The sequence below is a fragment of the Ensifer sp. CCNWLY38 genome, from assembly GCF_037120565.1.
GTDB classification, from domain to species: Bacteria; Pseudomonadota; Alphaproteobacteria; order Rhizobiales; family Rhizobiaceae; genus Ensifer; species Ensifer adhaerens_H.
This window is the reverse complement of the sequence record NZ_JBBBBO010000007.1, coordinates 55,601-110,491: the sequence shown is the minus strand read 5'-3', so window position 1 is coordinate 110,491 and position 54,891 is coordinate 55,601. Positions and strand designations below refer to the sequence as shown.

The following is a 54,891-nucleotide window of genomic DNA, read 5'->3' as shown; positions in this document are numbered from 1 at the left end:
CGCCGATCGACGCTTTCCTCGACATGTTCGGCGACGACTACGACAAGCGCTTCGCCGACAGCGCCAGCGTCAAAGTATCGTTGCGTTCCTTGCCAAGCAAACCACTGATTTATATTCTCAAGGGCGTCTGAACACTCAGGATCGCCCAATGAAGTTGCTTGTGGTCGGCGTATCGCTTTTCCTGTCCCTATCGACATTAGCCAAGGCGGGCGGCGCGCCGCCGCCACGCATGCCCTCTCCCGAAGGACAACAGCAGCAAAGCCTACCCGAGACGGCAGCACAGCGCGTGGGCGAACAGGAGATGTTCATGATGCCGTCGGGCAATATCGGCTGCGTCTACACGCCGGCCGGCGGCACCGCGGTATACCAGCCTCAGGACGGCGGACCTGAACTTGCCTGCGATATCGTCGCGCCGCGCTATGTGCGCGCCACACTCGGCCGCGCAGGGGCCGCCACACTCAATCACGCCGTTGGCGATCCGAGCTGCTGCTCGGCAGCTCAGGTCCTCGACTATGGGCAAAGCTGGTCGCGCGGGCCATTCTCGTGCGCCTCCGAACGCACCGGCCTTTCCTGTCGCCGCGACGATGGGCACAGCTTCCTCCTCAGCCGTGCGCAGGTCTCTGCCGACTGAAAAGCCGCGCCCCGGCTGGACGGAAAGCGGCAATAAAACTATAAGGCGCCCCATTCCATTCAAATTCATGCATGCAGAGGGTGCCATGGCTGGCCATTCACAGTTCAAGAACATCATGCACCGCAAGGGCCGTCAGGATGCGGTGCGCTCGAAAATGTTTTCCAAGCTCGCGCGCGAAATCACGGTTGCCGCCAAGTCCGGCATGGCCGATCCGGCCATGAACGCGCGTCTGCGTCTGGCGATCCAGAACGCCAAGGCACAGTCGATGCCGAAGGACAACATCGAACGGGCGATCAAGAAGGCCTCCGGCGGCGACGCGGAAAACTACGAAGAAGTCCGCTACGAGGGCTACGGCCCGGGCGGCGTTGCCGTCATCGTCGAGGCGCTGACCGACAACCGCAACCGTACCGCCTCCAACGTGCGCTCGACCTTCACCAAGGCCGGCGGCGCGCTTGGCGAAACCGGTTCGGTTTCGTTCTCCTTCGATCGTGTTGGCGAAATCACCTACAAGCTCTCCGCCGGTGACGCCGACAAGGTGATGGAAGCGGCGATCGAGGCCGGTGCCGACGACGTGACCACCGACGAGGACGGCCACACCATCATCTGCGGTTTCGAAGCGATCGGCGACGTTTCCAAGGCGCTCGAAGACACGCTCGGCGAAGCCGAGACTGTCAATGCGATCTGGAAGGCGCAGAACACCGTGCCGGTCGATGAAGAAAAGGCGCAGTCGCTGATGAAGCTCATCGACACGCTCGAAGACGACGACGACGTCCAGAACGTCTATTCGAACTTCGAAGTGTCGGACGAGATCCTGGCGAAGCTGTCGGCCTGATTGGACGGCCTATCGTTACCGGAATATGCACCCGTGTCCGAAAGGGCACGGGTTTTTCTTTGGATTGCCCGATGACCTATGAATTCGCGATTTTCGATTTCGATGGCACTCTCGCCGACACGGCGGCGAGCTTCATGGCCGCGTGCAACAGTGCTGCACGGCGCTATGGCTTCCGCGAGCTTTCCGTCGAGGAATTCCAGTCACTGAGGACGATGGGCAATCGCGAGATCATCGCGCATCTCGGCGTGCCAATGTGGAAGCTGCCGCAGATTGCCGGCTTCATGCGCCGGGCCATGGCGTCCGAGGCCGCGTCCGTGCGGCTGTTTCCAGGTGCGGCCGATCTGCTTTTGCGATTGAAGGCGGCAGGCATCGGCATTGCGATTGTCAGTTCGAACGCGGAGGAGGGCATTCGCGCCGCGCTCGGCGACGTGGCGGCGACCGTCGATCTCTTCGAGTGTGGCGCGGCGCTTTTCGGCAAGGCGCAGCACTTCAAGCGGGCGATCCGTCACTCCGGTCTTGATCCGGAGCGCGTGCTTGCGATCGGCGACGAGGCGCGCGACATCGAGGCTGCGCGCAAGGTTGGCGTGGCGGCGGGCGCCGTTTCTTGGGGCTATGCCGATCCGAACTTTCTGCAGGGGCTCGGACCGGATCGGTTCTTTTCACGCATGGATGAAATCGCCCCGGCCTTCGGAGCGATCTGATTGCTGCTTCATGCGGCCTTGACGAGTTCCTTCTGCGCGCCGGCGAAGAGGCGAAGCGAATGCAGGCGCGCCTCCATGTCGAAGATCGGCATGGAAATGATCAGTTCGTCAGCCTTCGTCTGATCGAGGAAGGTTCCGATTTTCCGGCGGATCGTCTCGGGCCCGCCGACGACAGCATACATCATCGAATGGTCGACGAAGATCTTTTCATCATAGCTCCAGAGCCCATCCATGGATTGAACCGGCGGCGGGAACTGTCCGCGCGCATTGCGCCGCAGTGCCACGAAGGATTGCTGCATCGAGGTGAAGAGATAGTTGGCCTCTTCGTCCGTATCGGCGGCGACGCCCATGACACCGACCATGACATGCGGCTTGTCGAGCGTCTCGGACGGCGTGAAGCGCTCGCGATAAATCTCCAGCGCCGAGAGCAGCATGTCCGGCGCGAAATGCGAGGCGAAGGCAAAGGGAAGGCCGAGCATGCCGGCGAGGTGAGCGCTGAAATGGCTCGAGCCCAACAGCCAGATCGGCACGTTGGTATCGGCGCCCGGAACGGCGATGATCTTCTGATCCTCGGCGACGGGGCCGAGCAGGGCCTGCAGTTCCACGACGTCGTTCGGGAAATTGTTGCCGCTTGCCTCCATGTTGCGCCGCAGTGCCTGGGCGGTGCGCATGTCGGTTCCGGGCGCGCGGCCGAGGCCGAGGTCGATGCGGCCGGGATAGAGTGCTGCCAGCGTGCCGAACTGTTCTGCGATCACCAGCGGCGAATGGTTCGGCAGCATGATGCCGCCGGAGCCGACGCGGATCGTCTTCGTGGCTGCGGCCACATGCGAGATGACCAGCGAGGTCGCCGCACTGGCAATGCCTTTCATGCCGTGATGCTCGGCGAGCCAGAAGCGCTGGTAGCCGTTTTCCTCGGCAGCCTGGGCCAGACGGCGCGAGTTTTCGAGTGATTGGGCGATGCTGCCTCCTTGCGTGATCGGGGAAAGATCGAGGACGGAGAAAGTCGCCATGGCATGGGCCCTTTATTGAGGGAAATTGATGAAAGGCTATGTAAGCTCAATTTTCCTCAATCCAAGGGCAGTGGCGAAGAAATCCGGAAGCTCTGTCTCACCTGTGCGTATGTTTTTGTTTTGTTCACTTTTTGCTGGCAGCGTCCGGGCGAGCATCATAGGGTGAATTTCATGCAGAACACGATTCGCATCATCGGTATCGATCCGGGTCTTCGCCGTACCGGCTGGGGCATCATCGAGACGCTCGGCAACTCGCTGCGCTTTGTGGCCTCCGGCACGGTGACCTCCGATGGCGAGATGGATCTCGCCTCGCGGCTCTGCCAGCTGCACGACGGACTTGCTGAGGTGGTGCACAGCTACCAGCCGCACGAGGCGGCGGTCGAGCAGACCTTCGTCAACAAGGATGCGACGGCGACGCTGAAACTCGGCCAAGCGCGTGGCATTGCGATGCTGGTGCCGGCACGCGCGGGCTTGCGGGTCGCAGAATATGCGCCGAACGCGGTCAAGAAAGCGGTCATCGGTGTCGGCCACGGCGAGAAGCAGCAGATCCACATGATGCTGAAGGTTCTGATGCCCAAGGCCGAGTTCAAGGGCAACGATGCGGCGGATGCGCTTGCCATTGCCATCTGTCATGCCCACAACCGGCAGTCGGTGACGAGCCGGCTTGCCGCATTGATGGCGTAGTTGCAGCAGATCTAAAGTGTGGCAGCGACCTTAGCGCGTCCTAGAAGACGCGCGGCGTTGCAGACAAGAATTTTTCCGATGGTCTGGGCGACCATCCCCACCGCGAGAGACGCCATATGATCGGCAAATTGAAGGGTACCATCGACGAGATCGGCGAGGATCATGTCGTGCTCGACGTGCATGGCGTCGGCTATGTCGCCTTTTGTTCGGCGCGCACGCTGTCCAAGCTCGGATCGGCCGGCGAGGCGGCGATGCTCTTCATCGAGACCTATGTGCGCGAGGACCAGTTGAAGCTCTTCGGCTTTCTGACGGCGCTGGAGCGGGAATGGTTCCGGCTGTTGCAGAGCGTGCAGGGCGTCGGCTCGAAAGTGGCGCTCGCGGTACTTTCGACCTTGACGCCGGGCGAACTGGCAAATGCCATTGCGTTGCAGGACAAGACCTCGGTCTCGCGCGCGCCGGGCGTCGGGCCTAAGGTTGCGGTGCGTATCGTCACCGAGCTCAAGAACAAGGCACCGTCCTTTGCCGGCGAGATGTCAGGCTCGATCGGCCTCAAGCAGGAGCTCGGCGAAGGGGTCGCGTCCGCGCCGGTATCGGATGCGGTTTCGGCGCTCACCAATCTCGGCTATTCACGCGACCAGGCGGCCAATGCGGTGGCCGCCGCGTTGAAGAATGGCGGTGAGGGGGGCGACAGTGCCAAGCTCATTCGCCTCGGCCTCAAGGAACTGGCGCGATGATCGCTTGCCTTGGCGGGGCGCTCAAGGCAGAACGGAAGAGGGCCGGACGCAGGTGAGTACCTGCGCCATGACGACTGACCAATTGGAACGAATGCATGACTGACGCGGCACGTCTGATAACGCCGGAAAAGCGCGGTGAAGATCTCGATGCGACCATGCGCCCGCAGTCGCTGGACGAATTCACCGGCCAGGCAGAAGCGCGCGCCAACCTGAAGATTTTCATCGAAGCGGCCAAGAACCGTGGCGAGGCGTTGGACCATGTGCTCTTCGTTGGCCCGCCGGGCCTCGGCAAGACGACGCTTGCCCAGATCATGGCCAAGGAGCTCGGCGTCAACTTTCGCTCGACCTCCGGTCCGGTCATCGCCAAGGCTGGCGACCTTGCGGCCTTGCTTACCAATCTCGAAGAGCGCGACGTGCTCTTCATCGACGAGATCCACCGGCTTAATCCGGCGGTCGAGGAAATTCTCTATCCGGCGATGGAAGATTTCCAGCTCGACCTGATCATCGGCGAAGGCCCGGCGGCGCGTTCGGTGAAGATCGACTTGTCGAAGTTCACGCTGGTGGCGGCGACGACCCGTCTCGGCCTCTTGACCACGCCGCTGCGTGACCGTTTCGGCATTCCCGTGCGTCTCAATTTCTACACGGTCGAGGAACTGGAATCGATCGTGCGGCGCGGCGCCCGGCTGATGGGCCTCGGCATGACCGACGATGGCGCGCGCGAGATTGCCCGTCGCGCCCGCGGCACGCCGCGCATTGCCGGCCGGCTGTTGCGCCGGGTGCGCGATTTCGCCGAAGTGGCGCGCGCTGAAGCCGTGACCAAGCAAATCGCCGACGAAGCGTTGACGCGGCTGCTGGTCGACAATATGGGGCTCGACCAGCTCGACCGTCGCTATCTCTTCATGATCGCACAGAATTTCGCCGGCGGGCCTGTCGGCATCGAAACCATCGCCGCCGGTCTCTCGGAACCGCGTGATGCGATCGAAGACATCATAGAGCCCTACCTGATCCAGCAAGGCTTCATACAGCGGACGCCGCGCGGCCGTATCTTGACCGCAAATGCCTGGAAACATATCGGCCTCAATCCGCCGAAAGAGGTCGAGGCGACGCAGTTCCGGCTGACACTCGAGGACGAATAGATGATTACCCGCCGCGGATTATTGAAGGTGATCGGCGGCGGTATCGCCAGCATGGCGGCGCTCGGCGGATACGCATTTGCCGTCGAGCCGCTGGCCCGGCTAAACGTGACCCGCTATGCGCTGACACCGCCCGGCTGGACGCCCGGATTGAAGCTGCGCGTCGTGGCACTTGCCGATATCCATGCCTGCGAGCCCTGGATGCCGGCAAGCCGCATCGGTTCGATCTGCCGCCAGGCCAACGCGCTCGGCGGCGACGTGACGGTGCTGCTCGGCGATTATGCGGCCGGCATGAACTTCGTGACCCGCTACGTGCATTCCAGCGAATGGGCGAAGGCGCTTGCGACCCTTTCGGCGCCGCTCGGCGTCCATGCCGTCATGGGCAATCACGACTGGTGGGAGGACAAGACCGCGCAGATAAATGGCGGCGGTCCGACCTTCGGGCACAAGGCGCTGCAGGATGTCGGCATCAACGTTTACAGCAACCGGGCAATCCGGCTGGAAAAGGACGGGCAGGGCTTCTGGATCGCCGGTCTCGAAGACCAGCTCGCCCTGGTGCCGGGCAAGAAGTGGCAGCGCCAGCGCATGGCGGGTCTCGACGATCTCGACGGCACGCTCGCGCAGGTGGATGACGGTGATCCGGTCATTCTGTTGGCACATGAGCCGGACATCTTCCCGAGCGTTCCCCCACGGGTCGCATTGACACTGTCGGGTCATACCCATGGCGGGCAGGTGCGGCTTCTCGGCTACGCGCCCGTGGTGCCTTCGCGTTTCGGCGATCGCTATGCCTATGGGCACATGGTCGAGGACGACCGCAACCTGATCGTCTCCGGCGGGCTCGGCTGCTCGCTCGCACCGGTCCGTTTCGGCGTCCCGCCGGAGATCGTCGTCATCGACCTCGGTTAGCCCGGTCAGCCGTCGGGGGGTTACGCGGACCTGCCGTCCGTGACCAACTCCCTGATCGTCGTCGCCAACCGCTCGAATCCGCCGGGTTGCCAGCCAAGCCTGCGCAACTTTTCGGTCGACATGACGAGATAGCCATCCGCTGAAGCGGCCTCCGGCAATGGGTGCCGAGATCCCGTTAGCGTCTGCACCAACGACAGGATTTGCCTGACATCGAGCAGCTGGTCCGAAACGTTGAAGACCTCACCGCGCACCGTGTCGCTATCCGCTTCCAGCATGAGCCGCACGGCGGCGCCGACGTCGTCGCCGTGAACCTCGGTGCCGATCCGAGGCTCGATCGGTTTTCCATCAAGGTAGTTCGCAAACAGTTCGGCCCATTTGTGTTGCCTACCAGGACCGGCCGCGCCGTAGACGCCGGTCACGCGCAGGCTTGCCACGCTGAAATCCTGGGTCGCAAGCAGGCGCAGGTGATCTTCCCCGGCGGCTTTCACCACGCCATACAGCGTGTCCGGATCGGGGGGCAACGTCTCGTCGAGATATCCGGCCGAGCGGCTGCCATAGATGGCGCGGCTCGAGAGAAATACGCAGCGTTTGACCCCGGCATTGCGTGCCGTTTCGAACAGGCGAGCGGAGCCTTCGATATTGGCACGCCGAAAACCGTCCGGATCGTCGCCTTCACCGCCGCGATACTTGCCTTCGACATGTTCGAAGGCGGCATGGACAAAGCCCTGTACGCCGGCGAAGACGGCAGACTGGTTCAGGTCTGGATCGAGGAACAGCGGCACGAAATCGACGGGCCTCGAAAAGAAGCCGGCCGGATGCGGGGTGCGGCCACCGACGATCACGTCATATCCGTTCCGCATCAAATGCTCGACGAGGAAGCGGCCGACGAAGCCGGTACCGCCGGAGACCAGCACCCTGCTCATCGGTGCGCCGGATTGGGGAGGGAGGCGATCTCCGGAATGTCGTCCCCGGTCAGGTAGGCGAACCAGAGGTCGATCAGTGGCCGCAAGGCCCCGGCACGCGGATGGTCCTTTTCCCAGGGCTTTTCATACTGGTAGTGCAGCACGCCGATCGAGCGCCAGTCCCAGAGTGCGGGCATGTTGAACCAGACATATTGCAGCATGTTCATCGTCACCGGCAGGCCGTGCCAATCCGGGAAGAAGCTTTGTAGGAAGGTCTGGTCGGTGCGTGGCCAGAAGGCATCGGGTGCGTCGAGCTGGTCGAGCATCCTGTCGAATGTCGCCAGCGACGGCTCGGCGACGAAGACGCCGGAATTCAGCCGGTGGAAGTCAGCGAGGCTTTCGTAGACATTGGGCGCGGCGGAGAACTCCGGATAGGAAAACAGCCGGTCGATGTTGCGGAGCACGATCGCGTCGGCGTCGATGAAGACGCAGCGGCAGTATTCGGTTAATTGCCAGAGCCTGAGCTTGCAGAAGTTGTCGAGCGGCGAGTGGAAGGCCGGTTTGCGGCCCTTGGTGAAGGGTGCCTTCTCATGCACGTTCCGGCGCTGATGACGCTCGTTGAAGGCATCGGAAAGCGGCAAGAGATCGGTCTCGATCAGGCGACAGCCGAACTCGGCCAGCGGCGCCAGTGCTTCGGGCGCTACGCAGCAGGTATGGAGCACGACGATATCCGCCTTGGTGCTCGTGAGTCGGATGGAGCGTGCGAGCGCGCGGGCACCGAGCGCATAGTCGGCATTGGTGACGAGCGTCACGAAGGCATGATCGGCTAAGGGTGGCGAGGAGGGGCGCAGCCCCTCCGAAGGATCGTTCGATGTCATGAAACGGATTTCAGCCGCTTGCCCTCTGGGTCGTGGTTGATGAGCGGCGCGATGTCCTTGGTCCAGGCGGAGACGGCAGGCACGCGCGTTCTATCGACACGATAGGCGAATTTCTTCGCGACATCGACGATTTCCGACAACAGCCCGTCCTGCAGCCGCGTCGGGTTGAGGCCGAGGCCTAAGAACTTCTCATTGTGCACGACGAGTTCGTTCTCGGCCGCTTCCTTGCGCGGGTTCGGCAGCCAGGCGATCTGCGATCCTGAAACCGCGGCGATCATCTCGGCGAGGTCGCGCACCCGGTGAGTCTCGGTCATCTGGTTGAATATCTCGACGCGGCTGCCGCGCGCCGGCGGGTTCTTCAGCGCAAGCTCGATGCAGCGGACCGAATCCTGGATATGGATAAAGGCGCGCGTCTGTCCACCGGTGCCATGTACCGTCAGCGGATATCCGATCGCCGCCTGAATGAGGAAACGGTTCAAGACGGTGCCGTAGTCGCCGTCATAGTCGAAGCGGTTGATGAGCTGGGGGTGGCGGCTCGTCTGCTCGGTATGGGTGCCCCAGACGATGCCCTGGTGCAGGTCGGTAATCCTGAGGCCATCGTTCTTCGCATAGAACTGGAAGAGCAGCTGATCCAGGCACTTGGTCATGTGGTAGATCGAGCCGGGATTGGACGGATAGAGGATCTCCTGGCTGACGGTCTCGCCGCCCATCGTCTCGATGCCGACGGGCAGATAGCCTTCGGGGATCGCAGCACCAATGGTCGAATAGCCATAGACGCCCATGGTGCCGAGATGCACGAGATGGGCGTCGAGCCCGAGTTCGACCAGCGCGTTCAGGAGATTGTGCGTGGCGTTGACGTTGTTGTTGACCGTGTAGTTCTTGTGGCGGTCGCTCTTCATCGAATAGGGCGCGGCACGCTGCTCGGCGAAATGCACGATCGCATCAGGGCGATGCTCGGCGAGCCAGTTCTTGAGGAGCTCGTAGTCGCGGGCAAGATCGATGAGATTGAAATGGATGCGCCGGCCGGTTTCGGCATGCCAGATGCGGGTGCGTTCCTGGATCGAATCCATCGGCGTCAGCGATTGCACGCCGAGTTCCGTATCGATCCAGCGGCGGGAGAGATTGTCGAGGATATGGACGTCGTGGCCCGTATCGGACAGGTGAAGAGCCGTAGGCCAGCCGACGAAACCGTCGCCACCGAGAATCGCAATCTTCATGCACGTTCTCCTGATCGAGAAGGAAGTCCGTCACGTGATAGGATAGGATTGTGACAACGCTGCAATGCTTGCAAATGGCTTTTTGTTCCTGCACAGGAAACGGGATGTACTTGCGGAGAAAAGCATGTCCCTGATTTCGCTCGCAGGCGAACTGACCGAAAACGGCCATCGGCTGATCCAGCGCGTCTATTACGAAGACACCGACTTTTCCGGCGTCGTCTACCACGCCCGCTACCTGCATTTCATGGAGCGCGCCCGCACCGATTTCCTGCGCCTGCTCGGCGTCGAGCAGGCGACGCTCGCGATCGAAGGTGACAGCGAAGGTCTGGTCTTCGTCGTCCACCGCATGGAAATCGACTTCAAGCTGCCTGCGCGCATGGACGATATCCTGACGATCACCACGGTTACGGAGAAGGCCGGCGGCGCCAAGATGGTGCTGCTGCAGGAAATCCGCCGCGGCGAGCAACTGCTGATCGCCGCCAAGGTGATCATCGCCGTCATCAACGGCCAGGGCCGCCCGCGGCGGCTGCCGGAGGCGCTGGCCTACAAGTTCCAGCACGCCAAGGAGAGCGCGGGATAGGCGCTCGCTCTGATCGTCGACCTGTTGCAAACGCCCTTTCGTGGGGCGTTTCTCGTTTGTAGCCGCCGCCCGTCGCCACCTGTGGTTTTGTCGATTGACAATAATACGTACGTACGTATTATTTCTTTATGTCCAGAAAATCGATACGCGAAAATCTTCTGAAGTCGGGCGACCAGCTCGTGTGGAACACAGGCTACGCCGGCACCGGCGTGCGCGACATCGTAGAGGCCGCTGGTGCTCGCCCGGGGTCCTTCACCAATCACTTCGCTTCGAAGGAAGACTTCGTCATCGAGGTGCTCGACCGCTACTTCGCGTACGTCTCGGGCCTCGTCGAAGAAGCGCTCGGTGACAGAAGCGTTCGGCCGGTCGATCGCTTGCGGCGCTATATCGATCTCATCACCGGCAAGCTTGCCGATGCCGACTACAGCCGCGGCTGCATGATCGGCAACTTGAGCCTCGAAGCCTCGTTCGACAACGAAAGGCTGCGTGTGCATTTGTCGAAACTCTTCGAAACCTGGCGCGGTCCATTCGAGGACTGCATCGCCGAGGGGCTGGAAAAGGGCGAGATCGCCGCGATCGGCTCCGCGGCCGAGCTCGCCGACTTCCTGCTCAGCGCCTGGCAGGGGGCGATGCTGCGCATGAAGGTCGACCGCAGCCCGGCGCCGCTCGCGACATTCAGGAAGATCGTTTTTTCAACCGTGTTTGATGGAGGAAGGCATGCGTGAACAGGCATTCGCAGCGGGCAAGTCATTCGTTGACGTTCTCGGATCGTCGATGGCCTATGTCGAGATGGGTTCGGGACCGACGGTCCTGTTCCTGCACGGCAACCCGACCTCGTCCTACATTTGGCGCAACATTATCCCGCATGTAGTGCCGGTCGGGCGTTGCGTCGCGCCGGATCTGATCGGCTATGGCCACTCGGCCAAGCCCGATATCGAGTACTCTTTCCTCGACCAGTTCCGCTATCTCGAAGCCTTCGTCGACAAGGTCGCGCCCGGTCCCCTCTTCCTGGTTGCGCAGGACTGGGGAACAGCACTTGCCTTCCACTTTGCGGCAGTTCACCCGGAGAAGGTGCTGGGGCTCGCCTTCATGGAATATATCCGGCCGGCGGAGACATTCGAGGTCTTTCATCAGAAGCCGCAGGCACGCGAGTTGTTCAGGGCGTTCCGCACACCCGGGGTCGGCGAGCGGCTGATCCTGGAGGAAAACGTCTTCATCGAGCGGGTGGTGCCGAATGCGATCCTGCGCAAGTTGACCGACGACGAGATGGCCGCCTATCGCGCGCCATTTCCGGATGAGACGTCGCGGCGGCCTGTGCTGCGCTTGCCGCGTGAGTTGCCGATCGAGGGTGCGCCCAGCGAATTCTATTCGATCAGCACGGCCGACCATGCCGCCCTTCGCGCCTCGCATTATCCGAAGCTGATGTTCTCGGGCGATCCCGGCGCACTGATTTCGCCAGCGGAGGCAGAGGCCTACGCCGCCGAGCTCATAGACTGCCGTTTGGTAAAGCTCGGAGCGGGCGCGCACTACCTGCAGGATGATCATCCTGACGAAATCGGATCAGCCGTGCGTGCCTGGCTAGAAGACTTGCGCCGAGTGGAGGCAGCCTAGTCCGTTTCCTTCACGCCGAGCTTGTCCAGGATCTTCCTGGTCAGGGACTGGCGGATACCGGCGACGTCACGCCAGGGATCCTTGCCGCTTTCGATGCGTTCGAGAATCTCGGGGATGCGGAAGCTGTTGGCCGCCTCAAGGTCGGCGAGCTCGTCCCAGCCAATCGGAGTGGCGACCGGCCCGCCGGCTCGTGCCCGGGTGGAATAGGGCGCGATCGCGGTCGCGCCGCGCTCGTTCCTCAGCCAGTCGATGAAGATGCGGCCCTTGCGCTTCTCCTTCGACATGGTGGCGACGAAATTGTCCGGTTCGCGCTCGGCAAAACCCTGGGCAAAGGTCTTGGCGAAGGCCTTGGCTTCCGGCCAGGTGGCCCGCGCTACCAATGGCACGATGACATGGACGCCTTTGCCGCCGGTGACCATCGGCAACGACGTCAGCCCGATCTCGTCGAGCGCGTCGCGCAGAGCCATGGCCGCCGCCTTGACGACCGCGAAGTCGAGGCCTTCATCGGGATCGAGGTCGAAAACCAGTCGGTCGGGCGTCTCGAGCTTGTCGAAGCGCGAGCCCCAGATGTGGAACTCCAGCGTGCCCATCTGCACGGCGGCGACCAGTCCTTTGGCGTCGCGCACATACATGTAGTTCTCGGTCTCGCCGGAGCTCTCCGTGACGGGAACTTCCTTGATCTCGTCCGGGAAGCCTTCACTCGCATGCTTCTGGTAAAAGCGCGGTCCCTTGACGCCTTGCGGGGCGCGGACAAGCGACAGCAGATGCTCGGCGGCGTAGGGCAACATCCGATCCGCGACGATGGCATAGTAGCGGGCGAGATCGAGTTTGCTGATGCTCTGACCTTCGAACAGAATCCGCTCCGGATGAGTGATCCGCACGCCGAGGACCGCTTCCTCTGTTGCGCTCGAGTTACCTTTCGTGCTCGACGCCTTCGCGGCTTTCACCTGGGATTTGCCCCCGGACTTCGTTGCCGGTTTCGGCGTTTCGGGTGTCACGGCACTTGCCTCCTTGCGCTTCCGTTGCCCCTCGGAAATCGTCCTGGTCGAGAGTGTGGGCGATTTGCTCTGTTTCGTCGACGGCGGATCGACTGCGCCGGCCCTGAGGTTCTCTGATGTGCTCCTGTTGGAAGCCCGAACATGTTTCCTCCGTTCGCCCTTACCGGCGGCGATCTCGTCCATGGTCCGGCCGGTGGTGACGCTCGTCTGATGATCCTCCAAGAGAATTTCGCCATCTTCGGTGGCGATGTCGTCACCCTCCTTGATGAGCAGCCAGTTTTCGCGCTTCTCGCCTGGGCGTGGCCGCATGCGGACCAGCGCCCAGCCACCTTGCAGGCGCTCACCGTGCAGATGAAACGTCAGCTTGCCTTCGCGCAATCCTTCATCCGGATCGTTTTCCGGCTCCCACCAGCCGGTGTCCCACAACATGACGGTGCCGCCGCCATATTGCTTCTCGGGGATCGTTCCTTCGAAGTCGCCGTAGGCAAGCGGATGGTCTTCGGTGCGAACGGCGAGACGTTTGTCCTGCGGGTTGAGGCTGGGCCCGCGGGTGACGGCCCAGCTTTTCAGCACGCCGTCCCATTCCAGTCGGAAATCGTAATGCAGGCGCGTGGCGTTATGTTTCTGCACCAGGAAGCGCTTGCGGTTCGACCGGCTGCGACTGAGGCCGCCTTTCGGCTCGCGGGTCTCGCTGAAATCGCGGCGCTTGTTGTATTCGGCGAGCGGATCACGGCGTGCAGCCATTACCCGCCTCCACTCAATCGTCGGAGGGTTGGCGTCCCATCGGGGGATTCAGCCGGTCGGGTCTCGTGGGCGAGGGCCCGTTCGATGTGGGCGATCTCCTCGCTTGTGACGACTGGAACTGGATCGGAGATGATTGCTTGAAGGACATCGGACGACAGGACGCCGTGGGCAAGCGCGTCCTCCAACGCCGCGCGGGTTTCGCGCTCGGCTTTGAGTTGGGCGTAAAGCGCCAGGATCAGCCGGTCCCGTGGATCAAAATGCGGTGAGGAGGGCCGTTTGTCGCGCTGTCGTGTCGTCTGCTGAGCCATGGCGAAGAAACGTGCCCGGCGAACGTAAGTTCCTGCGGCCAGGTGATACTGCAAAGACACAGTTCGGTAACGGTTGCTTAACCATAATGGTGTCTTAATCACTGCATCAGGATTTGTGCAGTGCACGTCATCCTTTGACCAAAATTGACGGCAAGAAGGCAACCTAAAGCTAATAAAGGTCGCGATGGTGCGATCTGCGGCAGTGCCGGGCATTCTTGCAAACAGGACGTTTGGGCTACCCGGTCACGAGCATGAACCGCTCTTGCCGGGTGTTTGGATTCGGGGACTGAAGACGATGGAACAGGTTGGATTGGCCGCTGCGACGCACGATGTGACCCTCTGGTCGCTGTTCATGCAGGCGGGCTTTGTCGTGAAGCTGGTCATGCTGGGGCTGATTGCCGCCTCGGTCTGGACCTGGGCGATCGTCGTCGACAAGACGCTGAACTACGGCCGTGTGCGCCGTCAGCTCGACAGTTTCGAGCAGGTGTTCTGGTCCGGACAGTCGCTGGAAGAGCTTTACCGGACGCTCGCCGACCGGCAGACCGCCGGCATGGGGGCGATCTTCGTTTCCGCCATGCGCGAATGGAAGAAGAGCTTCGAGCGCGGCGCCCGCTCGCCGATCGGTCTGCAGATGCGGATCGACCGCGCCATGGACGTGACGCTTTCACGGGAATCGGAATCGCTTGAAGCCCGCCTCGGTTCGCTCGCGACCATCGGTTCGGCCGCGCCCTTTATCGGCCTCTTCGGTACGGTCGTCGGTATCATGACCTCGTTCCAGGCGATCGCCGGTTCGAAGTCGACCAACCTTGCGGTCGTAGCGCCCGGTATTGCAGAAGCGCTGCTCGCCACGGCGATTGGCCTTCTCGCGGCTATCCCGGCAGTTATCGCCTACAACAAGTTTTCGGCCGACGCCGGCAAGCTGTCGGCCCGCATGGAAGCCTTCGCCGACGAGTTCTCGGCCATCCTGTCGCGGCAGATCGACGAGAAGCTGCAGAGCCCGCGTCAGGCCGCGCAATAATCGCCAGAGAATACGGAGACCACGCTGATGGGTATGTCGGTTGGCGGAGCCAAGGGTTCGGGCGGCGGTCGTCGTCGTCGCGGCGGCAAGAAAGCGATCATGAGCGAAATCAACGTCACGCCCTTCGTGGACGTGATGCTGGTGCTGCTCATCATCTTCATGGTGGCAGCACCGATGATGACGGTCGGCGTGCCGATCGACCTGCCGGAAACGCAGGCCAAGGCGCTCAATTCCGATACGCAGCCGATCACCGTTTCGGTCAATCCGGCCGGCGAGATCTTCCTGCAGGAAACGCCGATCGCGATCGAAGAGGTCGTGCCGAAGCTCGAGGCGATTGCCACCACCGGTTATAACGAGCGCATCTATGTTCGTGGCGACACCAATGCCGACTACGGCACGGTCATGAAGGTCATGGCGCGCATCTCGGCCGCCGGTTTCAAGAACCTCGGCCTCGTCACGCTGCAAGAACAGGAAAAGTGATCGTCCACGATGAAGGGCAGTCTCGCTACATCTGCTGTCCTCCACGCCCTGGTTCTGACCTGGGCGCTGGTGTCGCTCGGCAGCCCGGCTGACTTTCAGGTCGCCGACGTCGAGGCTCTGCCTGTCGACATCGTTCCCTACTCGGAAATGACGCAGGTTCAGCAGGGCGACAAGAAGGCGCCGAAAAAGGAGACCTCGTCTCCGGTTCCGACCAAGCGTCCGGAGACGAACCAGCCGGCCGAAAACGTCGGCGATAACGATACCGACCTGAAGACGCCGCCGACCCCGAACGCCAAGCCGTCGAAGAGCGAAGCCACGGCGTCGCCTGAAAAGAACGAAAAGCCCGAGCCGACGCCCGATCCGGTCGAACAGGAAATCAAGAAGGTCGAGGAGACGAAGCCCGCCTCTGAGCCTGCGACCGAAGTTGCGGCATTGCCGGAACCGAAGCAGGAAGTGAAACCGGAAACCAAGCCGGAACCGGCGCCAGCCGAAGAAAAGCCGGCGGAGAACCCGGAAGCCGAAGCGTTGCCCGAAAAGGTGCCGACGCCGGCCGCAAAGCCCAAGGTCGAAAAGCCGGCCCAGAGCGCCAAGACGCCTGAGCGCAAGAACGAGGCAACGCCGAAGGAACAGAAGAAGGCAGCCTCCACCGAGGAAAGTAAGTTCAACGCCGACGAGATTGCGGCCCTTCTCAACCGGCAGGATCCGTCCCCCGGTGGCGCCAAGCGTTCGACGCAAGAGGCGGCTCTCGGTGGCAAGAAGACCGTCGGCGTCGGCTTGAGCGCCAACGAGATCGACGGCGTCAAGGGCCAGATCCAGAGCAAATGGGCGCTGACCGCCGGTTTGACTGGCGTCGCGGAGGTTCGCGTCACGATCCGCGTGCAGCTCGATCCGGCCGGCAACATCGTCGGCGAGCCTGAGGTCACCGCAACCGGCGGTCCCGAAGGTACGCGCCGCGCTGTTGAAAACAGCACGTTGCGCGCGCTCCGTCGCTCAGCTCCGCTACAGAACCTGCCGCCTGAAAAATATGATGGCGAAAAAGGATGGAATACCCTCGTGCTGAACTTCGATCCCTCGGAATTCGCACTCTAGAGCTGCCGGGATTGGAACCCATGCCGGATAGCAAACCAACCCTGCAAACCCTTCGTACTAAGCTGAAAGGCTTGTCTCTATGATCAAGGTCTCTCTTTTCCGTGCCCTGATGGTGGCCGCGGGCATGTTGGTCGCCGTCGTGGCGGCAGCGCCCGCAAACGCGGAAGTCGTCATCGACATCAACAAGGGCAAGGTCGAGCCATTGCCGATCGCTGTCACTGACTTCCTTCAGGGCGAGCTCGGTCAGAAGATCTCGGACGTGGTCGCAGCAGACCTCAAGCGGTCCGGCCTGTTCGCACCGATCAACAAGGGCGCCTTCATCGAGAAGATCAACAATCCGGATGCGACGCCGCGCTTCGAGGACTGGAAGGTCATCAACGCCCAGGCGATTGTCACCGGCCGCGTGACGCAGGAAGGCGACGGCAGGCTGAAGGCCGAGTTCCGCCTGTGGGATACGTTCGGTAGCAAGCAGATGACCGGCCAGCAGTTCTTCACCCAGCCGGAAAACTGGCGCCGCGTCGCCCACATCATCGCCGACGCCATCTATGAGAGCGTCACCGGTGAAAAGGGCTATTTCGACACGCGCATCGTCTATGTCGCCGAAAGCGGCCCGAAGACGGCGCGCAAGCGTCAGCTGGCGATCATGGACCAGGACGGCTTCAACGCCCGTGCGCTCACCAATTCCAACGACATCGTGCTCACGCCGCGCTTCTCGCCGAACCGCCAGGAAGTCACCTACATGTCGTTCGAAAACCAGCAGCCGCGCGTCTACCTGCTGCAACTCGAAACCGGACAGCGCGAAGTCGTCGGCAACTTCCCCGGCATGACGTTTTCGCCGCGCTTCTCGCCTGATGGCCAGCGCGTGATCATGAGCCTGCAGCAGGACGGTAACGCCAACATCTATACGATGGACCTGCGCTCGCGCACGACGACACGCCTCACCAACACGGCCGCGATCGACACGGCACCGTCCTATTCGCCTGACGGCAGCCAGATCGCCTTTGAAAGCGACCGTGGCGGCGGCCAGCAGATTTACGTCATGGGTGCCGACGGCTCCGGCCAGCGTCGCATCTCCTTCGGAGACGGTCGCTATTCGACGCCCGTCTGGTCTCCGCGCGGCGACCTCATCGCCTTCACCAAGCAATCGGGCGGTAAGTTCTCGATCGGCGTAATGAAGACCGACGGTTCGGGCGAACGCATCCTGACCACAGGCTTCCACAACGAGGGCCCGACCTGGGCGCCGAACGGCCGCGTGCTGATGTTCTTCCGCCAGAACGCCGGTGCCGGCGGACCGCAGCTCTATTCGATCGATATCTCCGGTTACAACGAGCAGGCCATCCCGACGAAGAGCTTCGCATCCGACCCGGCCTGGTCGCCGCTGCTCGAGTAGATCACGATGAGGAGCGGGATGCGGGCGGAAAACCGCACACAGTTTTCCTCATCCCGCTCTCGCCTGACCCGATTTGCGGCGGGAAAATGTGGCAGCGATGCCGCTTTCTCGCCGCAAAGTGCTGGTCTAGCAGGCTCCGAGCTAAAATTATCGATTTGTTAACCATAACTGTTGAAAAGCGATTAACCGCTTCCGGTTACAGTCTGGCAACCGTGAATTCAGACACTTCCCAAGGAGACCGGCGCATGAGCCGAATTGACACCCCGGCCGTAGGCCGCATGCAGACCATCGCTCGCAACCCGCTCATGATCGCCCTGGTCATGACGCTTGCCATCGCTGGCTGTGCATCGAAGAAGAACATGCCGAACAATGCCAACGAGCTCGGCCTCGGCGGCGCGGGCGCCGCAACGCCGGGTTCGCAGCAGGACTTCACCGTCAACGTCGGCGACCGCATCTTCTTCGACACCGACTCCACCTCGATCCGTGCCGACGCGCAGCAGACGCTCGCCCGCCAGGCTCAGTGGCTCGCCAAGTACCCGAACTACGCAATCACGATCGAAGGCCATGCCGACGAACGCGGCACGCGCGAATACAACCTTGCGCTCGGCGCCCGCCGTGCGGCCTCCACCCGCGACTACCTCGTCAGCCAGGGCGTTCCGGCAAACCGCATGAAGACGATCTCCTACGGCAAGGAAAAGCCGGTTGCCGTCTGCGACGACATCTCGTGCTGGTCGCAGAACCGCCGCGCGGTTACCGTCCTCGGTGGCGCTGGCATGTAATCTCTCGGCCGAGCCTGGCTCGATCGGGTAGCATGACGTGTTCGGGGGAACGCACCGTGTTCCTAAGATCACAGACTTCTAAATTAAAAGGGCGGCTCTCAGCCGCCCTTTGCTTTTTTACCACACTTTGGCCGAACTCCGTTGCTTTTTCAGGGCAATTGGAAAACTGTGCGGCAATCACCCAGTTGACTCGGCGAGATGTATTGCGGGCCCCTGGTCAAGGGTGTGACAACCGGTATTCGAACAGGACAAATGAAATGAAGAAATTTGTCGTGGCGGGGCTGATCGGTCTTGCGGCCCTTGCGGGCCTGGGCCAGACGGCGAACGCCATGCCGCTTTCAGGGCTGCTGGCCCGAACGACTGAAACTCAAGCCGGCGCGCATAACCTGCCCGTGGTGAAGGTGCAGTCAGCCGAGACCGCACGGATTGGCCAGCTTGAGGAACAGATCCGCTCGCTCAACGGGCGTATCGAGGAAATGAGCTTCCAGTTGCTGCAGATGCAGGAGCAGATCCGGAAGTTCCAGGAGGACAACGAGTTCCGCTTCCAGGACCTGGAAAGCGGCAAGGCCTCCCCGAAGAAGAGCGGCGCGTTGCAGACGCCGAAGACCAGCGATCAGGCGTCCGTCACCCCCGGGGTGACGGATAGCCAGACGATGGCACCGGCAGGCGACGGCAGCGACATGGCTGCCTCCGGTCTTCCTTCGGCCGGTAGCCAGGGCTCCAATGGCGCGGCTGCACCGACCACGCTTGGCCAGATCGTCTTCGACCAGAGCGGCAATCCGGTCTCTGCGACGACCGATGCTCAACCTGGCGCGAACGCGACGCCTCCGGGTGTCGAAGCCGGTGCGGGTCTGCCCGCCGATGATGGTGGCCTGAACGCTAATCCGGGCAATCAGCAGACCGCCTCGCTCGACAACCCCGGCGATCTATACCAGTCGGCCTATGGCCACGTTCTCTCCGGCGACTACAGCACGGCGGAACAGGAATTCGGCGACTATCTGGCCGCGTTCCCGCAGGGCGACAAGGCGGCAGATGCCAGCTTCTGGCTGGGCGAGGCGCAATACTCGCAGGGCAAGTACAGCGACGCGGCCAAGACCTTCCTGAACGCGCACCAGGCCCACGGAAAGTCGCCGAAGGCGCCGGAGATGCTGCTGAAGCTCGGCATGTCGCTCGGTGCGCTCGACAACAAGGAAACTGCCTGCGCGACGCTGCGCGAGGTCAACAAGCGTTACCCGAAGGCTTCGCCGGCGGTAAAGGCAAAGGTGACGAGCGAGCAGAGCCGTTTTGGCTGCTGAGGCCCACCCGCCAATGGCCGTTGTCGAAACGGCAAAACGATTTCTTGCCTCCTTCGATAGACCAGCACGTATCCTCGTGGCCGTCTCCGGCGGGAGCGACTCGAAAGGACTGCTTCTCGCCCTCAACGAGGCGATCGAGGCAACCAAGCCCACACAGTTTTCCCTGGTCGCCTGCACGGTCGATCATGCGCTGAGGCCGGAATCGGCCGAAGAGGCGCGCGGTGTTGCAGCGTTCTGCGAGAGCCTGGGCGTACCGCATATCATTACCCGATGGGACGGGCCGAAGCCCAAGACCGGCATTCAGGCAGCGGCGCGCGAGTCGCGCTACGCTTTGCTGGCCGATGCTGCGCAACGTTGCGAAGCGTCCTCAATCGTCACCGGTCACACGCTCGACGACCAGCGAGAGACGATCCTGATGCGCGCGCAGCGCGGGGCGGGACCCGGTGCCGCGGGCATGGCGGAGGCCACGCTCTATGACCGGCGCATCTGGGTGTTGCGACCGTTCCTCACGGTCGACCGCGCAGCCGTTCGCGCCTTTCTCACCGACCGCAAAATCGGCTGGTTCGATGATCCGAGCAACGCGAACACTCGCTTCGAGCGGGTTCGCGCGCGAGCCTCGTTGGCATCTTTGCCGGAGACCGGTGCCGGTGCCTGGGATGCCCGGTCTCGGGCCCGATCGTCGGCAGCGGCCGCCGCCCTGCTCGAACGGCACGTGCGGGTGCATGCGGGGTTGGTTGCGGAAATCCCTTCGTCGATGGCCGGCCAATGCCGCGATATCGATTGGCAACGGGCGCTGCTTGCGCTGGCGACCGTCCTCGGCGGCCGTGCACATCTGCCTGCGGCCGAGACGGTGGAACGGCTGGTAACTTTCCTGGAGCAGGGGACACCGGGGCGACTGACCGCGGGACGCGTCGTCTTCGACCGGCGCTCGACCGGGCTCTATCTCTATCGGGAGGCGCGCGGTATCGAGGATCTGACGTTGCAGGCTGGGCAAGCCGGCGTCTGGGATGACCGCTTTCTGATCCGCAATGGTGGCGACGGTCCTCTTGCGCTGATGGTGGAAGGCGGTCTCGGACCACAACAGCAGAGACTTATTGCCGCAGGCCTGCCACCGGGCGTTGCCGGTCGTGTGTCGTTGTCGGCGCCCCGCATCGTGTCCGACGACGTCAAAAATGTCGCATCTGCCACGATCGAACCGAGGATCGGCCTCTACGACACCTTTTTGCCGGGTTTCGACAGGATCATGGCGGATAGGATCGCCGGATTGTTCGGACGAGAGCGTTATCTTCCGCCACCGGTTCACGATCTATTGACAGAAATGGAACGGTAGAAGCCGGTTTGCCTTGGCAATGCGTCGCCAGAACCCTATGTTAGGGAGCAAGACAGCGGCCCGGCGAAATGCGCGGGCCGTGACAGGTTCCGGGGAGTTCGATGAACCCTAATTTTCGTAATCTTGCCCTTTGGGCAATCATAGCGCTTCTGCTGATCGCGTTGTTCAGCATGTTCCAGCAGCCGACGGAGCGCACCGGCTCGCGCGAGATTCCGTTCTCGCAATTCCTCAAGGACGTGGATGCGAGCCGCGTCAAGGAAGTCGTGATCACCGGCTCGAAAGTGATCGGCAGCTATTCCGAAAGCGGCGCAACGTTCCAGACCTATGCGCCTTCAGTCGATACGGCGCTGACCGAGCGCCTCGAAGCCAAGGACGTGACGGTCACGGTTCGCCCGGAAACCGACGGCTCGTCCGGCTTCCTGAGCTACATCGGCACGCTTCTTCCGATGCTTCTGATCCTCGGCGTCTGGCTGTTCTTCATGCGCCAGATGCAGGGTGGCTCGCGCGGAGCCATGGGCTTTGGCAAGTCCAAGGCCAAGCTTCTGACCGAAGCGCATGGCCGCGTCACCTTTGACGACGTCGCCGGCGTCGACGAAGCCAAGCAGGACCTCGAAGAAATCGTCGAATTCCTGCGTGACCCGCAGAAGTTCCAGCGCCTTGGCGGACGCATTCCGCGCGGCGTGCTGCTCGTCGGCCCTCCCGGTACCGGTAAGACGCTGCTTGCACGCTCCGTTGCAGGCGAAGCCAACGTGCCGTTCTTCACGATCTCCGGTTCCGACTTCGTCGAAATGTTCGTCGGCGTTGGCGCCAGCCGTGTGCGTGACATGTTCGAACAGGCAAAGAAGAATGCGCCCTGCATCATCTTCATCGACGAAATCGACGCTGTCGGTCGCCATCGTGGCGCAGGTCTCGGCGGCGGCAATGACGAGCGCGAACAGACGCTCAACCAGTTGCTGGTCGAGATGGACGGCTTCGAGGCCAATGAAGGCATCATCCTGATCGCGGCGACCAACCGTCCTGATGTTCTCGATCCGGCATTGCTGCGTCCGGGCCGCTTCGACCGCCAGGTCGTCGTGCCGAACCCGGATATCAACGGCCGCGAGCGCATCCTCAAGGTGCATGTGCGCAACGTGCCGCTGGCGCCGAACGTCGACCTCAAGGTGCTCGCACGTGGTACGCCCGGTTTCTCCGGTGCTGACCTTATGAACCTCGTCAACGAGTCAGCGCTGATGGCCGCCCGCCGCAACAAGCGTCTTGTCACCATGCAAGAATTCGAGGATGCCAAGGACAAGATCATGATGGGCGCCGAACGTCGCTCGTCGGCGATGACCGAGGCCGAAAAGAAGCTGACCGCCTATCACGAGGCCGGTCACGCGATCCTGGCGCTCAACGTTCCCTCGGCCGATCCGCTGCACAAGGCGACGATCATTCCGCGTGGACGGGCGCTTGGCATGGTCATGCAGCTGCCGGAAGGCGACCGCTATTCGATGAGCTACAAGTGGATGGTCTCGCGCCTTGCCATCATGATGGGCGGACGCGTCGCTGAGGAAATCACCTTCGGCAAGGAGAACATCACGTCCGGCGCATCGTCCGACATCGAGCAGGCAACGAAGCTTGCCCGTGCGATGGTGACGCAGTGGGGCTTCTCCGACCAGCTCGGCCAGGTTTCCTATGGTGAGAACCAGCAGGAAGTCTTCCTTGGCCACTCCGTTGCGCAGCAGAAGAACGTTTCTGAAGCGACGGCTCAGAAGATTGACAACGAAATCCGTCGTCTGATCGATGAGGCCTACGAGACCGCCCGCAAGATCCTCACCGAGAAGAACCACGAATTCGTGGCGCTGGCGGAAGGGCTGCTGGAATACGAAACCTTGACGGGCGAAGAGATCAAGGCGCTGATCCGCGGCGAAAAGCCGGCGCGCGACCTTGGCGACGACACGCCGCCGCATCGCGGCTCGGCCGTTCCTTCGGCCGGTTCCAAGAAGGAAGGTCCGGCGGGCAAGGGCGAAGAATCCGAAGGTGGGTTCGAGCCGCAGCCGCAATAATTGCCACGGTTGGCAGTATATCCGAGCCGCCGCTCCTCAAGTGGAGCGGCGGCTTTTCGTTGCCATGCGGCCTCTGGCATTTGGTAACGGGATGTAACGATTTCTGATGTTAGGCTCGCTGCCGTTTGCTTCGCTTTTGTGTCAAAGAAGACATGACGTGTTTGCGATGGCTGTCCTTGAACGGAATGCTGATCGCCAAGCAGACGGCATCCAAGAAGTATGAATGAGGTCCGGTCAATGAAACCCAGTCGCGGAAAACGCAGACAGGCGGAGGTGGCCAAGCCAGCCCTGACCCGGCAGAACGATGGAGTTCTTATGAAGCGAAAGTATTTCGGCACCGACGGTATCCGCGGCCAGTCCAACTTGTTTCCGATGACACCGGATCTGGCGATGCGGGTCGGCATTGCAGTTGGTACGATCTTTCGCAACGGCGCTCACCGCCACCGCGTGGTGATCGGCAAGGATACGCGGCTTTCGGGCTATATGCTCGAGAACGCCATGGTGGCGGGCTTTACGGCCGCCGGTCTTGACGTCTTCCTGCTCGGGCCGATCCCGACCCCCGGCGTCGCCATGCTTACCCGCTCGCTTCGCGCTGATATCGGCGTGATGATCTCCGCCTCGCACAATCCCTTCCAGGACAACGGCATCAAGCTTTTCGGCCCAGACGGCTACAAGCTTTCCGACGATATCGAAGCGAAGATCGAAGCGCTGCTCGACCAGGACCTCTCGGGGCAGCTGGCGAAGTCGGAAGACATCGGTCGCGCGAAGCGCGTCGATGGTGACATCTATCGCTATCTGGAACACGCCAAGCGCACGCTGCCACGCGACGTCACGCTGCAGGGCCTGAGGATCGCCGTCGACTGCGCCAATGGTGCGGCCTACAAGGTGGCGCCGACGGCGCTTTGGGAGCTCGGCGCGGAAGTCGTCACCATCGGCACCGAACCGAACGGTCTCAACATTAATCTCGATTGCGGCTCCACCCATCCCGCCACGCTGTCGAAAAAGGTCCACGAAGTGCGGGCCGACATCGGCATCGCGCTTGATGGCGATGCCGACCGTGTGCTGATCGTCGACGAGAACGGCACGGTAATTGACGGCGACCAGCTGATGGCGGTGATTGCCGACAGCTGGGCGGAAGACGGCATGCTGCGCGGCGGCGCGATCGCGGCAACCGTCATGTCCAATCTCGGTCTCGAGCGTTATCTCAAGGGACGCGGTATCGATCTGCGGCGCACGAAGGTCGGCGACCGTTATGTCGTCGAGCAGATGCGCCAGGACGGACTGAACGTTGGCGGCGAACAGTCCGGCCACATTGTGCTCTCCGATTTCGGCACGACGGGTGATGGCCTTGTCGCTGCTCTGCAGATCCTCGCGGTGATCAAGCGTCAGGGCAAGGCGGTGAGCGAGGTGTGCCACCGCTTCGAGCCGGTGCCGCAGGTGCTGAAGAACGTTCGTGTTTCCGCCGGCAAGCCGCTCGAAGATGCCGCTGTGCGCCAGGCGATCGCTGATGCCGAAGCAGAGCTCGCCAAGTCCGGCCGCCTGCTGATCCGGCCCTCCGGCACCGAGCCGCTCATTCGCGTGATGGCGGAAGGCGACGATCGCGGCCAGGTCGAGCGCATCGTCGATGAACTGGTCAACGTCATCGGCAGCGTTCGCAACGCCGCCTGAGACATTCAGCGACTGATTTCCCTCCAGGGCCGGTGCGACGCATCGGCCTCTTTTTTTGTCCTGCCGTGGCTTGAAAGCGGTGCCCGGGGCGAGATCGTTCCATCATTGGAATTCCGATCTGAAAGCGTTGCTGGCTTTGAGAGCGCGTTGTCCTGACGATTATTTAGCTGCACCTTATGGGAACAGTAGGCTGACAGTAAAGCGGCACAGCAACCGCAAGAATAGGCTGCTTTCTTAACAATCGCGGTAAACGTTTGTAGTTAATCGGAACTTAACCTTTCCTCCTCATTATCCATAACCAACATCGGGATTTGGGCACCGGTTTCATGGTGAACCAAGCAACGGAATGTATTGGAGTGGGCCATGAAGAGAATTTTGAGTGGCGTTGTTGCTGTGTTGCTCAGCGGCACGGCAGCTTTTGCTGCGGATGTCTACCAACCGCCTATGGAGCCGGTGCCGGAGCAGCCCGTCGAGGTCATCCAGACCAGCGGCTGGTACCTGCGCGGCGACGTCGGTTACGCCTGGAACCATCTGCGCGGCGCAAATTTCTACCAGGGGGGGCCAAGCGGCTCGATCGCGGACTTCGATTCGGCCGATATCGATGATTCCTGGGTCATCGGCGGCGGTGTCGGTTACCAGTTCAACAACTACCTGCGTGCCGACATCACGGCCGACTACTGGGGCAACGGCGACTTTGCCGGCTCGACCAGCGGCGGTTGCGGGCTCTTCCCGGGCGAGCCTTGCGTTTCGCGAGACATAAGCTCGGTTTCCGCCTGGAGCCTCATGGCCAACGCCTATGTGGACATCGGCACGTACGGCGCGTTCACCCCTTACGTCGGCGCCGGTGTCGGTGCGACGCGTGTGAGCTGGGACGGACTGCGCAATACGAGCTGCGTAGATGGCGACCCCACCAGATGCGACCCGACGACCAATCATGGCGGCGAAGACAGCTGGCGCTTCACCTACGCCCTGATGGCCGGCACGGCGATCGACCTGACCTGCAACCTGAAGGCCGACATCGGCTATCGCTTCCGCCAGGTCGATGATGGCGACATGTTCGGCTACGCCAACGGTGGCGGTCCGGGCTTCGATGATGGCTTCTACATCCACGAGGCGCGCGCCGGTCTGCGCTACTCCTTCGGCAATACCTGCGAAGTGCCTTACGAGCCGCCGCCGATCGTCTACAAGTAATCGAAAAGTATCCGCGACGTACCAAGGCCACCTTCGGGTGGCCTTTTTCGTTGCCACCAATCTTTGCCCGTTTCCTAACAGGCATGGTTAACCGCGGGTTAACCGGTCGCTGCAATAGTTAACGCTGAACGAAGCGGTGACGGCATGGCTCCATCCCGCACGGATAGCAGCGGTGAAAGGGCATGGCATGGATTGGCGAAACGGGTTCTGCGGAGCCGCTTTTGGTGCCGGCCTGCTCCTCTCCGGCGCCGCGCTGGCGGCTGACGAGGATCTCCTGAATGCCCCGGAGATCACCATCGAGAAAGAAACTGTCGGCACAAGCGCGATCTACCTGCGTGGCGATATCGGCTATGCGCCCTGGCGCGGCGAAGGCGATCCCTACTACCGGACCTTTGATGCGGGAACGCTGACCTATGACAGCGTCCCCTTCGACAATGCCCGCTTTGACAAGCCATTCTCCGGTTCGCTCGGCGTCGGTTACCAGTTTACCGATACATTCCGCGCCGATCTGACGGCCGACTATTTCGAGGGTCGGTTCAGCGGTTCGTCTTCGTCTGCCGGTCCTTGCGCCGGGCAGGGAGCGGGCACGTCCTGCGCTTTCTCGACCGGGGCCGACTATTCCGCCCTTGGATTGATGGCGAACGCCTATGTGGATTTCGGCACACTCGCCGGTTTCACGCCCTATGTCGGCGGCGGCATCGGCGCGACGCGTCTCAACTGGGACACGGCAATCGAACGCGCCACTTGTGTGGCCGGCGGCGGTGCATGTGGCGGTTCGCCCACCTCGAGTTCCTATGAGGGGCGCGACAGCTGGCGTTTCACGTATGCGCTGATGGCGGGCGTTTCCTATGATCTTAGCGAGCAGCTGAAGCTCGATGTCGGCTATCGTTATTCCCATATCGCCGATGGCGAGATGTTCGGCTTCGGCGCCGAGGCGCTGGTGGGGGCTGCCGGCGACAAGGGGTTCGACGACGGGCTTTCCCGTCACGAGATCCGCGCAGGCCTGCGCTTCTCCTTCTAACGCCTGAAGCGCCACAGTTTCGGCGACAGCCGGGTCATACCTTTCCGCCGATTGCCTCAGCCCATTGCCCGGACGAAAGTGCCGGCCGGCAACAATCGGTCGGCGCACATCGTTCTGCTTTTGCAGATCTTGCCCGTGGCGCCATAAATTTTCTCGATTGCGACAAAGCGCTTGACTTCCGGTCCCGTCCACAATATCGACGACGGCGGGACACCCTTCCCCAACGAAGGGCTATCTATCTGGAAGGATAGCACATGGCAAAGCCTGCACAGCCGGACCTCCGTCCGAAGAATACCCATTTCTCTTCTGGCCCTTGCTCGAAGCGCCCCGGTTGGTCGCTCGACGCTCTCTCCGATGCTCCGCTCGGTCGTTCGCACCGCGCCAAGATCGGCAAGACGAAGCTGAAGCAGGCCATCGATCTTACCCGTGACATTCTTGAAGTGCCGGCCGATTACCGCATCGGCATCGTGCCCGCTTCCGATACCGGCGCCGTCGAAATGGCGCTCTGGTCGCTGCTCGGTCAGCGCGGCGTCGACATGGTCGCCTGGGAAAGCTTTGGCGCCGGCTGGGTGACCGACGTGGTCAAGCAGCTGAAGCTCGCCGACGTTCGCAAACTCGAAGCCGGCTACGGCGAGCTGCCTGATCTCTCGAAGATCGATTTCGATCGCGACGTCGTCTTCACCTGGAACGGCACGACCTCGGGCGTGCGCGTCGAAAACGCCGACTTCATCCCGGCCGACCGCAAGGGCCTGACGATCTGCGACGCGACGTCTGCCGCTTTTGCGCAGAACCTCGATTTCGCCAAGCTCGATGTCGTCACCTTCTCCTGGCAGAAGGTTCTGGGCGGTGAGGGCGCCCATGGCGTCATCATCCTGTCGCCGCGTGCGGTCGAACGCCTCTTGACCTACGTTCCGGCCTGGCCGCTGCCGAAGATCTTCCGCATGACCTCGGGCGGCAAGCTGATCGAAGGCATCTTCACCGGCGAGACGATCAACACACCCTCGATGCTCTGCGTCGAGGACTATATCGATGCGCTCCTCTGGGCTGAGCAGGTCGGTGGGCTCAAGGGCCTGATGGCTCGCGCCGATGCCAACACGCAAGCGATCTTCGACTTCGTCGCCGCCAATGACTGGATCGCCAACCTGGCGGTCAAGGACGAGACCCGCTCCAACACCTCGGTCTGCCTGAAGATCGTCGACAGGGACGTCCTGGCGCTCGACGCCGACGGACAGGCCGCCTTCGCCAAGGGCGTGGTTGCGCTTCTCGAAAAGGAAGGCGTCGCCTTCGACATCGGCCACTATCGCGATGCGCCGTCGGGCCTTCGTATCTGGGCCGGTGCCACCATCGAGACCGCCGACATGAAAGCGTTGATGCCGTGGCTGACCTGGGCCTTCGAGACCCAGAAGGCAACGCTGGCGCAGGCCGCGGCCTGATCAGACAAGGGGTGAGGAACAATGGACTTCGCCCGCATCTCACACTGATTTGAGTGATCCGCTTCGCTCCCCATGGGAGCGAGGCTTGGCTAACCGCATTCCCATTCAGACCTGATCTTTAAGGAGGCCTCTCATGGCACCTCGCGTTCTCGTATCCGACGAACTGTCGGAAACCGCCGTCCAGATCTTCCGCGATCGCGGCGTCGAAGTCGATTTCCAGCCGAAGCTCGGCAAGGACAAGGACAAGCTCGCCGAAATCATCGGCAACTATGACGGCCTTGCCATCCGCTCGGCCACCAAGGCGACGGAAAAGCTGATCGCGGCTGCGACCAATCTCAAGGTCATCGGCCGCGCCGGCATCGGCGTCGACAATGTCGATATCCCGGCCGCCTCGCGCCGTGGTATCATCGTGATGAACACGCCCTTCGGCAACTCGATCACGACCGCCGAACACGCGATCGCGCTGCTCTTTGCCGTTGCCCGCCAGCTTCCGGCCGCCGATAACTCGACGCAGGCCGGCAAGTGGGAAAAGTCCCGCTTCATGGGCGTCGAAATCACCGGCAAGATGCTCGGCGTCATCGGTGCCGGCAATATCGGTTCGATCGTCTGCTCGCGCGCCATCGGCCTGAAGATGCACGTGCTTGCCTATGACCCGTTCCTCTCGAAGGAGCGCGCCGAGGAGATGGGCGTGACCAAGGTCGAGCTCGACGAGCTGCTCGCCCACGCCGACTTCATCACCCTGCACGTGCCGCTGACCGACAAGACCCGCAACATCCTCAGCGCCGAAGCGCTTGCCAAGACCAAGCCGGGCGTGCGCATCGTCAACTGCGCCCGCGGTGGTCTGGTCGACGAGAAGGCGCTTGCCGAAGCGATCAAGTCTGGCCATGTCGCCGGCGCCGGCTTCGACGTCTTCGAAGTCGAACCCGCAACGGAAAGCCCGCTCTTCGGGCTGCCGAATGTCGTCTGCACGCCGCATCTCGGCGCTTCGACCACCGAAGCCCAGGAAAACGTCGCTCTGCAGGTGGCCGAGCAGATGTCGGACTATCTCGTCAAGGGTGCCGTCTCCAACGCCATCAACATGCCGTCGATCACTGCTGAGGAAGCGCCGATCCTGAAGCCGTTCATCCGGCTTGCCGACGTTCTCGGTGCCTTCGTCGGCCAGGTGACCGAAAGCGCGATCAAGGAAATCGAGATCCTCTATGACGGCTCGACTGCCGGCATGAACACCAAGGCGCTGACAAGCGCCGTGCTTGCCGGCCTGATCCGGCCGCAGGTCGCCGACGTCAACATGGTTTCGGCGCCGGTCATGATCAAGGAAAAGGGCATCATCCTGTCCGAGGTCAAGCGCGACAAGACCGGTGTCTTCGACGGCTACATCAAGCTGACGGTAAAGACGGCCAACCAGACGCGCTCGGTCGCCGGCACGGTCTTCTCCGATGGCAAGCCGCGCTTCATCCAGATCAAGGGCATCAACCTCGATGCGGATGTCGGCAGCCACATGGTCTACATCACCAACACCGACGTTCCCGGCATGATCGGCTTCATCGGCATGACGCTCGGCGACGCCGGCGTCAACATCGCCAACTTCCAGCTCGGCCGCGAGAAGGAAGGCGGCGACGCGATTGCGCTGCTTTATGTCGACGGTGCCGTTTCGGAGGTCGTGCTTGACAAGCTGCGTGCCAACAAGGCAATCCGCCAGGCAAAGCCGCTGGTCTTCAACATCGATTGACGCCGGCACTGCAAGCGGCGGTGTGATCTGCCGCTTTGCCGACCCAATCACGGGACATATCGAAGACGCATCGGCCGACCGCCGGTGCGTTTTCCTGTTTCGAACGCATGTGACGAGAAATGACCGAAATGACATTCCGCTGGCGCGAGGCAAGCCTGCCCGATCTTGCCTCCGTATCGGAGATCCAGCTTGTGGTTCACCAGGCCTTTCCCGAGGACGATGCGGTACTTGCTGACCGCATCGCCTTGAGTCCTGCCGGTTGCTTCATGCTGGAAGTAGGCGATGCCGCACAGGGCTATGTGCTGAGCCACCCCTGGCTCGAAGGTTTACCGCCGGCCCTGAACACCAAACTTGGCGCGCTGCCGGCTGCCGCTGATACCTGGTACATCCACGACCTTGCACTCATGCCGGAAACGCGCGGATCGGGTGCGGGCGGCAACATCGTGCCGAAGCTTGCAGAGATTGCGCGGCGCGAAGGCTTTCGTTCCATGTCGCTGGTGTCGGTCAACGGCTCGCAAGGCTTCTGGGCCCGGCAAGGCTTTAGCGTTCACATGGACGCTTGGCTGACGCAAAAGCTCTCAAGCTATGGCGAGGACGCCGTCTACATGCGGCAGGCGCTGTCCTAAGCCGCGGCGTCTGGCCCTCACTTCAGTTCTTCGGTCGCCCCTTTTCGGCAATCGCAATGCCGCCCAGCACCAGGAGCAGCGCGACCAGATGGAAAAGATGGAACGTCTCGCCGATCAGGAGCACCGAAAGCAGGGTGCCGAAGACGGGGATGGCGTTGATAAACAGGCCGGCGCGGTTGGCACCGATCATCTCGACGCCGCGGACATAGAGCACCTGCGACATCAGCGAGGGGAAGATCGCCGCATAGAGAACGATGATCCAGCCGGTGGCATCCGGCGCGATCGCCGTGCCCGTGCCGATTTCCCAGAAGAGCAGCGGCAGGGCGCTTAGAAGCGCGCCGAAGGCAGGCGCCGCGATGAAGCTTTGCCAGTGCATCGTCGGCTTGTAGCGCAGTGCGACGGTATAGCCGGCATAGACGACGCAGGCGATGATCATCAACGCGTCGCCGAAATTGAACTCGAGCGTCAACAGGCTTGAAATGTCGCCATGGGCTGCAGTCACCAACACGCCGATCAGGGTGACGGTAAAGCCGATCACCTGGGCGATCGACGCCCGCGTGCGAAACAGCACGAAGTTGAACAGGAAGATCAACATCGGAATGCCGGCCTGGAGAATGACGGCGTTGATGGCGCTCGTATATTTCAGCGCCGAATAGAGCAGAGCGTTGAAGGTGGTGAAACCGATCGCGCCATAGGCGAGAAGCTGCAGCCAGTGCTTGCGAATCTTGTCCCAGTCGCGTCGGATCTGCGGCGTCATCAGCACCAGGATGACGACCAGCGCAAAGACCCAGCGCAGGGTCGTCAGCATCATCGGGCTCACGTGGCCGACCGCCATCTTGCCGGCGACGGAATTGCCGCCCCAAAAGAGTGCGGTGACGCAGAGATAGAAGTAGGCCCTGGAATTCACGATGCTCAGACCTGTGCGGGGATGGGCGACCTGTTGTCGCGATGGCGGGAGAGACGAAGATATAGGCGCTAAATCCCGGCCTTGTCATGCAAAAAGGGCGGAACGCTTGATATAACGGGGTCGCTTTCCAGATGACAACACAGTATAGATGCGCGGGTTTGAGAACAGCGCAGCTTCGTTTGCGCGCCTGCACAGGAAGAGAATTATGACGAATGTCGTAGTGGTCGGCTCCCAATGGGGTGACGAAGGCAAAGGCAAGATTGTGGATTGGCTCTCCGAGCGCGCGGATATCGTCGTGCGCTTTCAGGGCGGTCACAATGCCGGCCATACGCTGGTAATCGACGGCGTCAGCTACAAGCTGTCGCTCCTGCCTTCCGGCGTCGTGCGTCCCGGCAAGCTTGCCGTCATCGGCAATGGCGTCGTCATCGACCCGCACGCGCTGATCGCCGAAATCGACAAGCTCGGCAAGCAGGGCATTGCGATCACGCCGGACAATCTGCGCATCGCCGACAATGCCACGCTGATCCTGTCGCTGCACCGCGAGCTCGATGGCATCCGCGAAGATGCGGCCTCCAACAGCGGCACGAAGATCGGCACCACGCGCCGCGGCATCGGCCCGGCCTACGAAGACAAGGTCGGCCGTCGCGCCATCCGTGTCATGGACCTCGCCGACCTCGATACGTTGCCGGCCAAGGTCGACCGCCTGCTGACCCACCACAACGCGCTGCGCCGTGGTCTCGGTGAAGCGGAGATCAGCCACGAGGCGATCATGCAGGAGCTTTCTTCTGTCGCCGCCAAGGTGCTGCCGTTCATGGACACCGTCTGGGTGCTGCTCGACAAGGCACGTCGCAAGGGTGCCCGCATCCTGTTCGAAGGCGCGCAGGGCACGCTGCTCGACATCGACCACGGCACCTATCCGTTCGTCACCTCGTCGAACACGGTTGCCGGCCAGGCTGCTGCCGGCTCGGGCATGGGCCCGGGCTCTCTCGGCTATATCCTCGGCATCACCAAGGCCTACACGACGCGCGTCGGTGAGGGCCCGTTCCCGACCGAACTCACCGATGAAATCGGCCAGTTCCTCGGCGAAAAGGGTCATGAGTTCGGCACGGTCACGGGCCGCAAGCGCCGCTGCGGCTGGTTCGACGCGGCGCTGGTGCGCCAGTCGGTCGCCGCCAATGGCATCACCGGCATCGCGCTCACCAAGCTCGACGTGCTCGATGGTCTCGACGAACTGAAGATCTGCGTCGGTTATACTCTGGACGGACAGCAGATCGACCATCTGCCGGCAAGCCAGGCGCAGCAAGCTTCGGCAAAGCCAGTCTATATTACACTCGAAGGCTGGAAGGAATCGACGGTCGGCGCACGCAGCTGGGCGGAGCTTCCGGCGCAAGCGATCAAATACGTTCGCCAGGTCGAAGAGTTGATCGGTGCGCCGGTTGCTCTTCTTTCGACCAGCCCCGAGCGGGACGACACAATACTTGTGACGGACCCCTTTGAGGACTAGTGTCGGCGAAATGACATTGCGTCGTGATCGCAACGACATACCTGGGCGTATGAGAAAGTACTAATGGCGGATTTTGTTGCAGTTATTCGCAGGACCGTTGACGGCCTGTCGGAAAACACACCTGAAATGCGGGACAGGGTATACGAGAAGGCGCGCGCAGCCGTGCGCCGCCAACTCGAAAACATGAACCCGCGTCCGTCGGACGACATGATCAATCGCCAGTTGGCGAAACTCGAAAACGCCATCGTCGAGGTCGACAGCGAATATGCCGAAGCCTTGCCCGCGCTCGAAGAGACGGAGGTGGTGGAGGAGGCGACCGAAGCCGTAGCCGCCGAGCCGCCAGCCGACGACGTCGTTTCGGAGCCCGAAGCGCAGCCCGAGCCGGTTGATGAAAGCCAGCCGGTTGCGGTTGCCGAGGAAGCGGCTCCGGAAGCGGAAAGCACTGCGGCACGTGACCACGACACCGTGGTTTACGAGGAGCCGACGCAGCCCGCCGAACACTACGTCGAAGCCGCGGAGGTAGCGCCGGCAGAGCCGGTTGCGGAAGAGCCGGTTGCGGAACATGTCGAAGCGACCGAGGCTCCGGTAGAGGAGCCTGGCGTCCCCGACGTTGCAGAGCCGCAGCCAGATGCCCCGGTTTACGAGGCTGCGGAATATTCGGAGCCCGCTCCGGTCGAGACCTATGAAGAGACGGTTGTTCCTCCGTCGATCGACGAGGAACCCCGGTCTGTTGAAGAGCCGACGTGGGATGAGGCTCCGGCGGTGCCCGCCGAAGAAAAGTCGGCCGTCCCGGAGTGGGATCTGCCGGAATGGGAAACCGCCTCTCCAGTAGCAACGCACGCCGCTCCTACGGACCAGCAGGTGGGCGAAGAAGAGCCGGCCCATACGCCCGAGCTTCTTGGCATGCATCCGGTGGAAGAGTTGCAACAGGATGTGCCGGCGGAGACCCCGAGGGCCGAAGCAGAACTCCCCAAGGCTGACGCCGCGCGCAACTGGTCGTTCGACGACAACGACCCCTTTGCGCCTTTGGAGGAACGGCGAACCGAAAAGAGCGCTGAGCCGGAGATTGCCGATTGGTCCTGGCCGGTCGAGAAGACCGGACAGGCCGCCTCGACCGAGACAGCTCAGAGCCAGCAAGATCGTGCGGGCACGGCTTGGGACCACATCGACGACCTGCTCGGTTTCGAAGGTGCCACTGCTGCGGCGACGGCGGGTGCAGCAGCATCGACGGCTGCGCGTGAGCCCGAACGTGGCGCCGAGGCACCGGCGCCCGCGGCATCGCGGCCGGCATCTTACCGGGCCACCCCGAAGCCATCGCGCTTCAGCATCAAGCGCCTCGCCATCGCTGCAGTCACTTTGCTGGCGCTTGGCGGTGGCGGCTTCGCCTACTGGCAGAACCGGGAAGCCGGCAATGCCTGGCTTTCAGGCATCGTGGCATCGGTCACCTCGGCCGTTTCAAACATCGGTGGATCGCCGGCACAAGAGGGCGCTCCACCGGCGGAAACCCAGGGAGAATCGACGCAGCAGGAACCGGCGCAGCACGACGACACGGCGGTCCCGGACAACAGCTCGACCAAGTTCACCCAACGCCTTCTTGGTGACGGCTCCGAAGTCGACAATGGACCTGCCACCGCAAGCGGCGAGAGCGCTGCGCAGGAAGGCAAGTCCGTGGCACAGCAGACAGAGGCGAGCAAGCCCGTCGAAACGGCCACTGTCCAGGGTGGATCGGCCGGACAGGCAGCAGGCACGCCGCCTGCTGGCCAGCAGACCGGTGGTCAGCCGACGACGCCGGAGATTGCGATCGCCAATGGCGAGAAGATGTTCCTCTACGAAGAGCGTCTCGGCCAGTCTTCGCCGACGGCCATTCCGGGTACCGTTGCGTGGTCGGTAAAGGAAGAATCGCCTGGTGGCGACGCCAAGCCTGAACCGGCCATCCAGGCGCAGATCACCATTCCGGACCGGGGTCTGACCGCGTTGATGACGATCAAGCGCAACGCCGACGAGTCGTTGCCGGCCAGCCATGTCATCGAATTCGTCTTCTCGCTCCCGCCGAATTTCGAAGGCGGCGCGATCGACAGCGTTCAGCGCGTTTCGATGAAGCGTACGGAGCAGGACCGCGGCGATGCGCTGATTGCGGTTCCGGCCAAGATCACCGACGATTTCCATATGATCGCGCTCAACGATTCGAAGGACGCGATCGGCAACAACATCGAATTGCTGCGCAGCCGGAGCTGGATCGACATTCCGCTGACCTACAGGAACGGGCGCCGGGCACTGCTGACGCTGGAGAAGGGGCCGAGCGGAACCGACGCCTTCAACCAGGCGATGCGCGCTTGGACGGCCGCGCCGGCAACGGACGCGGCGACCAACAGCCAGTAAGCAAGCGCGGTCGGACAGGACAAAGAAAAACCCGGCAGGAGCGATCCGCCGGGTTTTTCATTTGGCTTTTATCGATGACGGGCAGCGGTTGGCGCCCAAAAACCGTGAAGGGCGTTATGCGCCCTCGACGACCCGCAATGCATTGGCGCGCTCGAGAGCGGCCTTGCGCACGGCGTCCTGGACCTTCTCGAAGGCACGAACCTCGATCTGCCGCACGCGCTCGCGGCTGATGTCGAACTCGGCCGAAAGATCCTCGAGCGTCAGCGGCTCTTCGGTCAGGCGACGCGCCTCGAAGATGCGGCGCTCGCGGTCGTTCAGCACCTTCATCGCATTGGCGAGCAGCGCCCTGCGGTTTTCAAGCTCGTCCTGTTCGATCAGGATTTCTTCCTGGTTGTCGTGATCGTCGACAAGCCAATCCTGCCATTGGCCGGAGTCGCCTTCGCTCGCCTTGATGGGCGCGTTGAGCGAAGCGTCACCGGAGAGGCGGCGGTTCATCGAAACCACTTCGTCCTCGCTCACCTTGAGCGTGGTGGCGATTTCCTTGACCTGTTCGGGCTTCAGATCGCCCTCGTCGAGCGCCTGAATCTTGCCCTTGAGGCGACGCAGGTTGAAGAACAGCCGCTTCTGGTTGGCGGTCGTGCCCATTTTCACCAGCGACCACGAGCGCAGGATATATTCCTGGATCGCCGCCTTGATCCACCACATCGCGTAGGTGGCAAGGCGGAAGCCGCGATCGGGCTCGAATTTCTTGACGGCCTGCATCAAGCCGACATTGCCTTCGGATACGACTTCGCCGATCGGCAGGCCGTAGCCGCGATAGCCCATCGCGATCTTGGCGACGAGACGAAGGTGGCTGGTGACCAGCTTGTGCGCTGCTTTGCGGTCGTCATGCTCCTGGTACCGCTTGGCGAGCATGTACTCTTCCTGCGGTTCCAGCATCGGAAACTTGCGGATTTCGTCGAGATAACGATTGAGACCGCCTTCTCCAGCGGCAATGGTCGGCAAATTGTTTCGGGCCATATGAAGCACCCCCCTTTGTCGTCTCCGGCCTCCGGTCGGCAAGCCGGGCATGTGGGTCTTCGTCAAGACCCCACGAGCCTAGAAAATAAGTGCGGCGAAAGCATGATTCAAGGAGTCCGGTTTCACCAATCTGTGACGCCGGGCGACAGAAATGTCACGAACAGAGACTGAGCCTTAGATTGGAATCCGGACACCGGAATTCAAGGGCACGATCATACTTCGCTGCGCAGGGCCTCGATCAGTTGCTCCATGTCAACGGGCATCGGTGCTTCGAAATGCATGGTCTCGCCGGTCGCCGGATGTTCGAACTGCAGCATGAAGGCGTGCAGGGCCTGGCGGTGAAACTGATTGACGACGGCCTTGGCCGCATCCGGCAACAAATTCGCCTTGGTGCGGAAGGCGGCGCCGTATTCCGGATCGCCGATCAGCGGATGGCCGATATGGGCCATGTGCACGCGGATCTGGTGCGTGCGCCCGGTTTCGAGGTGGCATTCCAACGTCGACGCCAGGGAGGTGCCATCGGGCTTTTCGAGATAGCGCTCGACGACCTCGTAGTGGGTGATGGCTTCGCGGGCATCGTCGCTGTCTTCGCGCTTCACCGCGCGTTTCGTCCGCTCGGCGGCACGCCCGAGTGGGGCGTCGATCGTACCCTTCAGCTGCCGCGGGCGGCCCCAGACGACGGCCCGATAGGCGCGTTCGAGCGGGCCGGTGCGGCCGTGGTCGGCAAACTGCTCCGAGAGATGGCGGTGCGCGGCGTCGTTCTTGGCGACGACCATGACGCCGCTCGTCTCCTTGTCGAGGCGATGGACGATGCCCGGGCGCTTGACGCCGCCGATGCCCGACAGGCTGCTGCCGCAATGATGGATGAGCGCATTGACCAACGTGCCGGTCCAGTTGCCGGCGCCGGGATGCACGACGAGGCCGGCGGGCTTGCAAAGCACGATCAGGTCGTCGTCTTCATAGAGCACGTCGAGCGGGATATCCTCGCCCTTCGGCTCCGGATCTTCCGGTTCGGGCAGATCGATCTCGAAGACATCGCCGGGATGGACCTTCTTCTTCGCTTCGGTCACGGGCTTGCCGTTGATCGACACCGCTCCCTGTGCGATCAGGCCCTTGATCCGGTTGCGGGAGAATTCACCCGAAAGTGCGTCCGTCAGGAAGGAATCCAGGCGTCCCGCGGCATCCTCGCCCGCCGTCAGGACTTTCCTATTGGCCGTCGCTTGTTTAAAGGGGTCGTTCATTCCGTTCAAATCCGAAAAAAGGCCAACCATGACCGCAATCGAGCCCGATGACCAGGAAGACAAGCCGCTAGATCCGGCCATGGAAAATGTCCGCCGCAAGATGGTGAAGCTTCAGCTCGTCTCGGCCGGCGTCATGTTGGTCATGCTTATGGCCGTCCTTGGGACGATTGTCTACAAGCTGACGCGCACGGACGCGAAGGCGCCTGTTCAGGCCGCCACGGCCGTCGTTCCGAGCGAGGCGCCCGTCAATGCGGTCGCAGCACTGCCCGCCGGCTTCACCGTCACGAACGTGGCGCTCTCCGGCTCCCAGGTGCTCTTCTACGGCAACCTGCCGGGATCGGAGCCGCGCGCCATCGTGTTCGATATCGGCGCCGGCCGCATCGTCGCCGACATCACCGTCAGGACCAACTGACGGCATGGCGAGCGCCCTCCCGCCCGTCCAGCGCATCGACGACGCCGCCGATCCCAGGATTGCCGGCTTCGTTTCGATCAAGGAGCGCGACCTGACCGGACGGCAGGGCCGCTTCATCGCCGAAGGAACCGTGGTGCTGCGCATGCTGGCGGCGGCACACGAAGTCGGGCGCGGCTTTGCTGCCGAGGCGATCCTGCTGCTCGAAAACCGTCTTGCCGGCGTTCAGGATATCCTCGAACGATTTCCGTCGACGGTGCCCGTCTATGTGGCGAACGCGCAGGTGTTCGATGCGATCGCCGGCTTCAACATGCACCGGGGCGTGCTCGCGCTCGGTCGCCGCGAAGGCGCGCCCGGTCGCGATGCCCTAATCGCTTCGCTGCCGGCGTCGAGCCTCGTGCTGGCGGCCTGCGGCATCTCCAATCACGACAACATGGGAGCGCTTTTCCGCAACGCGGCGGCCTTCGGGGTCGATGCCGTGGTGATGGATGAGACGAGCTGCGACCCGATGTATCGCAAGGCGATCCGCGTCTCCGTCGGCTCGGTGCTGACGGTGCCCTTTGCGCGCGAAGGTTCCGTGGCCGCCATGCTGGAGCGGCTGCAGCAGGCGGGCTTTGCGATCTGGGGGCTCTCTCCCGCCGGAGAAACCGATCTTGGCGCGATCCCCCCGGCGGCGCGCACGGTGCTTCTCATGGGGACCGAAGGGGAGGGGTTGCCGCAATCGGTGCTGACCTCGATCCGCACGGCGCGCATCCGCCAGCGCCCGGGCCTCGATAGCCTCAATGTTTCCACGGCTGCCGGCATTGCCCTGCACCAGGTGGCGCTGATCAACGGCCGCATCTGACACTCAAGGTTCCCAGGCTTTCCGGTGACAGCAGGAGATGGCTCGATCCCGTGACCTGGCGACCAGTACTGGGCCAAAGGCGTCAACCTTCTGCACGCCCAACGGGCTCTATTCGCGCGGCAGAATGTCCTTCGCCCGCTTCGCCAAACTCTCTCGCTTGGCCGTGCCTTGTTCTTGCTCTTCACCCGCCAACAGATTGGGGATGGGGGAAGAGGGGCCTTCGTTCGTCGCCGTCAAGGCGACCATGCCGGCGGCGATTGCCGCAACCTCGTCACGCAGGGCATCGTCATGATTGGCGGACTTCGAATTGGTCAGACGTTCGGAAAGCGCGGTGGCGCGGTTGCGCAGATCATCGGCGGCTGCAGAGCCAGCAATTTCGCTGGCCGGCTGATCGGGCGGGGATACGGAACCGTTGGCAGCCTGTTCGGTGGCCGGCCGGCGTTCCTTCCTCAGCGGGAAGGCGATGCCCGCGGCGCGCAGAGCCTTGGCTGCATCGCGCATTTCCTGATTGGTATCCTTCACCTTGGTCTTCAACCGTTCGATTTCTCCCGCGCGCCGCTCGAGTGCGCTTTCGCGGTCGGCGCTGGTTGCCATCTCGCGCGCCAGCTTGTCTTCCAGCCGGTGTAGCCGCGTTTCGTCGCGAGAAAGGCGAAGCTCCATTTCCTTGGCATGGGTCGTCTCGGCCTTGAGATCGCCACGCAGGGCTTCGCGCTCGTCGCGCAGCGTGGCGATCCGGCTCTTCAGATGCTCGACCTCGGTCTCGCGCGCCACCAGGGTGATCTTGAGATTGTCGATTTCGGCGGCATGCTGGGCGAGGTGGACGCCGAGCTTCTGTATCTCGTCGGATTTTCCGGCATTGTCGCGCTCGACGCTGTCGAGCGTTGCCTTCATCCGTTCCAGGCGCTGCTCGAATTGCCGGATGGCAGAGCGCATGTCCGCCGCTTCGACGTTCATGTCGGCAAGCTGCGCATGCAGGTCGGCATTCTCGCCGCCAAGGCGCCGTGCCTCGTGCAAACTCTTCTCGTTGGCAAGCATCAGCGACACGCCCTTGTCGCGCTCGCGCTTCAGGGCCTGCTGCGTCCGCGCGTTTTCAGCGGCGTAGGCCGCCCGGGCAGCGTCCTTCTGCGCGCGCACCTCCTGCGGGCTGAGCGGCATGGTGGCCTTCAGTCGATCTTCGGCAAAGCGCACGATGCGGCGGTGGATCGCCGGTGCGACCAGCAGACCGATGATGATCGCCGTCAGAAAGCCCAGGGCAAAGAGAAGCGCGAATTGGATCACGAGCTGGCCGTTTCAAAACTGTATCGGAACCGGAGCGCTTGCCGGACCTCGCGGTCCGGCAGGCGCTTCTTGATTCCGCATTCTTGCACTAAACATGACGTTTCGTGCGCTGCAAGTCTCCGGCGCCGGATTTTGCCTGCGCCGACCCGACTACAGCGCCGCGCGTCTCTTTAGACGCGCGAAGGTCGCTGTAGCATTTTAGATCTGCTGCATAATTTTGCCCTTATATCGATGCCGATTTAAGGAATTATGCAGCTGACCTCAGAAGGGGTTCCAGGTGGGGGTTTGGGTCATCTTGAGGTAGCCGACATTGACGCCGAGCCGCGCACCGATGCCGGTGCGGATCGGAACGACGACGATCTGTTCGTCGGTCAGCACCGTCATGCCGACGCCGGCAACGACATAGGCAGACCCCGAGACACCGCCGAAGCGCTTGTAGAGTGCCGGGACGCTTGGCAGATTGTAGACGAGCATCATGGCACGGCTGCCCTGGCCGCCCCAGTCGATGCCGAGTGACGGACCCTGCCAGAAGACGCTGTGCTGGCCGGCGTTCTTGGTGTTGAGTTCGCCTTCGCCGTAGGTGAGACCGGCGATGAATGCGCCGGAGCCTTCCTGGCCGAGAATGTAGCCGTTCGGCAGGCCATAGCGCTCGAAGGCGCGTTCGACGACTTTGGCCAAGCCGCCGGAGGTTTCACCGAAGAAACCGTGACCGGCATCGACGATTTCCTGCATCGTATATTGGCTGTTGTTCGCGGACTGGGCATGCGCCGTCGTTTGGGCAGCAGCGACCAGGAACAGCGTGGCCAGGACAACACGGCAGGCCTGTGTGGCTGCCTTCATGATCTGATGCATCGTTTCCTCCGTCAGGCGCGAAAATTGCTCGCTTGCGGGTTTGCAGTGGCCGCCAGTCAGATCACCGTACGGCCAGTGAGGGGTCTGGACCATTTCCATGCAATTTGAACCGATGGTCTTAACAATCGGTTTACCAAATGTGGTGTCATTATGATCCACTGATGAACGGCTGCGCCGGGCAGCCCATGACTTGCGTCTTTTCGCGTGAGGCTTTACCGGCGTCACGATGGCGCGTGCCCCCCAAGCGGTGGGCCGGCGGAACCAACAAGGATACACGATGGCAACGAATCCGAACCTGACACTGACGGGACCCGATCTGGCCGCGCTTCTGTGCAGCCGGGTTTGCCACGACATCATCTCGCCGGTCGGTGCCATCAACAACGGCCTGGAACTGCTGGATGAGGGCGGCGCCGACGCCGACGCGATGGACCTGATCCGGACGAGCGCGCTCAACGCCTCGGTCCGCCTGAAATTCGCCCGCCTCGCATTCGGAGCATCCGGCTCGGTCGGTGCCTCGATCGACACCGGCGAAGCGGAGAAGGCGGCCAAGGATTTCGCCGCTGCCGAAAAGAAGACCGAGGTCAACTGGCACGGCCCGCGCGCGATCATCGCCAAGAACCGGGTCAAGCTGCTCCTGAACCTCTTCCTCATTGCCTATGGGGCGATCCCGCGCGGCGGTTCGATCGACGTAACGCTGGAGAACCCGGAATTCGACGCCGTCTTCACCCTGGTCGCGAAGGGCCGCATGATGCGCGTACCGCCGCGGTTGACGGAATTGCTGTCCGGTACGCCGGAGGAAGCGGTCGACGCGCATTCGATCCAGCCGTACTATACGGTGCTGCTCGGCGAGGAAGCCGGCATGACGATCGAGGTTGCATCGACCGGTGAAGAGATCATCTTCACCACCCGCGTTGCAGCCTGAGGTTTCATTTCCGACTGAAACCATTCTGTTCAAAGTTCTGAAAACGTGCGGTTCCGCGCCCTGGCGTGGGGCCGCACGTGTGCGTCCTGTTTCTTACTGCTTGCGTCCATTTCTGGAAAACTTAATGTTTTCAGATGGTTGATGCGGCGAAGAAAGGCGCCGTTAAGCAAACTCCGTAACGAATTCTTTCCCAAATTTGTATAGAGTTGTTTCAAGCCTGCGAGTACGCGTATAGGTAAGTTGCGAAGGGAGTTGGACATGCGGCGCTTGATGATTGCCGACGGCTCGGATGTCGTCCGGAAAGTTGGGAAACGTATCCTGTCCGGCATGGGCTTCATGGTTTACGAGGCATCGAACAGCCTCGAGGCGCTTGTCCGCTGCGAAGCTGAACTCCCGAACATCCTGGTCATCGACGCCGGGCTGGAAGGCGCGCTCGAACTCATCGGCAACATCCGACGGCTCCCGAACGGCCCTTCGGTGCGGATCTATTATTGCGTCGTCGAGGCGGATCTGAAGAAGATGATGGCCGGCAAACGGGCCGGTGCCGACGACTTCCTGTTGAAGCCTTTCGACCGCAAGATCCTGACCAGCGTTTTCGCCAGCCAGTCGATGGCGGCCTGAGCCGTCACGCTCCATATTCCGGATGAGATGAAAGCCGTGGCCACTGCCGCGGCTCTTGCGTGTTTGCCGCCGGCCGGGATGGTTCTGGTGCGCGCGAAGAGGGCCGGCGCGTTTTTGAGGGGAGCGGCGTCAGGCATGCAGAAAGTTAAAGTGCTGCAGCGACCTTTGGGCGTCTGATAAGACGCGCTGCGCTGTAGAAACGACAAAACCCGCTCGTGGCGGGTTTTGTGAACATTCTGGGCCCGCATCATGCGGGGGTCATGCAGGCCCTTGCGGGTATCAGGCGGTTTCGGCGTACTCGGCGCCATCCGGCTCGCGCAGCACGTAGCCGCGGCCCCAGACGGTCTCGATGTAGTTGGCGCCGCCGGCAGCGTTTGCGAGCTTCTTGCGCAGCTTGCAGATGAAGACGTCGATGATCTTCAGTTCCGGCTCGTCCATGCCGCCATAAAGGTGGTTCAGGAACATTTCCTTGGTCAGTGTCGTGCCCTTGCGCAGCGAAAGCAGCTCGAGCATCTGGTATTCCTTGCCGGTCAGGTGGACGCGCTGTCCGCCGACTTCGACCGTCTTGGCATCCAGGTTGACGATCAGCTCGCCGGTGGAGATGACCGACTGGGCATGCCCCTTGGAACGACGGACGATGGCGTGAATACGGGCGACCAGCTCATCCTTGTGGAAGGGCTTGGTCATGTAGTCGTCGGCGCCGAAGCCCAGGCCGCGGACCTTGTCTTCGATGCCGGCCATGCCTGAGAGAATCAGGATCGGGGTCTTCACCTTGGAAAGACGCAGCGTTCTCAAGACTTCATAGCCGGACATATCCGGCAGGTTGAGGTCGAGAAGGATGATGTCATAGTCATAAAGTTTCCCGAGATCGACGCCTTCTTCACCGAGGTCGGTGGTGTAGACATTGAAACTCTCGGACTTGAGCATCAGCTCAATGCTCTGAGCCGTTGCACTATCGTCTTCGATTAATAGAACCCGCATATTCTTCCCCTTTTCCGCCGCCCAAGGTCGTCGTGGCACCCTTACGCGATACGGATCCAGTCGTTGCCTGATTTGGAGGCTGCCACCAAATGGTTAACAAATTCTGATTCCCTCTGGCAAGGTGTATCGAGTTTGTTAAATATTTTTAGCAGTCTCCTGATTTCAAACGTGAATCCAGAACGGCTAATCTCATGTGAAACATGAGGAAATGCCATTATCTGACTCTTCCGACTCGTTAATGCCAGGGCGGTCACATTTCGTGCCTCAGCATTTACGGAGCCTTAAATCATCACGCCTATGATTAACGATGCCCGTAAACGAAAGGTTACCAGCGGTAGGCTTTTGTTAATATCGCTGAAGATTTTTCGTTTCCGGCCCCGTTCGGGCCGGCTCGCGGGCAAATCAGTAACCGGGGTCTCGTTATCCACGGGAGTATTGCGTATGAAAGCACGTGAGAGCCTTGTCCGCCTGAAGGAGTTTCAGGTCCGCGAGAAGCAGCGTCAACTGAACCAGCTTCAGATGATGATGGCTGAGTTCGAACGGATGACCAAGGATCTGGAAAATCAGATTATTTTCGAGGAAAAGAAGTCGGGCATCTCCGATCCCCAGCACTTCGCCTATCCCACCTTCGCCAAGGCTGCACGTCAGAGAGCCGACAATCTTCAGGTTTCCATTCGCGAACTGAAGGCGCAGCAGGATGCTGCCGAGCTCGCGCTCGAAGAAGTGCAGGCTGAATACGCGAAGGCGGCGGCCCTCGAAGAGCGGGACACATCGACCCGCCTGCGGGCATAAGTTGCGGCTCTTGCGCCCCGATCGGGCGCAGCCGAGCCGCAAGCCTTTGATCTAACGGACGATTTGATCTCCAGGTCGGTTCCGGTTTGGGGAATTTGTGCGCTGGTCAGGCAGGTAGCCCGTTTCGGGGCAGATATTTCCAGCCTTGTCGGGGCATGCGTCTGGCATGACCCGATCCGGCACGATCGTGACAAGACGAAGAGACCCGCCCGATGCCTTGGCGTTCGGGCGGGTCTTCTTATTTTGAGATCAGCGCGAGTTTGTTGAGATCAGGAGAGGCTTGCCGCCCCGCAGCCGTGTCTCATGCCTGAATGACATCCTGCCATTCGGGGTGCCGCAACGTCTGCGCCTTCATGAAAGGGCAGAGCGGAATGATCTTCCAGCCGCCTTTGCGGGCTTCCTCGATTGCGTGTTTGGCGAGCGCCTGGCCGACGCCCTTGCCGCGCAGCGCGTCCGGAACAAGGGTGTGATCGACGATGATCAATTGCGGCGACGTGCGCGAATAGGTCATTTCCCCGGTATGCCCCTCGACAACGGTCGAGTAGCGGCCGTGCGATCCAGTTTCCTCGTGTACGATTTCCATGACAGCCTTCCTTGGCGAACCGGTTTTCCTTGTCCGAAAGCTAGCGCAGAAATCCGGATATCGAAATCCATCAAACCGCTATCGCCGGTACACAGACTGTTCCCGAAACAACACCAATCCGTCTTTCGCCGCGGGCCGAAACGACGGCGGCGGCTCCGGGGAACCCGAAGCCGCCGCTCGACCTATGGCCCTGTAATGGGCGAACTAGTGGCGATACTGCTGGATGCGAGTGGTGCGCAGGCCGGCAAGACCGTGATCGTTGATCGAGGACTGCCAGGACAGGAATTCTTCGACCGTGAGGGTATAGCGTTCGCACGCCTCCTCAAGGCTCAAAAGGCCACCGCGCACGGCGGCAACAACCTCTGCCTTGCGGCGTATCACCCAGCGCCGGGTATTCGCCGGCGGCAGATCCGCAATCGTCAGAGGGCTGCCATCGGGGCCGATGACATATTTTACACGTGGTCGCATCATTTCGGTCATGGGACTCTCTACACAAACTCAAGACCATATGACCGTGACCTTAGCCTGCCACATTTAACATTTGCCTAAGCAGGAAGTAACAATTTACTCATAATTTGAGACACTTCGGCGGGGCGCCATTTCGACCGCCCGCCCCACTCAATTCATGGGGCTGCGCGCCCTATGCTTGTGAATTGCTTTGAGAAGAGCCTGGATTATCCCGGAATTGTCATGGGAGCCATGCAATTACCACATTTCACTTTAACTAAAATTCTTGGTAACGAGGCGCCGAAGTAAGGATGAGCGTCGTATGCGCGCTCCCGCAATCATTCTTGGTGCATCGTCATAGTTTTCACAACCGGACGCGTTTCTTGCGCGGACAGGCCGGTAGCGGCGGCTGTATTTTGTTTGCCGGGGTGAAGTTCATGCCTCAGGTGATCTGAGGCGTTTTTTGTATTCTCTCGACCGGGCGCGGTGGCGCCTGGGGATGTGGTGATCGCAGATGAAGGAATCGAATGAACCGGCCTTGCTGCGCGAGGCTGAAGCGGCGGATATTTTTTCGGACGTCGATACGGCTGCCGTCCGCACCGAATACGAACTTCTGCATCTCATGCGGCGGCTGATCGCCCGCTATGGTTTTGGCCATTTCATGATCGCGCGCATGCCGCTCGCCGAACAGCAGCGCTTCTCCGAGCGGCTGGTGCTCAGCAACTGGCCGTCTGAGCTCGTCCGCCAATACGACGCCTGCGAATCCTTCCAGTCGAGCACGTTGGTCGAGCGGCTGCGGTTTACGAAGCTGCCGGTAACCGGCGGACCCGAGCTCCTCGATATCGCCGCAAAGCCGGTGGACGAGGCCATGGTGCACCGGCTGCTCGCTCACCCCGAGATGGCGCGCCATTTCGCCGTGCTCCTTCACACGAGCAATGGTGATCCCTTCATCGCCATGCTGTCCGGCCGCCGCGAGGCGCCGGTCGGCGTCGAATGCGCGACACTCTATCTGACGCTGGTCCAGCTTTTCGAATGCCTCGAGCGTACCTTCGACACTGGCAATTCAGCACGCGAGAAGCTGTCGAGCCGCGAGGTGGAATGCCTGCGCTGGGCGGCTGCGGGCAAAAGTAGCGACGAGATCGCCATCATCTTGGGCATCTCGACCTACACCGTCAGCAGCTACTTCAAGAGCGCGACCCGCAAGCTCGACGCCGTCAACCGCATGCAGGCGATCGCCCGCGCCATGCGGCTGAAGCTGATCTGACGCTGGCAAGACGCGTCCCAACGGACGCGCGGCGCTGTCGGGTATGGCGGCTGGCCTTGCCGCCGGACGGACAAGTTTCTATATGTCGCGGAAATGAAGTGCTGCGGCGACCTTTTGCGCGTCTCATTGGACGCGCGGCGCCTACCGCATGTTTCCTTTAATCGTAGCCGAATAAAGGAAACATGCAGCACCTCAAAGTGCTACAGCGACCTTTGCGCGTCTGATAAGACGCGCGGCGCTGTAGAAGCCGAGCATGCCGTGAGCCGAGAGTTCCTCGGCCAAGCATCGCATGAAGCGTGAAACAGGGCTGGCATATGGATTGCCGCCCGAAGGCCGGATTGGATCCCGTGAACAGTCTCGATTTTGACCGCAAGCCCGAAGATACGCGTGTCGTCGTCGCCATGTCCGGCGGCGTCGATAGTTCCGTCGTCGCAGGCCTGCTCAAACGCGAGGGCTACGACGTTCTCGGTATCACCTTGCAGCTTTACGATCACGGCGCTGCCGTGCACCGCGCCGGCTCCTGCTGCGCCGGTCAGGACATCGACGATGCGCGCCGCGTCTGCGAAACGCTCGGCGTTCCCCATTATGTGCTCGATTACGAAGCGCGCTTCCGCGAAACGGTGATCAACCCCTTCGCCGAAAGCTATATCGCCGGCGAGACGCCGATCCCCTGCGTCGCCTGCAACCAGACGGTCAAGTTCGCCGATCTGCTTGCGACCGCCAAGGAGCTCGGTGCCGATGCGCTGGCGACCGGCCACTACATCCGCTCGCGGCCTAGCCCGAACCCGCGCTATTCCGGCCAGCGGGCGCTCTACCGGCCGACGGATGCCGATCGCGACCAGAGCTATTTCCTCTTTGCGACGACGCAGGAACAGATCGACTACCTGCGTTTCCCGCTCGGACATCTTTCGAAGGCCGAAACGCGCAAGCTCGCCGAAGAGATGGGTTTGGTCGTCGCCCAGAAGGCCGACAGTCAGGACATCTGTTTCGTGCCGCAGGGCAAGTACAGCGACATCGTCTCCAAGCTGAAGCCGAATGCAGCGCTTTCCGGCGAGATCGTCCATCTCGACGGCCGCGTGCTCGGCACGCATGAAGGCATCCTGCACTACACGATCGGCCAGCGCCGCGGCATCGGCATTGCGACCGGCGAGCCGCTCTATGTCGTTTATCTCGACGCCCGCTCGCGCCGCGTCATCGTCGGCCCCAAGGAAGCACTGGAGACGCGCCGCGTCTATCTGCGCGACGTCAACTGGCTGGGCGACGAGGAGCTCGAAGCGGCAGCTTCCCGCGGCTTCGACTGTTTCGCCAAGGTGCGCTCCACCCGCCAGCCGGCGCCTGCCGTGCTCGCGATGGACGAGGAGGGCATCTATGTGGAGCTTGCCGAGGGCGAAGCCGGCATCGCGCCCGGCCAGGCCTGCGCGCTCTATTCCGGCGTCGGCGAGGATGCGCGCGTCTATGGCGGCGGATTCATTCGCAAATCGGAACGCGAAGCGAGCGCGGAAGCGGCCCTGAAGGCGCTACTTTCGGCGCCGGCGGCCGCCTGAAGCCCTTGATTTCCGGGCTGTTGTGAAAACTTCACATTTTCCCGGAGACTTGGCTTGACACTGGCCGGAAGCGGGCCGTATAAGCCGCCCGTCCAGTCAAGACGGCTTCCCCTTCGAAGCCCTGACGCGGTACCCGGCGGAGTAGCTCAGTAGGTTAGAGCAGAGGAATCATAATCCTTGTGTCGGGGGTTCGAATCCCTCCTCCGCTACCATTTCTCCAATGTTTGATCCGTATACCTGGACAGCCTTTGGCCTGGGAATCGCGCCGGCTGTAGGACCTTTCCGGCTAGATTGGCGCGGCCGCGGTGTAGCGCGCCGCGCGTTTCTGATTTTTTGACACCGGCTTTTAGAATTTTCCGTACTAGGATCGGCTCTGTGAGCACCTACATTGCGTTGTTGAAGGTGCCTAGAACCCGCTCTTCTCCCGAGCCCAATGACTTGGCTTTCATACAAAACGAGTGTCACCATTGAGTGCTAACTGAGTCGGAGCACAAATGTGGCTAGCGGTCGCGAGAAGAAGAAACAGCACTTTGTCCCGAATGTTTATTTGAGCGCATGGCTGGATACCGACGCGCCCCCCGAACAAACTTACATCTGGCTTTTTGACAAAGGCGGCGGGGCGGGCAGGCGAAAAGGTCCTGAGAAAACATTTAGAGAAACGGATATGTACACGATCCCTATGCCAGACGGGGGTCGTGATCTGACCATTGAAAACGGCCTTCAACAACTTGAGCAGGGTGTTGGAGTGTTGCGCAGGGAGTTCCTTGAAGTCGGTAGACCACTTCCTCCCCCGCGACACGTGAAGCTCATGGCTTTTCTCGCGGCCATGGAGGCCCGTACCCCAGCCTTTAGGGAACATCACCGGCAGCACTACAATGAGCTTATCCATATCGGGGAGCAAATGATGGCGCAGGTCGCCGACAAAACGGTGGAGGAACGTAAGCGCCTCGCCGCGATGTCGATACCTGGGGACGGACCAACCATGACGATGGATCAGGTTCGAGAGTTAGCTGAGCGCCCCATCCAACACCTCATGCCGCGCTTCCTCAGAATTCAGGTCCCCGTTCTAGCCCAAATGCAAACTACCGTGCTTCGGTCGCGCGGAAGACATTTTATTACGTCCGACGCGCCGGTGTCCCGCTTCGACCCTGAAGCACACCTACGACCCTTTATGTACCAGTCTCCCGGATTGGCGTGGCCTACGGTTGAAATCGTTCTTCCAATGAGCCCGCGGGTGGCACTCTTAGTGCATCATACGAAGCCAATTACCAAGGGTATCAAACCCGTGCGCTATGTTGACGTCGACGATGCAGTGGTCGACGAATTGAATCGCCGGACGCACGCTTTTGCCAACGAGAAGATCGTAAACTGCAAGGATGAGTTCTTGGGTGTCTGGGCAGCTGAACAGCCGGCCATCTAACTACCCACGCCTCCTTGCTCCGGGGGCAACGCGAAAAACGAGCGGTTTCCGCATGGGGCAGAGATATCGCAAAATATGCAAGCGACCGCCCCCTAGCAGGGGCCTCCACCCTCAATGAAGTGTCGCCTTCAGCGGCAATGTCAGCGCCGGCCCGCTTCTGACCCCGAACTGCCTTCTGAATTGCCTCGACGCGCTGCCGTCAAAGAGCGACTGCGGCAGCGGTGCACCGATAGCCCATTTGTACTTCGCGTCCGAATCGTTGCTCAGCTTCTGGTGCATGATCGCGCTCAAGGGCAGGACATATTCCGGCTTGCGCAGGCCCTTCTCGGAGTTGCCCAGCCATGTCAGGACGACGAGGATTTCGCCGCCGAGCTCGAGTGCGTCCAATGCCAGCTGCTTCCCGCCGACGGATGCGCGGACCGCCTGTTCGTGCAGCTTGAACGCACTGAGTTTCAGTTCGCTTTGCGGATCTGCCATATTTGCCTCGGCCCCTTTGGGAACATTGATAGACGTCTGTTTCGAGCGTTCGATTCGCTCGATCGGCGTTGCCTATCATAATCTCTCCGGCCGTTCATGGGGCGGCTGATCGATGCAAAAAGGCGCCGCCATCATCGATGGTAGCGCCTACAGATCGTTTCGCTCGAAGGAGGTGCCGACGGAGGAAAGCCAGTTCGACACGCTGCCTGACTTTCGCGGCCGGAACGAGGGCCTTAGTAGTGGATCGACGAAGTGATCGTCGAGTAGTCAGGCAGGTTGATATCGGCGATTTCAGCCGCCCGATATTGAGACAGGGCGAAGTGCATGATGGCGATCACGGTGATCGAGAAGACCAGTACGGTGACGTTGACGCCGAAAGCGGTTTTGATCATGTCCCCTGTCCTCCAAGCCTGCGTTTGTTGACGTGTGTCGGTAGAAACCGTGACATAGAGACTATCGTGTGGCGTCAGCTGCGCTGTTCCCCGGGGAACATGAGATATGGTTACTGGAAACTTAATCGTCGTTGCCTGAAAAGCGCACCTGGCCGAACGGCTTGCGATCGGGGCGCCCTCAACTAAAGAGCCGAATCGGATTCGTAACCGGACATCTTCACCATCTGGCGTCCTGTGCGCTGCTTTGGCGCGAGCCTGAGCGCTGCAATCCCATTGGCGCCTCGTATTTCAAAGTGATCGTGGCATGACCATTTCCATTCGCCCCTCCCGTCCTGACGATTTTCCGCGCACCTTCGCGATCTGGCGTACCGCCGTGGTCGCCACGCACGACTTCCTGACGCCGGAAGACTTCGCTGCCATTGAGGCTCTGGTGCGCGACCAGTAGCTGCCCGCCGCCGAGTTCTGGACTGCCGCTGATGAAAACGATCAGGCGCTCGCCTTCATGGGCATGAATGGGGCGCAGATCGACTCGCTGTTCGTCCACGCCGATGCGCGCGGCAGTGGCGTCGGCCGGATGCTCGTCGAGCATGCGATGACGCTGCATCCGGTGTTGACGGTCGACGTCAACGAGCAGAACGCATCCGGGGCAGGCTTCTATCAGCGCCTGGGTTTCGAGACGGTCGGTCGTTCGCCGGTCGATGACGCCGGGCGTCCATATCCGTTGCTGCATCTACGTCGGGGTTGAGCGGCGCGAGCGGGCGCCGATCAGGTGGCCGGCTTGTCGATGGTGATCACGAACACAACGGCAAAGGTCGTCGGCTCGATCGTGAGGGCGGCCGAGCCTTTGAGGATCGCCGTGTCGCCTGCTGCGAGGTCGGCTTGTCCCTCTGCCGCTGCCAAGCGCACGGAACCGCCATGGCAAAGGACGATGGTCGTGTCGGCTGTGCCGTCCACTGTCTGCGGATGGCCGATCGCCAGGCGCTGGACCGAATGCGTAAGCTTGCCGCGCCGGGTCATGACGTTGAGGTCGACGATCGGACCGTCCACGAGCGTTGCCGATGTTGCGACATCGGCCGGGAAAGGCAGTGGTGCCGTCTCGCCGGTCATCAAAGCGGGTTCGCGCCTCTCGATCATGAGCCGCATGCCTTTGCCCTGAAGGATCGAAAGCGTGCGGTCGATACCGGGGAAGCTGGAGAAGGGGCCGTCGCTGGCCACGGTCGCCATGCTCACGCGCCAGTCGAAATCGGCGAGCGAGGCGTTGTCCGGGAAGACGGCGATCTCCACCGTCTCGCCGCCGCCGTTCTTCCACTGCATGCGCTTGTAGTTCTCCGCGCGCAGGATCTTCATGGCGTGCTCTCTTCCATGAGTGTGCGCATGCGCGCGAAATCGCCATTCAGTGGCCGGTCGTCGGCATAGGTCGGGATTATCGACCGGATGCGCCGGTAGAGCCCGTCGGTGCGGGCGGCGCGGCCGCGCGGCTGCAGGTCATAGGCCTGGGATGCGGCCAGCAGTTCGATCGCGAGGATCGTCTCGAGGTTGTCGGCAATCGACAGCGCCTTCCAGGCGGCCGGTGTCGCATGGGTGAGGATGTCTTCCTGGAGAGCCGAGGTGATGCCGCCATCGAGGCTGGCGGGGGCGGCGAGGCGTCGGTTTTCCGCGGCAAGAGCGGCAGCCGTATACTGCGCGATCATGAAGCCGGAGGAGACGCCGCTGTCGCCGGCGAGGAACGCCGGCAGACGGCTCACGAGCGGATTGACGAGCCGGTCGATGCGGCGCTCGGAAATGGCGGCGACTTCGGCGACCGCGACCGCCAGGCTGTCCATGGCAAGGCCAAGGGCGGCGCCGACCGCATGGGCCTGCGAATGCACTTCCGGCGCCTCAGGGGTACCGGAAACGGCCGGGTTGTCAGTGAGACTTGCAAGCTCCCGGTCGACGACTTCGGCGACCTGGGCCAGCGCGTCGCGGGCAGCGCCATGCACATGCGGCACGGCGCGAAGGCTCAAGGGGTCCTGCGTGCGGGTGCCTGCGGTTTCCGCAAGCATCGGGCTATCGGCAAGATAGGCGCGCAGCGACGCACCAACCTCTTCGAGACCCTTGGAGCGGCGAAGCGCTAGGGGGACGGCGGCAAAGGCGTTGGCCTGGCTGCCGAGGTTTTCGTAGGTCATGGCGGCGGCCGCATCCGCCCAGTCGAACAGGCGGGCGGCACGGGAAAGAGCGAGCGCCGCTAGGCCGGTGGCGCAGGGCGTGCCGTTGACGAGGCTAAGGCCCTCCTTGGCTTCCAATCGCAATGGTTTGAGGCCGATGCGGGCGAGGGCTTCCGCGCCGCCGATCTTGCCCTTGCCGTCGTCGACGGTTCCGTGGCCAATCAGCACGAGGCCGATTGCGGCTGCATGGGTCAGGTAGCCGACCGATCCGCGCGACGGGATGTCGGGGATGAGATTGGCGTTGAGCAGACCGAGCAATGCCTCGACCGTTTCGATACGCACGCCGGAATAGCCATGGGCGAAATTGGCGATCTGGGCGGCCATCACGGCGCGAGCCTCAGGCCGTGCGAGCGGCTCGCCAACGCCGCAAGCATGACTGAGGATGATGTTGCGCGACAGCGCCTGCTGGTTCTCTCGGTCGATGATGACATCGCAGAGCGCGCCGACGCCGGTGTTGATGCCGTAGCCGCGGATACCGCGCTCGACCAGCGCATCGACAATGCGGCGCGCATTGACGATGCGTCGCCGCGTGGCATCGGAAAGTGCGAGCGGTGCGCCATTGGCGACCGCCGCGATTTCCTGCCAGGTCAAAGGCCCGTCGAGGATTATGCTCTCAGTCATGGGCTTCCGGTCGTCCCTGTCGGCGTTGCACGAACCGGGCAACGTAGTCGTTGGCCGGCCGCTCGAGAATATCGTCCGGCGTGCCGACCTGCACCACCTGTCCGTCCTTGAGGATGGCGATTTCCGAACCGATGCGCAGCGCTTCGTCGAGATCGTGGGTGATGAAGACGATTGTCTTCGACAGGTTCTGCTGCAGTTGCAGTAGCTGGTCCTGCATGTCGGCGCGGATCAGCGGGTCGAGGGCCGAGAAGGCCTCGTCCATCAGGATCACGTCGGTATCGGCCGCAAGCGCCCTAGCCAAGCCGACGCGCTGCTTCATGCCGCCAGAGAGCTGGTGCGGGAACTTGGCATCGTAGCCGGCAAGACCGACCGTCTCGATCCATTTCATACCGATATCGCGGGCCTCGGCCTTGGGCAGGCCGCGCACGCGCTGACCGTAGACGACGTTCTGCAACACCGTGCGGTGCGGCATCAGGGCAAAGCTCTGGAACACCATGCTGACGCGGTGCATGCGGAAGGTGCGCAGCGCCTTGGCATCCAGCGTCAGGATATTGCTGCCGTCGAACATCACCTCGCCGCTGGTCGGTTCGATCAGCCGGTTGATGTGGCGCACCAGCGTCGACTTGCCGGAGCCCGAGAGCCCCATGATCACGAAGATCTTGCCGGCGCCGATCGTCAGGCTGACATTGTTGAGGCCGACGCTGCAGCCGGAGCGGGCGAGGATTTCGGACTTGTTGAGCCCTTCCTTGGCCATGGCGAGCGCGGCCTTGGAGTCCTGTCCGAAGATCTTGTAGACGTTGCGGATCTCGATATCAGCCATTGCGGGGATCCTCCGTCTGGCTCTTGCCGAAGCCTTGTGTGATGCGGTCGAGTACGATCGCGAGAATGACGATGCCGATGCCGGCCTCCAGGCCCTTGCCGACGTCGAGCGTCTGGATGCCGTTCAGCACCTGCTCGCCGAGGCCGCGGGCGCCGATCATCGAGGCGACGACCACCATCGACAGCGCCATCATGATCGTCTGGTTGAGGCCGGCCATGATCGTCGGCGTGGCGAGCGGCAGCTCGACGCCGAAGAGGATCTGGTTGGGGCTGCCGCCAAACGCGGTTGCCGCTTCCACCACCTCATGGTCGACCTGGCGGATGCCGAGATCGGTAAGGCGAATGAGTGGCGGCACGGCGTAGATGATGGTGGCGAGGATCGCCGGAACTTTGCCGAGGCCGAAGAGCAT

At 62.0% G+C, this 54,891-nt stretch carries 57 protein-coding genes and 1 tRNA gene (2 of these 58 only partly in view); 38 read left to right on the top strand and 20 right to left on the bottom strand.

From position 1 onward, the window contains the following. The 4 genes from V7S54_RS16575 to V7S54_RS16560 all read left to right on the top strand — a co-directional run. On the top strand, positions 1-131 hold the end of the coding sequence (locus tag V7S54_RS16575) for an MBL fold metallo-hydrolase (protein ID WP_083203714.1). 703 nt of this gene lie to the left of the window's left edge; 131 of the gene's 834 nt are visible here — the last part of the coding sequence; the start codon falls outside the window, past its left edge; its stop codon occupies positions 129-131. A 17-nt stretch (positions 132-148) separates the two neighbouring features. Next, complete coding sequence (locus V7S54_RS16570; RefSeq protein WP_141679458.1) at positions 149-631, top strand: hypothetical protein; 483 nt, start codon at positions 149-151, stop codon at positions 629-631. Between the two features lie 85 nt (positions 632-716). Next, positions 717-1,463 carry a YebC/PmpR family DNA-binding transcriptional regulator gene (locus tag V7S54_RS16565; RefSeq protein ID WP_057254682.1) on the top strand — a complete coding sequence of 249 codons (747 nt, stop codon included), beginning with the start codon at positions 717-719 and terminating at the stop codon, positions 1,461-1,463. 71 nt (positions 1,464-1,534) lie between these two features. Next, complete coding sequence (locus V7S54_RS16560) at positions 1,535-2,164, top strand: HAD hydrolase-like protein (protein ID WP_065375270.1); 630 nt, start codon at positions 1,535-1,537, stop codon at positions 2,162-2,164. A gap of 8 nt (positions 2,165-2,172) precedes the next feature. Here V7S54_RS16560 and V7S54_RS16555 read toward each other — a convergent pair whose 3' ends face one another. Continuing rightward, entirely contained in the window at positions 2,173-3,174 is a 1,002-nt protein-coding gene (locus V7S54_RS16555) for an LLM class flavin-dependent oxidoreductase (RefSeq protein WP_065375271.1), read from the bottom strand. A 171-nt stretch (positions 3,175-3,345) separates the two neighbouring features. Here V7S54_RS16555 and ruvC point away from each other — a divergent pair, with 171 nt between their 5' ends. The 4 genes from ruvC (at position 3,346) to V7S54_RS16535 (ending at position 6,631) form a co-directional block, all read left to right on the top strand. After that, positions 3,346-3,858 (top strand): crossover junction endodeoxyribonuclease RuvC, encoded by a 513-nt coding sequence (ruvC, locus tag V7S54_RS16550; protein ID WP_065375348.1) that lies wholly within the window; start codon positions 3,346-3,348, stop codon positions 3,856-3,858. Between the two features lie 116 nt (positions 3,859-3,974). Next, positions 3,975-4,592 (top strand): Holliday junction branch migration protein RuvA, encoded by a 618-nt coding sequence (ruvA, locus tag V7S54_RS16545; protein ID WP_057254685.1) that lies wholly within the window; start codon positions 3,975-3,977, stop codon positions 4,590-4,592. 95 nt (positions 4,593-4,687) lie between these two features. Continuing rightward, entirely contained in the window at positions 4,688-5,728 is a 1,041-nt protein-coding gene (gene ruvB / locus V7S54_RS16540) for a Holliday junction branch migration DNA helicase RuvB (protein ID WP_065375272.1), read from the top strand. Beyond that, positions 5,729-6,631 carry a metallophosphoesterase gene (locus tag V7S54_RS16535; RefSeq protein ID WP_336408643.1) on the top strand — a complete coding sequence of 301 codons (903 nt, stop codon included), beginning with the start codon at positions 5,729-5,731 and terminating at the stop codon, positions 6,629-6,631. Positions 6,632-6,651: 20 nt separating this feature from the next. Here the strand turns inward: V7S54_RS16535 and V7S54_RS16530 are convergent, their stop codons facing one another. From V7S54_RS16530 to V7S54_RS16520, 3 genes are read right to left on the bottom strand one after another with little or no spacing between them, the layout of a single operon-like run. Further along, on the bottom strand, positions 6,652-7,554 hold the full coding sequence (locus V7S54_RS16530; protein WP_336408644.1) for an NAD-dependent epimerase/dehydratase family protein: 903 nt from the start codon (positions 7,552-7,554) through the stop codon (positions 6,652-6,654). Next, positions 7,551-8,411 carry a glycosyltransferase gene (locus V7S54_RS16525; RefSeq protein WP_065375275.1) on the bottom strand — a complete coding sequence of 287 codons (861 nt, stop codon included), beginning with the start codon at positions 8,409-8,411 and terminating at the stop codon, positions 7,551-7,553. The genes V7S54_RS16530 and V7S54_RS16525 overlap by 4 nt, the downstream gene beginning before the upstream one ends. Next, a complete protein-coding gene (locus V7S54_RS16520; RefSeq protein WP_065375276.1) occupies positions 8,408-9,628 on the bottom strand; it encodes an NAD-dependent epimerase/dehydratase family protein in 1,221 nt (406 codons plus the stop codon). The genes V7S54_RS16525 and V7S54_RS16520 overlap by 4 nt, the downstream gene beginning before the upstream one ends. Before the next feature lie 124 nt (positions 9,629-9,752). Here V7S54_RS16520 and ybgC point away from each other — a divergent pair, with 124 nt between their 5' ends. The 3 genes from ybgC (at position 9,753) to V7S54_RS16505 (ending at position 11,819) form a co-directional block, all read left to right on the top strand. Beyond that, the gene (gene ybgC, locus V7S54_RS16515) at positions 9,753-10,208 is read left to right on the top strand and encodes a tol-pal system-associated acyl-CoA thioesterase (protein ID WP_065375277.1); all 456 of its coding nucleotides are present in this window, start codon (positions 9,753-9,755) and stop codon (positions 10,206-10,208) included. A gap of 128 nt (positions 10,209-10,336) precedes the next feature. Then, positions 10,337-10,933 (top strand): TetR/AcrR family transcriptional regulator, encoded by a 597-nt coding sequence (locus V7S54_RS16510; protein WP_065375278.1) that lies wholly within the window; start codon positions 10,337-10,339, stop codon positions 10,931-10,933. Continuing rightward, positions 10,926-11,819: a haloalkane dehalogenase gene (locus V7S54_RS16505; RefSeq protein ID WP_336408645.1), complete on the top strand. Its 894-nt coding sequence runs from the start codon at positions 10,926-10,928 to the stop codon at positions 11,817-11,819. Before V7S54_RS16510 ends, V7S54_RS16505 begins: the two co-directional genes overlap by 8 nt. Here the strand turns inward: V7S54_RS16505 and ligD are convergent. Together ligD and V7S54_RS16495 are read right to left on the bottom strand one after the other, a co-directional pair. After that, positions 11,816-13,561 (bottom strand): non-homologous end-joining DNA ligase, encoded by a 1,746-nt coding sequence (gene ligD, locus V7S54_RS16500; RefSeq protein ID WP_065375279.1) that lies wholly within the window; start codon positions 13,559-13,561, stop codon positions 11,816-11,818. The genes V7S54_RS16505 and ligD overlap by 4 nt on opposite strands. Then, entirely contained in the window at positions 13,561-13,869 is a 309-nt protein-coding gene (locus V7S54_RS16495; protein WP_057254693.1) for a hypothetical protein, read from the bottom strand. The genes ligD and V7S54_RS16495 overlap by 1 nt, the downstream gene beginning before the upstream one ends. 295 nt (positions 13,870-14,164) lie before the next feature. On the opposite strand from V7S54_RS16495, the gene tolQ reads away from it, so the two are divergent. From tolQ to V7S54_RS16425, 14 genes are all read left to right on the top strand, one after another. Continuing rightward, complete coding sequence (gene tolQ / locus V7S54_RS16490) at positions 14,165-14,887, top strand: protein TolQ (protein ID WP_057254694.1); 723 nt, start codon at positions 14,165-14,167, stop codon at positions 14,885-14,887. A 27-nt stretch (positions 14,888-14,914) separates the two neighbouring features. Further along, entirely contained in the window at positions 14,915-15,367 is a 453-nt protein-coding gene (gene tolR / locus V7S54_RS16485) for a protein TolR (protein WP_025424730.1), read from the top strand. A 9-nt stretch (positions 15,368-15,376) separates the two neighbouring features. Further along, positions 15,377-16,456, top strand: a complete 1,080-nt coding sequence (locus tag V7S54_RS16480) for a hypothetical protein (RefSeq protein ID WP_065375280.1) — start codon at positions 15,377-15,379, stop codon at positions 16,454-16,456. A 79-nt stretch (positions 16,457-16,535) separates the two neighbouring features. Continuing rightward, complete coding sequence (tolB, locus tag V7S54_RS16475) at positions 16,536-17,846, top strand: Tol-Pal system beta propeller repeat protein TolB (protein ID WP_065375281.1); 1,311 nt, start codon at positions 16,536-16,538, stop codon at positions 17,844-17,846. A 245-nt stretch (positions 17,847-18,091) separates the two neighbouring features. Continuing rightward, positions 18,092-18,625: a peptidoglycan-associated lipoprotein Pal gene (gene pal, locus V7S54_RS16470; protein ID WP_065375282.1), complete on the top strand. Its 534-nt coding sequence runs from the start codon at positions 18,092-18,094 to the stop codon at positions 18,623-18,625. A 257-nt stretch (positions 18,626-18,882) separates the two neighbouring features. Further along, positions 18,883-19,920 (top strand): tol-pal system protein YbgF, encoded by a 1,038-nt coding sequence (ybgF, locus tag V7S54_RS16465; RefSeq protein ID WP_065375283.1) that lies wholly within the window; start codon positions 18,883-18,885, stop codon positions 19,918-19,920. A 13-nt stretch (positions 19,921-19,933) separates the two neighbouring features. Further along, positions 19,934-21,250, top strand: coding sequence for a tRNA lysidine(34) synthetase TilS (gene tilS, locus V7S54_RS16460; protein WP_065375284.1), 1,317 nt, complete (start codon positions 19,934-19,936; stop codon positions 21,248-21,250). Between the two features lie 101 nt (positions 21,251-21,351). Further along, positions 21,352-23,292 (top strand): ATP-dependent zinc metalloprotease FtsH, encoded by a 1,941-nt coding sequence (ftsH, locus tag V7S54_RS16455; RefSeq protein WP_065375285.1) that lies wholly within the window; start codon positions 21,352-21,354, stop codon positions 23,290-23,292. Between the two features lie 315 nt (positions 23,293-23,607). Next, positions 23,608-24,960: a phosphoglucosamine mutase gene (glmM, locus tag V7S54_RS16450; RefSeq protein WP_065375350.1), complete on the top strand. Its 1,353-nt coding sequence runs from the start codon at positions 23,608-23,610 to the stop codon at positions 24,958-24,960. A 363-nt stretch (positions 24,961-25,323) separates the two neighbouring features. Continuing rightward, complete coding sequence (locus tag V7S54_RS16445) at positions 25,324-26,151, top strand: outer membrane protein (RefSeq protein ID WP_065375286.1); 828 nt, start codon at positions 25,324-25,326, stop codon at positions 26,149-26,151. Positions 26,152-26,338: 187 nt separating this feature from the next. Then, positions 26,339-27,172 (top strand): outer membrane protein, encoded by an 834-nt coding sequence (locus V7S54_RS16440; RefSeq protein WP_065375287.1) that lies wholly within the window; start codon positions 26,339-26,341, stop codon positions 27,170-27,172. Between the two features lie 254 nt (positions 27,173-27,426). Beyond that, complete coding sequence (locus V7S54_RS16435) at positions 27,427-28,605, top strand: phosphoserine transaminase (RefSeq protein ID WP_065375288.1); 1,179 nt, start codon at positions 27,427-27,429, stop codon at positions 28,603-28,605. A 133-nt stretch (positions 28,606-28,738) separates the two neighbouring features. Beyond that, complete coding sequence (gene serA / locus V7S54_RS16430) at positions 28,739-30,334, top strand: phosphoglycerate dehydrogenase (protein WP_065375289.1); 1,596 nt, start codon at positions 28,739-28,741, stop codon at positions 30,332-30,334. 119 nt (positions 30,335-30,453) lie between these two features. After that, complete coding sequence (locus V7S54_RS16425; RefSeq protein ID WP_065375290.1) at positions 30,454-30,960, top strand: GNAT family N-acetyltransferase; 507 nt, start codon at positions 30,454-30,456, stop codon at positions 30,958-30,960. Between the two features lie 22 nt (positions 30,961-30,982). Here V7S54_RS16425 and V7S54_RS16420 read toward each other — a convergent pair whose 3' ends face one another. Further along, positions 30,983-31,867, bottom strand: a complete 885-nt coding sequence (locus V7S54_RS16420) for a DMT family transporter (RefSeq protein ID WP_065375291.1) — start codon at positions 31,865-31,867, stop codon at positions 30,983-30,985. Between the two features lie 205 nt (positions 31,868-32,072). On the opposite strand from V7S54_RS16420, the gene V7S54_RS16415 reads away from it, so the two are divergent. Both V7S54_RS16415 and V7S54_RS16410 read left to right on the top strand, forming a co-directional pair. Next, positions 32,073-33,371: an adenylosuccinate synthase gene (locus V7S54_RS16415; protein ID WP_057254708.1), complete on the top strand. Its 1,299-nt coding sequence runs from the start codon at positions 32,073-32,075 to the stop codon at positions 33,369-33,371. Between the two features lie 63 nt (positions 33,372-33,434). Beyond that, a complete protein-coding gene (locus V7S54_RS16410) occupies positions 33,435-35,750 on the top strand; it encodes a hypothetical protein (protein ID WP_336408647.1) in 2,316 nt (771 codons plus the stop codon). A gap of 114 nt (positions 35,751-35,864) precedes the next feature. Here the strand turns inward: V7S54_RS16410 and rpoH are convergent, their stop codons facing one another. Beyond that, positions 35,865-36,770 (bottom strand): RNA polymerase sigma factor RpoH, encoded by a 906-nt coding sequence (gene rpoH, locus V7S54_RS16405; protein ID WP_057254710.1) that lies wholly within the window; start codon positions 36,768-36,770, stop codon positions 35,865-35,867. A 212-nt stretch (positions 36,771-36,982) separates the two neighbouring features. After that, positions 36,983-38,011: an RluA family pseudouridine synthase gene (locus tag V7S54_RS16400; RefSeq protein WP_065375351.1), complete on the bottom strand. Its 1,029-nt coding sequence runs from the start codon at positions 38,009-38,011 to the stop codon at positions 36,983-36,985. Positions 38,012-38,039: 28 nt separating this feature from the next. On the opposite strand from V7S54_RS16400, the gene V7S54_RS16395 reads away from it, so the two are divergent. Both V7S54_RS16395 and V7S54_RS16390 read left to right on the top strand, forming a co-directional pair. Beyond that, positions 38,040-38,423, top strand: coding sequence for a hypothetical protein (locus V7S54_RS16395; RefSeq protein ID WP_057254711.1), 384 nt, complete (start codon positions 38,040-38,042; stop codon positions 38,421-38,423). A gap of 4 nt (positions 38,424-38,427) precedes the next feature. Further along, entirely contained in the window at positions 38,428-39,264 is an 837-nt protein-coding gene (locus V7S54_RS16390) for a TrmH family RNA methyltransferase (RefSeq protein WP_336408648.1), read from the top strand. A gap of 108 nt (positions 39,265-39,372) precedes the next feature. On the opposite strand, the gene V7S54_RS16385 is transcribed toward V7S54_RS16390, so the two are convergent. Further along, positions 39,373-40,542, bottom strand: a complete 1,170-nt coding sequence (locus V7S54_RS16385) for a hypothetical protein (protein WP_065375294.1) — start codon at positions 40,540-40,542, stop codon at positions 39,373-39,375. A gap of 261 nt (positions 40,543-40,803) precedes the next feature. Then, on the bottom strand, positions 40,804-41,394 hold the full coding sequence (locus V7S54_RS16380) for a DUF1134 domain-containing protein (protein WP_057254714.1): 591 nt from the start codon (positions 41,392-41,394) through the stop codon (positions 40,804-40,806). A 277-nt stretch (positions 41,395-41,671) separates the two neighbouring features. Here V7S54_RS16380 and chpT point away from each other — a divergent pair, with 277 nt between their 5' ends. Both chpT and V7S54_RS16370 read left to right on the top strand, forming a co-directional pair. Beyond that, positions 41,672-42,316 (top strand): histidine phosphotransferase ChpT, encoded by a 645-nt coding sequence (chpT, locus tag V7S54_RS16375; RefSeq protein ID WP_057254715.1) that lies wholly within the window; start codon positions 41,672-41,674, stop codon positions 42,314-42,316. A gap of 258 nt (positions 42,317-42,574) precedes the next feature. After that, positions 42,575-42,937 carry a response regulator gene (locus V7S54_RS16370; protein WP_057254716.1) on the top strand — a complete coding sequence of 121 codons (363 nt, stop codon included), beginning with the start codon at positions 42,575-42,577 and terminating at the stop codon, positions 42,935-42,937. Between the two features lie 279 nt (positions 42,938-43,216). On the opposite strand, the gene ctrA is transcribed toward V7S54_RS16370, so the two are convergent. Then, a complete protein-coding gene (ctrA, locus tag V7S54_RS16365; RefSeq protein WP_025424706.1) occupies positions 43,217-43,918 on the bottom strand; it encodes a response regulator transcription factor CtrA in 702 nt (233 codons plus the stop codon). A gap of 441 nt (positions 43,919-44,359) precedes the next feature. Between ctrA and V7S54_RS16360 the strand changes: the two genes are divergently transcribed. Continuing rightward, complete coding sequence (locus tag V7S54_RS16360) at positions 44,360-44,710, top strand: flagellar export protein FliJ (RefSeq protein WP_057254717.1); 351 nt, start codon at positions 44,360-44,362, stop codon at positions 44,708-44,710. Positions 44,711-45,011: 301 nt separating this feature from the next. On the opposite strand, the gene V7S54_RS16355 is transcribed toward V7S54_RS16360, so the two are convergent. Continuing rightward, on the bottom strand, positions 45,012-45,293 hold the full coding sequence (locus V7S54_RS16355; protein WP_065375295.1) for a GNAT family N-acetyltransferase: 282 nt from the start codon (positions 45,291-45,293) through the stop codon (positions 45,012-45,014). 204 nt (positions 45,294-45,497) lie between these two features. Continuing rightward, positions 45,498-45,773: a CtrA inhibitor SciP gene (gene sciP, locus V7S54_RS16350; RefSeq protein WP_003527546.1), complete on the bottom strand. Its 276-nt coding sequence runs from the start codon at positions 45,771-45,773 to the stop codon at positions 45,498-45,500. 481 nt (positions 45,774-46,254) lie between these two features. Between sciP and V7S54_RS16345 the strand changes: the two genes are divergently transcribed. The 4 genes from V7S54_RS16345 (at position 46,255) to V7S54_RS16330 (ending at position 49,968) form a co-directional block, all read left to right on the top strand. Further along, the gene (locus V7S54_RS16345; protein ID WP_057254719.1) at positions 46,255-47,004 is read left to right on the top strand and encodes a helix-turn-helix transcriptional regulator; all 750 of its coding nucleotides are present in this window, start codon (positions 46,255-46,257) and stop codon (positions 47,002-47,004) included. A gap of 314 nt (positions 47,005-47,318) precedes the next feature. Further along, complete coding sequence (gene mnmA / locus V7S54_RS16340) at positions 47,319-48,548, top strand: tRNA 2-thiouridine(34) synthase MnmA (protein WP_336408649.1); 1,230 nt, start codon at positions 47,319-47,321, stop codon at positions 48,546-48,548. A gap of 135 nt (positions 48,549-48,683) precedes the next feature. Then, positions 48,684-48,760, top strand: a tRNA-Met gene (locus V7S54_RS16335). Between the two features lie 284 nt (positions 48,761-49,044). Further along, positions 49,045-49,968, top strand: coding sequence for a DUF4238 domain-containing protein (locus V7S54_RS16330; protein WP_065375297.1), 924 nt, complete (start codon positions 49,045-49,047; stop codon positions 49,966-49,968). A gap of 111 nt (positions 49,969-50,079) precedes the next feature. On the opposite strand, the gene V7S54_RS16325 is transcribed toward V7S54_RS16330, so the two are convergent. Both V7S54_RS16325 and V7S54_RS16320 read right to left on the bottom strand, forming a co-directional pair. Then, complete coding sequence (locus V7S54_RS16325) at positions 50,080-50,445, bottom strand: hypothetical protein (RefSeq protein ID WP_065375298.1); 366 nt, start codon at positions 50,443-50,445, stop codon at positions 50,080-50,082. A 233-nt stretch (positions 50,446-50,678) separates the two neighbouring features. Further along, positions 50,679-50,837, bottom strand: a complete 159-nt coding sequence (locus V7S54_RS16320; RefSeq protein WP_156414732.1) for a hypothetical protein — start codon at positions 50,835-50,837, stop codon at positions 50,679-50,681. A 304-nt stretch (positions 50,838-51,141) separates the two neighbouring features. Between V7S54_RS16320 and V7S54_RS16315 the strand changes: the two genes are divergently transcribed. Together V7S54_RS16315 and V7S54_RS16310 are read left to right on the top strand one after the other, a co-directional pair. Beyond that, positions 51,142-51,282, top strand: a complete 141-nt coding sequence (locus V7S54_RS16315) for a hypothetical protein (protein WP_327078063.1) — start codon at positions 51,142-51,144, stop codon at positions 51,280-51,282. After that, a complete protein-coding gene (locus V7S54_RS16310) occupies positions 51,283-51,582 on the top strand; it encodes an acetyltransferase (RefSeq protein ID WP_327078066.1) in 300 nt (99 codons plus the stop codon). It begins immediately after the preceding gene. A gap of 20 nt (positions 51,583-51,602) precedes the next feature. On the opposite strand, the gene V7S54_RS16305 is transcribed toward V7S54_RS16310, so the two are convergent. The 4 genes in view from V7S54_RS16305 to V7S54_RS16290 are tightly spaced (each overlapping or abutting the next) and all read right to left on the bottom strand, a layout consistent with a single transcriptional unit that may run on beyond the window. Continuing rightward, positions 51,603-52,184 carry a HutD/Ves family protein gene (locus V7S54_RS16305; RefSeq protein ID WP_065375299.1) on the bottom strand — a complete coding sequence of 194 codons (582 nt, stop codon included), beginning with the start codon at positions 52,182-52,184 and terminating at the stop codon, positions 51,603-51,605. Then, complete coding sequence (locus V7S54_RS16300; RefSeq protein WP_065375300.1) at positions 52,181-53,662, bottom strand: HAL/PAL/TAL family ammonia-lyase; 1,482 nt, start codon at positions 53,660-53,662, stop codon at positions 52,181-52,183. The genes V7S54_RS16305 and V7S54_RS16300 overlap by 4 nt, the downstream gene beginning before the upstream one ends. Next, the gene (locus tag V7S54_RS16295; RefSeq protein ID WP_065375301.1) at positions 53,655-54,482 is read right to left on the bottom strand and encodes a quaternary amine ABC transporter ATP-binding protein; all 828 of its coding nucleotides are present in this window, start codon (positions 54,480-54,482) and stop codon (positions 53,655-53,657) included. The genes V7S54_RS16300 and V7S54_RS16295 overlap by 8 nt, the downstream gene beginning before the upstream one ends. After that, positions 54,475-54,891, bottom strand: partial view of an ABC transporter permease gene (locus V7S54_RS16290; protein WP_057254726.1) — the 3' portion only. It continues 441 nt past the right edge of the window; the window shows 417 of its 858 coding nt (coding positions 442-858); its start codon lies beyond the right edge, outside the window; the stop codon is at positions 54,475-54,477. The genes V7S54_RS16295 and V7S54_RS16290 overlap by 8 nt, the downstream gene beginning before the upstream one ends.

Excerpts from the sequence above, each read along its gene's own strand:
- V7S54_RS16570 (WP_141679458.1), top strand. The coding sequence starts at position 149 with ATGAAGTTGCTTGTGGTCGGCGTATCGCTTTTCCTGTCCCTATCGACA.
- V7S54_RS16565 (WP_057254682.1), top strand. The coding sequence starts at position 717 with ATGGCTGGCCATTCACAGTTCAAGAACATCATGCACCGCAAGGGCCGT.
- V7S54_RS16560 (WP_065375270.1), top strand. The coding sequence starts at position 1,535 with ATGACCTATGAATTCGCGATTTTCGATTTCGATGGCACTCTCGCCGAC.
- V7S54_RS16555 (WP_065375271.1), bottom strand. The coding sequence starts at position 3,174 with ATGGCGACTTTCTCCGTCCTCGATCTTTCCCCGATCACGCAAGGAGGC.
- ruvC (WP_065375348.1), top strand. The coding sequence starts at position 3,346 with ATGCAGAACACGATTCGCATCATCGGTATCGATCCGGGTCTTCGCCGT.
- ruvA (WP_057254685.1), top strand. The coding sequence starts at position 3,975 with ATGATCGGCAAATTGAAGGGTACCATCGACGAGATCGGCGAGGATCAT.
- ruvB (WP_065375272.1), top strand. The coding sequence starts at position 4,688 with ATGACTGACGCGGCACGTCTGATAACGCCGGAAAAGCGCGGTGAAGAT.
- V7S54_RS16535 (WP_336408643.1), top strand. The coding sequence starts at position 5,729 with ATGATTACCCGCCGCGGATTATTGAAGGTGATCGGCGGCGGTATCGCC.
- V7S54_RS16530 (WP_336408644.1), bottom strand. The coding sequence starts at position 7,554 with ATGAGCAGGGTGCTGGTCTCCGGCGGTACCGGCTTCGTCGGCCGCTTC.
- V7S54_RS16525 (WP_065375275.1), bottom strand. The coding sequence starts at position 8,411 with ATGACATCGAACGATCCTTCGGAGGGGCTGCGCCCCTCCTCGCCACCC.
- V7S54_RS16520 (WP_065375276.1), bottom strand. The coding sequence starts at position 9,628 with ATGAAGATTGCGATTCTCGGTGGCGACGGTTTCGTCGGCTGGCCTACG.
- ybgC (WP_065375277.1), top strand. The coding sequence starts at position 9,753 with ATGTCCCTGATTTCGCTCGCAGGCGAACTGACCGAAAACGGCCATCGG.
- V7S54_RS16510 (WP_065375278.1), top strand. The coding sequence starts at position 10,337 with ATGTCCAGAAAATCGATACGCGAAAATCTTCTGAAGTCGGGCGACCAG.
- V7S54_RS16505 (WP_336408645.1), top strand. The coding sequence starts at position 10,926 with ATGCGTGAACAGGCATTCGCAGCGGGCAAGTCATTCGTTGACGTTCTC.
- ligD (WP_065375279.1), bottom strand. The coding sequence starts at position 13,561 with ATGGCTGCACGCCGTGATCCGCTCGCCGAATACAACAAGCGCCGCGAT.
- V7S54_RS16495 (WP_057254693.1), bottom strand. The coding sequence starts at position 13,869 with ATGGCTCAGCAGACGACACGACAGCGCGACAAACGGCCCTCCTCACCG.
- tolQ (WP_057254694.1), top strand. The coding sequence starts at position 14,165 with ATGGAACAGGTTGGATTGGCCGCTGCGACGCACGATGTGACCCTCTGG.
- tolR (WP_025424730.1), top strand. The coding sequence starts at position 14,915 with ATGGGTATGTCGGTTGGCGGAGCCAAGGGTTCGGGCGGCGGTCGTCGT.
- V7S54_RS16480 (WP_065375280.1), top strand. The coding sequence starts at position 15,377 with ATGAAGGGCAGTCTCGCTACATCTGCTGTCCTCCACGCCCTGGTTCTG.
- tolB (WP_065375281.1), top strand. The coding sequence starts at position 16,536 with ATGATCAAGGTCTCTCTTTTCCGTGCCCTGATGGTGGCCGCGGGCATG.
- pal (WP_065375282.1), top strand. The coding sequence starts at position 18,092 with ATGAGCCGAATTGACACCCCGGCCGTAGGCCGCATGCAGACCATCGCT.
- ybgF (WP_065375283.1), top strand. The coding sequence starts at position 18,883 with ATGAAGAAATTTGTCGTGGCGGGGCTGATCGGTCTTGCGGCCCTTGCG.
- tilS (WP_065375284.1), top strand. The coding sequence starts at position 19,934 with ATGGCCGTTGTCGAAACGGCAAAACGATTTCTTGCCTCCTTCGATAGA.
- ftsH (WP_065375285.1), top strand. The coding sequence starts at position 21,352 with ATGAACCCTAATTTTCGTAATCTTGCCCTTTGGGCAATCATAGCGCTT.
- glmM (WP_065375350.1), top strand. The coding sequence starts at position 23,608 with ATGAAGCGAAAGTATTTCGGCACCGACGGTATCCGCGGCCAGTCCAAC.
- V7S54_RS16445 (WP_065375286.1), top strand. The coding sequence starts at position 25,324 with ATGAAGAGAATTTTGAGTGGCGTTGTTGCTGTGTTGCTCAGCGGCACG.
- V7S54_RS16440 (WP_065375287.1), top strand. The coding sequence starts at position 26,339 with ATGGATTGGCGAAACGGGTTCTGCGGAGCCGCTTTTGGTGCCGGCCTG.
- V7S54_RS16435 (WP_065375288.1), top strand. The coding sequence starts at position 27,427 with ATGGCAAAGCCTGCACAGCCGGACCTCCGTCCGAAGAATACCCATTTC.
- serA (WP_065375289.1), top strand. The coding sequence starts at position 28,739 with ATGGCACCTCGCGTTCTCGTATCCGACGAACTGTCGGAAACCGCCGTC.
- V7S54_RS16425 (WP_065375290.1), top strand. The coding sequence starts at position 30,454 with ATGACCGAAATGACATTCCGCTGGCGCGAGGCAAGCCTGCCCGATCTT.
- V7S54_RS16415 (WP_057254708.1), top strand. The coding sequence starts at position 32,073 with ATGACGAATGTCGTAGTGGTCGGCTCCCAATGGGGTGACGAAGGCAAA.
- V7S54_RS16410 (WP_336408647.1), top strand. The coding sequence starts at position 33,435 with ATGGCGGATTTTGTTGCAGTTATTCGCAGGACCGTTGACGGCCTGTCG.
- rpoH (WP_057254710.1), bottom strand. The coding sequence starts at position 36,770 with ATGGCCCGAAACAATTTGCCGACCATTGCCGCTGGAGAAGGCGGTCTC.
- V7S54_RS16400 (WP_065375351.1), bottom strand. The coding sequence starts at position 38,011 with ATGAACGACCCCTTTAAACAAGCGACGGCCAATAGGAAAGTCCTGACG.
- V7S54_RS16395 (WP_057254711.1), top strand. The coding sequence starts at position 38,040 with ATGACCGCAATCGAGCCCGATGACCAGGAAGACAAGCCGCTAGATCCG.
- V7S54_RS16390 (WP_336408648.1), top strand. The coding sequence starts at position 38,428 with ATGGCGAGCGCCCTCCCGCCCGTCCAGCGCATCGACGACGCCGCCGAT.
- V7S54_RS16380 (WP_057254714.1), bottom strand. The coding sequence starts at position 41,394 with ATGCATCAGATCATGAAGGCAGCCACACAGGCCTGCCGTGTTGTCCTG.
- chpT (WP_057254715.1), top strand. The coding sequence starts at position 41,672 with ATGGCAACGAATCCGAACCTGACACTGACGGGACCCGATCTGGCCGCG.
- V7S54_RS16370 (WP_057254716.1), top strand. The coding sequence starts at position 42,575 with ATGCGGCGCTTGATGATTGCCGACGGCTCGGATGTCGTCCGGAAAGTT.
- ctrA (WP_025424706.1), bottom strand. The coding sequence starts at position 43,918 with ATGCGGGTTCTATTAATCGAAGACGATAGTGCAACGGCTCAGAGCATT.
- V7S54_RS16360 (WP_057254717.1), top strand. The coding sequence starts at position 44,360 with ATGAAAGCACGTGAGAGCCTTGTCCGCCTGAAGGAGTTTCAGGTCCGC.
- V7S54_RS16355 (WP_065375295.1), bottom strand. The coding sequence starts at position 45,293 with ATGGAAATCGTACACGAGGAAACTGGATCGCACGGCCGCTACTCGACC.
- sciP (WP_003527546.1), bottom strand. The coding sequence starts at position 45,773 with ATGACCGAAATGATGCGACCACGTGTAAAATATGTCATCGGCCCCGAT.
- V7S54_RS16345 (WP_057254719.1), top strand. The coding sequence starts at position 46,255 with ATGAAGGAATCGAATGAACCGGCCTTGCTGCGCGAGGCTGAAGCGGCG.
- mnmA (WP_336408649.1), top strand. The coding sequence starts at position 47,319 with ATGGATTGCCGCCCGAAGGCCGGATTGGATCCCGTGAACAGTCTCGAT.
- V7S54_RS16325 (WP_065375298.1), bottom strand. The coding sequence starts at position 50,445 with ATGGCAGATCCGCAAAGCGAACTGAAACTCAGTGCGTTCAAGCTGCAC.
- V7S54_RS16320 (WP_156414732.1), bottom strand. The coding sequence starts at position 50,837 with ATGATCAAAACCGCTTTCGGCGTCAACGTCACCGTACTGGTCTTCTCG.
- V7S54_RS16315 (WP_327078063.1), top strand. The coding sequence starts at position 51,142 with ATGACCATTTCCATTCGCCCCTCCCGTCCTGACGATTTTCCGCGCACC.
- V7S54_RS16305 (WP_065375299.1), bottom strand. The coding sequence starts at position 52,184 with ATGAAGATCCTGCGCGCGGAGAACTACAAGCGCATGCAGTGGAAGAAC.
- V7S54_RS16300 (WP_065375300.1), bottom strand. The coding sequence starts at position 53,662 with ATGACTGAGAGCATAATCCTCGACGGGCCTTTGACCTGGCAGGAAATC.
- V7S54_RS16295 (WP_065375301.1), bottom strand. The coding sequence starts at position 54,482 with ATGGCTGATATCGAGATCCGCAACGTCTACAAGATCTTCGGACAGGAC.